Source organism: Gordonia asplenii, assembly GCF_012933505.1.
GTDB classification, from domain to species: Bacteria; Actinomycetota; Actinomycetes; order Mycobacteriales; family Mycobacteriaceae; genus Gordonia; species Gordonia asplenii.
In genome coordinates, this window is sequence record NZ_JABBNB010000033.1 from 1 (window position 1) to 57,671 (window position 57,671).

42 protein-coding genes (1 of these 42 running past the window's edge) are annotated in these 57,671 nt (G+C 65.5%); 16 read left to right on the plus strand and 26 right to left on the minus strand.

All coding sequences use genetic code 11. The features are described 5' to 3' along the window. Positions 1–357 precede the first annotated feature (357 nt). The 8 genes from HH308_RS23840 to HH308_RS23875 all read right to left on the minus strand — a co-directional run bounded on the left by HH308_RS23840 (position 358) and on the right by HH308_RS23875 (position 11,535). Positions 358–1,728: a flavin monoamine oxidase family protein gene (locus HH308_RS23840; protein WP_170196762.1), complete on the minus strand. Its 1,371-nt coding sequence runs from the start codon at positions 1,726–1,728 to the stop codon at positions 358–360. Positions 1,729–1,867: 139 nt separating this feature from the next. Beyond that, entirely contained in the window at positions 1,868–2,920 is a 1,053-nt protein-coding gene (locus tag HH308_RS23845) for an agmatine deiminase family protein (protein WP_170196763.1), read from the minus strand. A gap of 1 nt (position 2,921) precedes the next feature. Beyond that, entirely contained in the window at positions 2,922–3,908 is a 987-nt protein-coding gene (locus HH308_RS23850; RefSeq protein ID WP_170196764.1) for a nitrilase-related carbon-nitrogen hydrolase, read from the minus strand. A gap of 45 nt (positions 3,909–3,953) precedes the next feature. Next, positions 3,954–5,513, minus strand: a complete 1,560-nt coding sequence (locus HH308_RS23855; RefSeq protein WP_170196765.1) for an APC family permease — start codon at positions 5,511–5,513, stop codon at positions 3,954–3,956. Between the two features lie 134 nt (positions 5,514–5,647). Then, entirely contained in the window at positions 5,648–7,105 is a 1,458-nt protein-coding gene (locus HH308_RS23860) for an NAD-dependent succinate-semialdehyde dehydrogenase (RefSeq protein ID WP_170196766.1), read from the minus strand. Positions 7,106–7,136: 31 nt separating this feature from the next. Further along, positions 7,137–8,477, minus strand: a complete 1,341-nt coding sequence (gabT, locus tag HH308_RS23865; RefSeq protein ID WP_170196767.1) for a 4-aminobutyrate--2-oxoglutarate transaminase — start codon at positions 8,475–8,477, stop codon at positions 7,137–7,139. Between the two features lie 250 nt (positions 8,478–8,727). Next, positions 8,728–9,591, minus strand: coding sequence for a universal stress protein (locus HH308_RS23870; RefSeq protein ID WP_170196768.1), 864 nt, complete (start codon positions 9,589–9,591; stop codon positions 8,728–8,730). Between the two features lie 15 nt (positions 9,592–9,606). Further along, positions 9,607–11,535 (minus strand): primary-amine oxidase, encoded by a 1,929-nt coding sequence (locus tag HH308_RS23875; RefSeq protein ID WP_170196769.1) that lies wholly within the window; start codon positions 11,533–11,535, stop codon positions 9,607–9,609. A 130-nt stretch (positions 11,536–11,665) separates the two neighbouring features. Here HH308_RS23875 and HH308_RS23880 point away from each other — a divergent pair, with 130 nt between their 5' ends. Next, the gene (locus HH308_RS23880) at positions 11,666–13,195 is read left to right on the plus strand and encodes a PucR family transcriptional regulator (protein ID WP_170196770.1); all 1,530 of its coding nucleotides are present in this window, start codon (positions 11,666–11,668) and stop codon (positions 13,193–13,195) included. Between the two features lie 479 nt (positions 13,196–13,674). Here the strand turns inward: HH308_RS23880 and HH308_RS23885 are convergent, their stop codons facing one another. Continuing rightward, entirely contained in the window at positions 13,675–16,833 is a 3,159-nt protein-coding gene (locus tag HH308_RS23885) for an NAD-glutamate dehydrogenase domain-containing protein (RefSeq protein ID WP_170196771.1), read from the minus strand. A gap of 232 nt (positions 16,834–17,065) precedes the next feature. Here HH308_RS23885 and HH308_RS30540 point away from each other — a divergent pair, with 232 nt between their 5' ends. Further along, positions 17,066–18,169 carry a phosphodiester glycosidase family protein gene (locus HH308_RS30540; RefSeq protein WP_170196772.1) on the plus strand — a complete coding sequence of 368 codons (1,104 nt, stop codon included), beginning with the start codon at positions 17,066–17,068 and terminating at the stop codon, positions 18,167–18,169. Positions 18,170–18,241: 72 nt separating this feature from the next. Here the strand turns inward: HH308_RS30540 and HH308_RS23895 are convergent, their stop codons facing one another. After that, positions 18,242–20,083, minus strand: a complete 1,842-nt coding sequence (locus HH308_RS23895; protein ID WP_170196773.1) for a flavin-containing monooxygenase — start codon at positions 20,081–20,083, stop codon at positions 18,242–18,244. 132 nt (positions 20,084–20,215) lie between these two features. Between HH308_RS23895 and HH308_RS23900 the strand changes: the two genes are divergently transcribed. Together HH308_RS23900 and nucS are read left to right on the plus strand one after the other, a co-directional pair. Beyond that, the gene (locus HH308_RS23900) at positions 20,216–21,454 is read left to right on the plus strand and encodes a helix-turn-helix domain-containing protein (RefSeq protein WP_170196774.1); all 1,239 of its coding nucleotides are present in this window, start codon (positions 20,216–20,218) and stop codon (positions 21,452–21,454) included. A 10-nt stretch (positions 21,455–21,464) separates the two neighbouring features. Beyond that, the gene (gene nucS, locus HH308_RS23905; RefSeq protein WP_170196775.1) at positions 21,465–22,148 is read left to right on the plus strand and encodes an endonuclease NucS; all 684 of its coding nucleotides are present in this window, start codon (positions 21,465–21,467) and stop codon (positions 22,146–22,148) included. Positions 22,149–22,157: 9 nt separating this feature from the next. Here the strand turns inward: nucS and HH308_RS23910 are convergent, their stop codons facing one another. Next, entirely contained in the window at positions 22,158–23,255 is a 1,098-nt protein-coding gene (locus HH308_RS23910) for a DivIVA domain-containing protein (RefSeq protein ID WP_170196776.1), read from the minus strand. A 29-nt stretch (positions 23,256–23,284) separates the two neighbouring features. Then, a complete protein-coding gene (mce, locus tag HH308_RS23915) occupies positions 23,285–23,779 on the minus strand; it encodes a methylmalonyl-CoA epimerase (RefSeq protein WP_170196777.1) in 495 nt (164 codons plus the stop codon). Between the two features lie 112 nt (positions 23,780–23,891). On the opposite strand from mce, the gene HH308_RS23920 reads away from it, so the two are divergent. The 5 genes from HH308_RS23920 to HH308_RS23940 all read left to right on the plus strand — a co-directional run bounded on the left by HH308_RS23920 (position 23,892) and on the right by HH308_RS23940 (position 30,461). Beyond that, positions 23,892–25,112 carry an acetyl-CoA C-acetyltransferase gene (locus HH308_RS23920; RefSeq protein ID WP_170196778.1) on the plus strand — a complete coding sequence of 407 codons (1,221 nt, stop codon included), beginning with the start codon at positions 23,892–23,894 and terminating at the stop codon, positions 25,110–25,112. Between the two features lie 65 nt (positions 25,113–25,177). Continuing rightward, positions 25,178–25,546 (plus strand): DUF3817 domain-containing protein, encoded by a 369-nt coding sequence (locus tag HH308_RS23925; protein WP_170196779.1) that lies wholly within the window; start codon positions 25,178–25,180, stop codon positions 25,544–25,546. Between the two features lie 22 nt (positions 25,547–25,568). Next, positions 25,569–26,765 (plus strand): MFS transporter, encoded by a 1,197-nt coding sequence (locus HH308_RS23930; RefSeq protein WP_312870830.1) that lies wholly within the window; start codon positions 25,569–25,571, stop codon positions 26,763–26,765. A gap of 178 nt (positions 26,766–26,943) precedes the next feature. After that, a complete protein-coding gene (locus tag HH308_RS23935) occupies positions 26,944–27,849 on the plus strand; it encodes a tetratricopeptide repeat protein (protein WP_170196824.1) in 906 nt (301 codons plus the stop codon). 242 nt (positions 27,850–28,091) lie between these two features. After that, positions 28,092–30,461 (plus strand): ATP-binding cassette domain-containing protein, encoded by a 2,370-nt coding sequence (locus tag HH308_RS23940; protein WP_170196780.1) that lies wholly within the window; start codon positions 28,092–28,094, stop codon positions 30,459–30,461. Between the two features lie 83 nt (positions 30,462–30,544). Here the strand turns inward: HH308_RS23940 and glgB are convergent, their stop codons facing one another. From glgB to HH308_RS23970, 6 genes are all read right to left on the minus strand, one after another. Then, complete coding sequence (glgB, locus tag HH308_RS23945) at positions 30,545–32,779, minus strand: 1,4-alpha-glucan branching protein GlgB (protein ID WP_170196781.1); 2,235 nt, start codon at positions 32,777–32,779, stop codon at positions 30,545–30,547. Positions 32,780–32,783: 4 nt separating this feature from the next. Next, a complete protein-coding gene (locus tag HH308_RS23950) occupies positions 32,784–34,799 on the minus strand; it encodes an alpha-1,4-glucan--maltose-1-phosphate maltosyltransferase (RefSeq protein WP_170196782.1) in 2,016 nt (671 codons plus the stop codon). 89 nt (positions 34,800–34,888) lie between these two features. Then, a complete protein-coding gene (locus HH308_RS23955) occupies positions 34,889–37,000 on the minus strand; it encodes an ATP-dependent DNA helicase (RefSeq protein ID WP_246284801.1) in 2,112 nt (703 codons plus the stop codon). Then, a complete protein-coding gene (locus HH308_RS23960) occupies positions 36,997–37,602 on the minus strand; it encodes an isochorismatase family protein (protein ID WP_170196783.1) in 606 nt (201 codons plus the stop codon). The genes HH308_RS23955 and HH308_RS23960 overlap by 4 nt, the downstream gene beginning before the upstream one ends. Before the next feature lie 171 nt (positions 37,603–37,773). Beyond that, positions 37,774–38,655: a type IV toxin-antitoxin system AbiEi family antitoxin domain-containing protein gene (locus tag HH308_RS23965; RefSeq protein ID WP_170196784.1), complete on the minus strand. Its 882-nt coding sequence runs from the start codon at positions 38,653–38,655 to the stop codon at positions 37,774–37,776. A 123-nt stretch (positions 38,656–38,778) separates the two neighbouring features. Continuing rightward, positions 38,779–40,083 carry a nicotinate phosphoribosyltransferase gene (locus HH308_RS23970; RefSeq protein WP_170196785.1) on the minus strand — a complete coding sequence of 435 codons (1,305 nt, stop codon included), beginning with the start codon at positions 40,081–40,083 and terminating at the stop codon, positions 38,779–38,781. A 22-nt stretch (positions 40,084–40,105) separates the two neighbouring features. Here HH308_RS23970 and clpS point away from each other — a divergent pair, with 22 nt between their 5' ends. From clpS to HH308_RS23985, 3 genes are read left to right on the plus strand one after another with little or no spacing between them, the layout of a single operon-like run. Continuing rightward, positions 40,106–40,486 carry an ATP-dependent Clp protease adapter ClpS gene (gene clpS, locus HH308_RS23975; protein ID WP_170196786.1) on the plus strand — a complete coding sequence of 127 codons (381 nt, stop codon included), beginning with the start codon at positions 40,106–40,108 and terminating at the stop codon, positions 40,484–40,486. A 3-nt stretch (positions 40,487–40,489) separates the two neighbouring features. After that, entirely contained in the window at positions 40,490–41,068 is a 579-nt protein-coding gene (aosR, locus tag HH308_RS23980) for an oxidative stress transcriptional regulator AosR (protein WP_170196787.1), read from the plus strand. After that, positions 41,020–42,150, plus strand: coding sequence for a P1 family peptidase (locus HH308_RS23985; RefSeq protein WP_170196788.1), 1,131 nt, complete (start codon positions 41,020–41,022; stop codon positions 42,148–42,150). The genes aosR and HH308_RS23985 overlap by 49 nt, the downstream gene beginning before the upstream one ends. Positions 42,151–42,196: 46 nt before the next feature. Here HH308_RS23985 and HH308_RS23990 read toward each other — a convergent pair whose 3' ends face one another. From HH308_RS23990 to HH308_RS24020, 7 genes are all read right to left on the minus strand, one after another. After that, positions 42,197–43,204: a serine/threonine-protein kinase gene (locus HH308_RS23990; protein ID WP_170196789.1), complete on the minus strand. Its 1,008-nt coding sequence runs from the start codon at positions 43,202–43,204 to the stop codon at positions 42,197–42,199. Beyond that, complete coding sequence (locus HH308_RS23995) at positions 43,201–43,659, minus strand: hypothetical protein (RefSeq protein WP_170196790.1); 459 nt, start codon at positions 43,657–43,659, stop codon at positions 43,201–43,203. The genes HH308_RS23990 and HH308_RS23995 overlap by 4 nt, the downstream gene beginning before the upstream one ends. Positions 43,660–43,711: 52 nt before the next feature. Next, entirely contained in the window at positions 43,712–46,909 is a 3,198-nt protein-coding gene (locus tag HH308_RS24000; RefSeq protein ID WP_170196791.1) for a type I restriction endonuclease subunit R, read from the minus strand. 77 nt (positions 46,910–46,986) lie between these two features. Then, entirely contained in the window at positions 46,987–48,750 is a 1,764-nt protein-coding gene (locus HH308_RS24005) for an ATP-binding protein (protein ID WP_170196792.1), read from the minus strand. 164 nt (positions 48,751–48,914) lie between these two features. Next, entirely contained in the window at positions 48,915–49,262 is a 348-nt protein-coding gene (locus HH308_RS24010; RefSeq protein WP_170196793.1) for a hypothetical protein, read from the minus strand. Positions 49,263–49,370: 108 nt separating this feature from the next. Then, complete coding sequence (locus tag HH308_RS24015) at positions 49,371–50,474, minus strand: restriction endonuclease subunit S (protein WP_246284808.1); 1,104 nt, start codon at positions 50,472–50,474, stop codon at positions 49,371–49,373. Positions 50,475–50,590: 116 nt separating this feature from the next. Next, entirely contained in the window at positions 50,591–52,138 is a 1,548-nt protein-coding gene (locus tag HH308_RS24020; protein ID WP_170196826.1) for a class I SAM-dependent DNA methyltransferase, read from the minus strand. Between the two features lie 314 nt (positions 52,139–52,452). On the opposite strand from HH308_RS24020, the gene HH308_RS24025 reads away from it, so the two are divergent. Further along, positions 52,453–52,833: a hypothetical protein gene (locus HH308_RS24025; RefSeq protein ID WP_170196795.1), complete on the plus strand. Its 381-nt coding sequence runs from the start codon at positions 52,453–52,455 to the stop codon at positions 52,831–52,833. 126 nt (positions 52,834–52,959) lie between these two features. On the opposite strand, the gene HH308_RS24030 is transcribed toward HH308_RS24025, so the two are convergent. Continuing rightward, positions 52,960–54,999 carry a DNA-binding protein gene (locus HH308_RS24030; RefSeq protein WP_170196796.1) on the minus strand — a complete coding sequence of 680 codons (2,040 nt, stop codon included), beginning with the start codon at positions 54,997–54,999 and terminating at the stop codon, positions 52,960–52,962. Positions 55,000–55,436: 437 nt separating this feature from the next. Here HH308_RS24030 and HH308_RS24035 point away from each other — a divergent pair, with 437 nt between their 5' ends. From HH308_RS24035 to HH308_RS24045, 3 genes are all read left to right on the plus strand, one after another. Then, positions 55,437–55,766 (plus strand): P-loop NTPase family protein, encoded by a 330-nt coding sequence (locus HH308_RS24035; RefSeq protein ID WP_170196797.1) that lies wholly within the window; start codon positions 55,437–55,439, stop codon positions 55,764–55,766. Between the two features lie 137 nt (positions 55,767–55,903). Continuing rightward, positions 55,904–56,542 (plus strand): hypothetical protein, encoded by a 639-nt coding sequence (locus tag HH308_RS24040; RefSeq protein WP_170196798.1) that lies wholly within the window; start codon positions 55,904–55,906, stop codon positions 56,540–56,542. Then, positions 56,539–57,671, plus strand: the 5' portion of a protein-coding gene (locus tag HH308_RS24045; protein WP_170196799.1) for a vWA domain-containing protein. It continues 115 nt past the right edge of the window; only the first 1,133 of its 1,248 coding nucleotides appear in the window; its start codon is at positions 56,539–56,541; its stop codon lies off the right edge, out of view. The genes HH308_RS24040 and HH308_RS24045 overlap by 4 nt, the downstream gene beginning before the upstream one ends.

Genomic DNA, 57,671 nt, shown 5'->3' on the forward strand with positions numbered 1-57,671 from the left:
GGCCGGCAACGGTCCCCGGGGCGTCCCCCTTTTTTTGTCTGCGCTACACCACTATTGCCACCCCGGGCGCCCACCCCGAGACGGGCAGACCAGGGTCGGGGTGGGGTTGGGTTGTTCGTCTCACCAGACCCCTCGTTACACCGAAGCTCGTCCCTCGCCTCGGCACTCGGGGAGCAGGGAAAGTCACCGCCCTCGCCTCGGCACTCGGGGAGCAAGGGAAGTCACCGCCCTCGCTTCGGCAACCGGGGAGCCGGGATGTCGCCCTACTTAGCGAGCGGCGATGCCACCTCTGAACACACCGCGCAACGCAAAAGGGCCCCCGACATCGTCGGGGGCCCTTCTGGCGTTTCTAATCTGCTACACGATCGCGGTCACCGGGAGCACAGCGGCGATCTCCGCCGCGGTCGCCTGGCCCATGCGGACGGCGCCGTCGACGTGCTGGTAGCCGATGCCGGCGATGTCCGAGCAGGAGAAGTGGATCGGACCGACGGGGGTGCGCTGGTCCTTGCCGTAGCGCGAGAGCCCGCCCAGGTCGAAGCTGGCGGCATATGCGCCGCGGGTCCACTCTTCCGAACCCCAGTCCGATTCGTAGTAGACGACCGGCTCGAGTGCCTGCGGTCCGAGGAAGCGGGCGATCGATTCGAGGATCGCCGCCTTGCGTTCCTCAGCGGACAGCTCGAACATCTCGTCGGCCTTGAGGTCGGGCACGAATCCGACGAGGGTACCGCGGGTGTCTTCGTGGTTGGTGTTGTCGTAGACCTCTTGGACGATCTCAGTCGCGCTGAATCCGCTGCCCGACAAGCCTTCTTCGCGCCAGAACGGCGTCTCGTACACCGCGTGCACCTTGATGACGATGCCGAGCGACTGATGCTGGTGCATCTGGTGCTGACGGCGGGGCAGCGGCGGGTAGTACGAGATACGCGAGTACAGGTTCGGCGGAACTGCGACGATGGCGCGGCTCGCGTTGACGATGAAGTCGTTGTCGGCGTACACGGTGACACCGAGGTCCGACCAGGCGATCGTGCGCACCGGAGAGTTGAGGATCAGGTTGTAGCCGAGGCGTTCCGCGAGTGCGATCGACACTCCCTGCATGCCTCCCACGACGCGCCGGTCGAGGATGAAGTCCTCATCGGTCAGGTCGCTGAACGATCCGGCCGATGCAGCCATCAGGATCGCCTGGAGCGCGGAGAACGAGTGGGCCGGCTTGGTGAGCATGCCGCCCGCGATGAACAGGGCGATGCAGTTGACGGCTTCGGCGTCGTCGGTCTGCTCCTGCAGCCAGGACTGGAACGAGATGGAGTCCAGCTCGGCGGCACGCGGATGCGCCCACGGCTCGTCGGCACCGATCTCTTTGGCGAGATCGTCGAGCAACTCGGTCAGGCGGTTGATTTCGGCTACGGTTTCCTCCGACACGGGGAAGTCGTCACCGTCGTATACGGTGCGCTCGCCGTCGGCGACGTAGACCGAGCTGCCCTCGCGGTAGCGCTGGAAGGTTTCCAGCCCCAATTCCTCGACGAGTGCGGTGAGTGCCGTCTGATCAGGCGAGATCCATTGGCCACCGATTTCGAGCATTGCTCCGTCGATGACGTCGGTCCAGGTGCGTCCTCCGACGCGACCGCGTGCCTCGAGAACTGCCACTGAGTAGCCGGCCTTGGTCAGTTCGTACGCTGCGGTGAGTCCAGACGGGCCGGCACCGACGATGACGACGTCACGGGTGAGCGTGGTCAATTATTCTTCTCCTAGTCGTACGCGATCGCGTACTGAATTGATGGGTCGACGAATAGCAGTGGCGAAAGCCACTGCTATTCGGTCAGTGAGGATGGTCGGCTACAGCATCATTGACGTAGCCGACCGGAAACCGGCGAAGTCAGGCCGGCTGATTTTGGGTGATGCAGTGAATGCCGCCGCCGCGCGCGAAGATGGCGCGCGCATCAACGGTGACGACCTCGCGGCCGGGGTACACCGACCCGAGGATCGCGGCGGCCTCGGCGTCGGAGGCGTCGTCGAACGAGCATGCGATCACCACGCCGTTGGCGACGTAGTGGTTGATGTAGCTGTAGTCGACGAATCCCTCGTCGTCGGTCAGGGTCACCGGCGCGGGGACGTCGATGACTCGCAGGGGCTCGCCCGCAGCGTTTGTCGCCGACGTCAGGAGTTCCCGAAGTTGTCGAGAGACAACATAATCCGGATGCTCAGGGTTGCGCTGGTCGTGCAGGATCACGGTACCGGGCGACGGCATCGCGGCGACGATGTCGACGTGCCCGCGAGTGCCGAACTCTTCGGAGTCACGGGTGAGTCCGCGTGGCAGCCAGATGATCGTGCTCACGCCCAGCGTGCGGGTGAGCTCGGCCTCGACGTCGGCCTTCGACAACGACGGGTTACGGCCGGGGTCGAGCTGTACGGTCTCGGTGACGAGCACCGTGCCGATGCCGTCGACCTGAATTCCGCCGCCTTCGTTGACCAGATCCGAGTCGATCAGCTCGACGCCGGTCCGTTCGATGATGTTGCGCGCGATGTGCTGGTCGCGATCCCAGGCGGCCCACTCCTGCCCGCCCCATCCGTTGAACACCCAGTCGACGCCGGCTACCGAACCGTCGTCGGCGACGACGAACGTCGGGCCGATGTCGCGCATCCACGCGTCGTTGAGGGGGGCCTCGACGATGTCCACCGCGCCCGACAGGTACTTACGTGCATGTTCGGTCTGCGTCGGGTCGACGACCACCGTGACCGGCTCGTGGTCGACGATGGCGTTGGCTACCGCCGACCACGCGGTCCGTGCTTCGTGGTGGTCGTCTTCGGTGTCGCCGAGTGAGTAGCCGGGAGCCGGGAACGCCATCCAGGTCCTCGAATGCGGCTCGTGTTCGGCCGGCATCCGCCACTGCCCGGCCGAGGCGGGCACATCAGACTGTGCGGAAGTCATCTCAGGCTCCCGAGGTTCCGATGGGGTTGGCCCGGTCGAGCGGTGCGGTCAGCCGAGCGTAGGTGTCGGGGCGTCGGGTCATCAGGAACGGGAACAGCGTCAGCCAGTCCTTGCGCTGGTCGAGGTCGAGGTCGGCGACGAGCACCGCGGACTTGTCACGCGGCGCCTGCACGAGGATGCGGCCATACGGGTCGGAGATGAACGACGACCCGTAGAACGTGATCTCTCCCTCGTTGCCGTAGCGGTTCGGAGCGATCATGAAGGTGCCGTTGGCGATTCCGTTGCCGACGATGACCGACTGCCACAGCGGTTGGGTGTCGAACTCCGGGTGTCCGGGCTCCGAGCCGATGGCGGTGGGGTAGACGATGATCTCGGCGCCGCCGAGCGAGTACATGCGGGCGACCTCGGGGAACCATTCGTCCCAGCAGGTCGGCATGCCGATGCGCGCCCCGTCGAGTGCTTCGGGTGTGTGCACGGTGTAAGCCTCTTCGCTGGCCGGGCCGTGCCGGAAATAGGTGTCCTCGTAGTAGCCCTCGGTCACCGGGATGTGCAGTTTGCGGGTACGGGCGACGAGGCCGTCCTTGTCGACCAGGATGGCGGTGTTGTAGCCGAGGCCGTCGCTGAAGGTCTCGCCCGCTTCCTCGGAGTTCTTCTCGTACAGCGACGCGTGGATCAGGATGTCGTGGCGCTTCGCGGCCGCTTGCGCGAAGGTGAAGGTGGGGCCGGTGGCGAGATCTTCGGCGTCGGCTCCGGGGTTGTCACCGCCACGGACGAATGCGGGATATTGGACGAGGGTGATCTCGGGGAGGAACACGACTTGCGCGCCCTGCTCGGCTGCGGCGTCGATACCCTCGTTGAGTTCAGCCAGCAGGTCCTCGGTCGAGGCATGCCAGCGATGCTGAACCAGGGCTACGCGCAACGGCTTTCGAGTCGGCGCGTCGACGCGGGCCAACGACGTCGGCGGGGTGAGCGCGGTGATCAGTTCCATCGAAAGACTCCTTTGTCTTGACTTGGATGGGTTTGGGGTGCGGTGTCAGAGGGTGGCCGAAGCTCGGCCGGCGGGATCGGGGGTGGACCGGCGCAGTGTCTCGCCCCGGAAGAAGCCCGGCGAGACGATGCGCATGATGATCATCAGAACGGCGCCGAAGACCAGAATGCCGAATCCGATGTAGAACACCAGACCGATGCCGAAGATCTGTGCGCCACTTCCGTTGTCGGGATTCAGGCTCTCTTTGACCGACAACACGAACACGGTCAGCAGCGCGGCTCCGCCGAGCAGAGGGAAGAGCAGGCGGAAGACGAAGTTGCGGGCACTGGTGAACAGCGTCTGGCGGAAGTACCAGATGCATGCGAAGGCGGTGATCCCGTAATACCAGCAGATCATGATGCCGAGCGCGGCGATCGTATCGGACAACGTCCGCTCGGACAGCAGCGTGACGATCGAGTAGAAGACGGCGGTGACGATGCCGGCGATCAGGGTCGAGAAGCTCGGTGACATGAATCGGGGACTGATCTCGGCGAACTTCTTGGGGAACGCGCCGTAGGAGCCCATCGACAACATGGTGCGTGCCGAGGGCAGGAAGGTCGTCTGCAAGCTGGCGACGGCGGAGGCGAGGATCGCGAGGAACAGCAGCACGCCGCCCCAACGGCCCATCACCGGTTCGGCCAGCGACCCGAAGACGTTCTCCGAGTTCTCCGGATTGCCGAGTCCCAGGCCGTCTTCGCCGACGCCCGCGAACATCATCGTGGCCAGCGAGACGAGCAGGTAGGTGCCCAGGATTGTCATCACGCACAGCAGTCCGGCACGGCCGGGGGTGCGCTCGGGGTCCTTGCACTCCTCGCCGAGGGTCAGGCAGGTGTCCCAGCCCCAGAAGGCGAAGATCGAACCGGTCAGTCCGACCGCGAACGCTGCCATCGACATCACGGCCGGATCCTTGATGCCGGTGTCCCCGAACGGATTGAACCAGCTCCAACTGAAACTCAGGTGGCCGACGTGCCCGCCGGATTTCGCGAATGCGAGCACCGCGAAGATGACCAGCACGATCATCTGGAAGCCGACCAGGAAGTACTGCAGCCGCTCGCTGGTGGTGATGCCGCGCATCGATATGTAGGTGGCTATCGCGATCAGAATGACCGTGGTGCCGATGTTGGTGAGTTTGTTCGACGTACCCAGATCAGCGATGCTCGGGTTGTCGGCTATCCGCGCCACGGTCAGATAGAGGAACTGCACGCCGACCGCGGCGAGGTTGGACAGCACGATGATGGTGGCGATCACCATTCCCCAGCCGCACATCCAGCCGACGTACGGCCCGAAAGCCTTGGTGGACCAGGTGAACGACGCACCGGAGTCGGTGGTGTCGGAGTTGAGTTCCCGGTAGGCGTAGGCCGTCAGGAACATCGGGATGAAGCCGGCGATGAAGATGGCGGGCATCTTCAGGCCGACTGCCGCGACGATCAGACCGATACTCGCGGTCAGCGTGTAGCCGGGAGCTACCGACGACACACCGAGAATGGCGCCGGAGAGAACACCGACCTTGTTGGTAGCCAAGCCTTTTGAGGATACTTCCGACTGTGCTGCCGGTTGTGTAGCCATGAGGACTCCAATAGGAGAAGGGAAATGGGGAGCGCGGTCGGTGCTGCGGACGTCGGTTTCGTGCGCGTGATCTGGTCAGGTTTCGTGTCGAAATGCTTTTTTGAAAACGGCTGGCGCCGTTGGGGCTTCGCCTCCTACGGCGTCAAGGCGATGTACTTGGTGTTGAGGTATTCGTCGATGCCCTCACTTCCGCCTTCGCTGCCGAGACCGGACTGCTTGACACCGCCGAACGGGGCGGCCGGGTCAGAGATTACGCCGCGATTGACGCCCACCATGCCCGATTCGAGAGCAGCCGACACCCGCAGGGCGCGATCGAGGCTGCGCGAGTAGAAATACGCGGCCAGTCCGTACTCGGTGGAGTTGGCGCGTTCGATCGCTTCCTCCTCGGTGTCGAAGCCGGTGATGACGGCGACCGGACCGAAGATCTCCTCGGTCAGAATGCGCGATCCGGACGGGACCTCGTCGATGACGGTCGGCTCGAAGAAGAATCCGTCGCCGTCGACCTTCGATCCGCCGGTGTGCACGCGGGCTCCGGCGGTGATCGCCTCATCGACAAGTGCGGCAACGGAATTGCGCTGCTTGGCGTTGATCAGCGGACCGAGCGCGACGCCCTCCTCGTAGCCGGGGCCGACCTTGGTGGCGGCGATGCGTGCCGTGAGCGCCTTGGTGAACTCTTCCCGGACGGGGTTGTGCACCAGCAGGCGATTGGCCGCGGTGCAGGCCTCGCCGCCGTTGCGCATCTTCGCTGCCATCGCACCGTCGACGGCTGCGTCGATATCGGCGTCGTCGAAGACGATGAACGGAGCGTTGCCGCCGAGCTCCATCGAGGTCCGCAACACCTGGTCGGCGGACTGCTCGATGAGCTTCTTGCCGACGCCGGTGGAACCGGTGAACGACACTTTGCGCAGCCGGCTGTCCTTCATCAGCGCCGCGACGACAGTCGGGGCCTGCAGGGTCGGCAGGACCGACAGCGCACCGGCGGGCAGCCCGGCGTCGGCGAAGACCTGTGCCAGCAGCAGCATGGTGAGCGGGGTGTCTTCGGCCGGCTTGACGATCATCGTGCAGCCGGCGGCGAGGGCGGGCCCGATCTTGCGGGTGCCCATCGCGAGCGGGAAGTTCCACGGGGTGATCGCCAGGCACGGTCCGACCGGCTCCTTGGTGACCAGGATTCGGCCGTTGCCCGACGGCGCCGTAGCGGTACGCCCGCCGACGCGGACCGCCTCTTCGGCGAACCAGCGCAGGAACTCCGCACCGTAGGCCACCTCGCCGCGGCTCTCGGCGAGTGTCTTGCCCATCTCGATGGTCATCAGCAGGGCGAAGTCGTCGGTGCGTTCGACGACGAGCTCCCAGGCCCGACGAAGGATGATCGAGCGCTCCCGCGGCGGCGTGGCGGCCCACGACTTCTGGACGGCCGCGGCCGAGCCGAGGGCGGCTTGCGCATCGTCGACGCCGGCGTCGGCGACCGACGTCAGCACCTCGCCGGTGGCGGGATTCACGACGTCGAATCGACTGCCGGAGTTGGCCTCTCGGGCTCCGCCGTCGATCCACAGGCCGGTCGGCACGGTTGCGAGCAGGTCGTCGAACTTGGTCATCGAGGAGTTCCTTTCGGACGAGATCGTCAGGTCAGCGAGCGGTGCGGATGGCGTCTTCGAGGACGGTCAGGCCGTCGTCGAGCAGTTCGTCGTCGATCACCAGCGGCGGCAGCAGTCGCACGACGTTGCCGTAGGTGCCGCAGGTGAGGATGATGACGCCCTGCTCGAGGGCACGCGCCGCGATGGCCTTGGTGAGGTCGGGGTCGGGGGTGTCGGTGCCCGGCTTGACGATCTCAATGGCCAGCATCGCGCCGCGGCCACGCACATCGCCGATCACGTCGACGTCGGCGGCCAGCGCGCGCAGGCGGGTCAAAGCCTTGTCGCCGATGTTGCGGGCCCGCTCGCGCAGGTCGTATTCGACCATCGAGTCGAGTGCGGCGAGTGCACCGGCACAGGCGATCGGGTTGCCGCCGTAGGTGCCGCCGAGGCCGCCGGCGTGGACCTTGTCGAGCAGGTCGGCGCGGCCGGTGATCGCGGACAGCGGCAGGCCGCCGGCGATGCCCTTGGCCATGGTGATGATATCGGGCACGATGCCCTCGTCCTCACAGGCGAACCACTGGCCCGTGCGGGCGAAACCGGTCTGCACTTCGTCGGCGATGAACACGACGTCGTTGGCCTTGGCCCAGGCGACCAGAGTCGGCAGGAAGCCCGGTGCGGGCACGATGAAGCCGCCCTCGCCCTGGATCGGTTCGATGATGATCGCGGCCAATTGGTCTGCGCCGATCTGCTTTTCGATCATCGTGATGGCGCGCTGCGCGGCCTGCTCGCCGGTGATGCCAGCCTCGTCGCGGTAGGGGTAGCTCATCGGCATCCGGTACACCTCGGGGGCGAACGGACCGAAGTGGGCCTTGTACGGCATGTTCTTGGCGGTCAGCGCCATGGTGAGGTTGGTGCGGCCGTGGTAGGCGTGGTCGAAGGCGACGACGGCGTTGCGGCCGGTGGCCAGGCGGGCGACCTTCACCGCGTTCTCGACGGCTTCGGCGCCGGAATTGAACAGGACGCTGCGCTTCTCGTAGTCGCCCGGGGTCAGCTCGGCCAGCTTCTCGGCGACGGCGACGTAACCCTCGTAGGGGGTCACCATGAAGCAGGTGTGCGTGAAGTGGGCGGCCTGCTCGGCGACGGCGGCGGCGACGCGGGGGTCGGAGGCGCCGACGCTGGTCACCGCGATGCCCGAGCCGAGATCGATCAGCGAGTTGCCGTCGACGTCGACGATGATGCCGCCGTCGGCGTCGGTGGCGTAGACGGGAACCGACGATCCCACACCCGCGGCGACGGCGGCCTTGCGGCGTGCGGTGAGTTCACTGGAACGCGGGCCGGGAAGCTCGGTGACGAGATTGCGCTTCTGTTCCAGGCGGTAGGTGATGTTGCTCATGGATACTCCCAAATCGTGCGAAAGTGGTTGTGGAGAAGTCTTTTCCAAATCCGAGACGGTTTCCACCACCAGTCTGTCTAGTTGTGTGACCGCAGACACGCCATTTCGGCAGAAGGGTCGATAATTGCTGGTGAACGGCCATTTTCGGGTCGCTGGACGGAACATTTCCCGCCTGGAGACGACGGTGGCCGCCGTCGGGAAACGCGGGTGCGTTCCCCGACGACGGCCATCGTCAGGACAATTCGGCAGACTACGATTCTTCTCGCGGCACCACGACCATCGGAACCTGGAGCACGCGCAGCATCTTCGCGGCGGTCGAACCGAGGAACAGTCGTCGTGCCTGTCCGAGTCGGCTCGAGCCGACCATGATCACGTCGCCGTCGTGCCACTCCAGCTTGTTCACCGCGGCCTCGACGCTCGGCCCGTCGACGACCGACCAACTCACTTCGACGTCGGCGGGCAGTTTCGACTTGACCTGCTCGACGGTCTCGTTGGCGTGCACGCGCGCCTCTTCGAGTGCCGCCTCGTCGGACTTGTGTCCGTCGCCGACGGAATCGAGCGCGACGAGCGACACCAGTCGCAACGGTGTCCCGGCGGCTCCGGCGGCGCGAACCGCCGTGGACAGCAGCAGATCTGCACCGGGCCGGTCGCCGACGGCACAGGTGACCTCGCGTACCCGATCGATGGCCGAGTGCCGGGTTCCCCGCGGCGCCAACACGATTGGGATCGGCGAGGAGTGCAGCAACTCGTTGACGACCGAGCCGAGTGAGTGCGAGCCGACCAGACCGCCACCGCCGCCGCCCACGACGATCGCCTCGGCGTTGATGCGCTCAGCCGCCTCGATGATGCCCTCGGCGGACGACTCGGCGTAGCTGATCGAGGTCGAGACGGTGATGTCGTCGGCGACCAATTTGGTTGCCTCGGCGAGCCATTCGGCCGCCTGCTTGGCCAGCACCGATTCGAAGTCACCGGTAGGCGCGAGGGGCACGATCTTTTCCGGCGGGAGGACCATGGCGATCTCCAGCTCGGTACCGAGGGTCCGGGCCAGTCGGGCGCCGAGGACGACCGCATCGGCGCCACCGCTGGTGGCGAGGTATGCGACGAGGATTTTCATCGATGAACTCCGATTTCAGTTGTGATGATGGCAGGCTGCGGGCGGCGCGGGTTCGACGTCGAGCGCGGGATTGCGGTCGAAGAATCCGACGGGCTTGAGCCAGAAGTTGACGACGTCGACCGGCATGATCGGCCAGTCTTCCGGACGGGTGATGTGGTGAATGCCGAACACGTACCACAGTACGACGTCGGTGTTGTCGATCGAGCGGTTGCCCGCGGTCCACTCCGGCAGGCCGTGGTCGACGCTGCTCTGATTGACGAATTCGCCTGCGGGCCAACGCTCGTCGGGCGAATTGGGAGTCACCCAGAGCGTGTGTTCGATGGCCCGGCAGCGCGCGAGGATCGGGGAGTCCGGCGGGAACATCGCGGGGAACGCGCCGCCGGGCACCAGCTTGTACGACGGGTGGGTTCCCAGCCCGTTGGTGGTGTTCTCGTTGACGACCTTCCATGCGCGCTGGGTCGCGTAGTTCATGTCCTGCTTGCCTTCGTCCTCGGTGCGCAGCGGAGTGTTCACCTGCCGCAGCGAGAGGCCGTAGGGGTTGTCGGGACCGACGGGCACCATCTCGGTCTCGGTTGCGTAGACGGTGTTCTCGGTACCGTCGACGTCCAGATCCATTCGGGCGACGAGGAAGTGCTGATGGAACGGCGCATAGGTCCGCTGGTCGACGAGTGAGCCGTGCGGGTGCTCGCCGCCTTCGGGGAAGTGGCTGACGACCATGATTCCCGTTGCGCGGACCTCACATTCGATGTTGCCGTCCTGGTAGAAGCGCCAGTACACGAGGTATTCGTAGTTGGCGACCGTGACATGCGACGAGACGGTGAGTCGGCGCATACGGCGCACCTCGGCCTCGTCGTGGTCGACGTGCTTCCACAGCACCGCGTTGTCTTCTTCGTGGATGCAGATCGCATTCTTGATCTCGTACGGCTCGCCCTTGCTGTCGTGCAGCGTGGCGTCGAGGTAGCGGATCTCGCCCAGACAGTCGCAGCCGAGCTCCAGGGACGTCGTCATGAAGCCGATGCCCCACTCGCCGATGTCGAAAGCCGTTCGGCGGTAATGATCTTCGCAATGGTCGCGGTAGGGGACCATCATCTCGGCGAAGGACAGCCGGTGCGCGATGGGGCGGACCTTGCCGTGGTCGTTGTAGCTGATGGCATGGATCGTCATGCCCTCGCGGTAGTTGAAACCCACTCGCAGCGACCAATTCTGCCACTCGAGCTTGTTTCCCTCGAGAGTGAACGACGGCCCTTCGGGCTGTGTGATGTCGAGCGGTTTGAGCGGTTCGCGAGTGCTGGAATTGCGGATGCGTTCGGGTACGTACCGCGGCACGTACTCGCCCATCACCTCGGGACGATCCACGGTGAAGGTGTCCTCGATCTCCAGCAGCTCCATGCTGTTCAGGTCGATGACGCAGTGAAAGCCGTTGACCGGTCCCGCATACGGGTTCTTCCCCGGACCCGAGCGGACCCAGGTGTCCGACCAGCCGACCCGACGGCCCTTGTACTGCTCGGGAATCAACACATCGCCGTAGGTCCAGGTGTCCATGAACACCAGATCCATGTCGGTGACGCCCCGTGCGGCGAGCGCCGCGATGACATCGGGATGCGCACGCAGCGCGGCGTCGGCCTCTTCCCACTCGTCGACGGTGAAGTTGGCCTGCTGGTCCGGAATGTGTTCGAACGAAAGCACCTTCGATTCGGCCAACGACAGCAGTGCCTTGTGTGTCGAGTTGGTGGCCCGCTCGAAGCAGACCACGACGGCCTGCCGGTCGGGGGTGTCGCCGCCGGCGTCGAAGGCCGCGATGGCAGCCTTCGACGGCTCGGCCATCTCGATGTTGGCGTAGCGCCACTCGGGCACGGTCACACCGTGCGCATCGCGAAGGATTTCGGTGACCGCGGTGAATTCCGCGGCGGTCAACGGATCCAATGGATGAAAGGTATTCGCCATGCTGTTGAGGTTCCTCTCTCGTCCCTGACGGACACACCTGTGACTCGTCTCACTCTGCTCCACACACGATGCCATTGCATCTGCCAGAATGTCGGAGTTCGACAAGCAATTCTCGACAGATTGGAGTGCAGTGGGTGTTCCGGTGCGCTGGTTGCTCAATCAGCCGGAGCTCGGCCTGCATCTGCGCGCGGGTGCCGCCGGTACAACTGCCGAGATCACGTTCGCCGTCACCACGGAGCTGACGAGTCCCGGTCGGTGGCTCTCCGGTGGCGAGTTGGTGCTGACCACCGGCATCGTGCTGCCGCTCGACGCGCAGGGACGTCGAGCTTACATGCGCGAGTTCGCCGAATGTGGCGCCGCGGCAATCGGTTTCGGATTGGGTCTGTCGCACGACGCGGTGCCCGACGAGATGGTCGACGAGGCCGAGAAACTCGGTCTGACGCTGTTCGAGGTACCGTTGCCGACGCCGTTCGTCGCCGTCGTGAAGACGGTGATGGACCGCCTCGCCGAGCAGCAGTACGAGTCCGTGCTGGCCGTATCGCGCGCTCAGCCGCGGATGACGCGGGCGGCGGTCGGGGGCGGGGTGGGCTCGACGATCCGCGAACTCTCGGCGGCATGCGGCGGCCCGGTGCTGCTGCTCGACCGGGCAGCCCACGTGATCGAGCGGTCGCCCTCGTCGATTCCCGACGACGTACGCAGCGCCGTCGTCGAGCTGGTGACCACGCAGCTGCGCACCGGCGGTGTGCCTGACAGCAGCGTCATCCCGGGCCCGACGGGGGTCATCGTCGTGCAGTCGATCCGGGTGGGCCGTCGAACCCACGGGTACCTCGCGGTCGTGTTCAGCAGCGACCCGCGGCCCGTCGACCAGGTGCTGATCGGTCATGCGAACTCGTTGCTGGCCTTGGACTTCGAGAAACCGCTGCGCCTGCATGCGGAGCAGAACCGGATCAACACCGGCGCCCTGCAGATCCTGTTGTCGCGGGGCACCGACCTGTCGCTGGCGCGGGAGGTGGTCGAGTCGGCCGCAGACGAGCACAGCCGGATCAAGGTCTTGATGCTGCTCGGCTCCGGCGATCTGGTCACCGTCGCCGAGGCCATCGACGAACAGCTGAATTCCGCCGGGCGTCCGGCGTTTCTGTTGCCCGCAGGCGACGGATCGTCGTTGTTGGCGTTGCTGCGCGGTACCGACGATCTCGCCTTCGCGGCCCGTCTGTTCGACGCGGTGCCGACCGGTATTCGACGCCGGTTCCGGATCGGGCTGAGTACACCGCACGACGTCGGCGACATCGAGGCGGCGGTCGAGCAGGCGCGGATGACGGCGGCGTCGACCGACCGCAGCGGCGTCCCCGAAGAAGCGGCCGCGTTGGTCGGCCGGACATTGTTGGCGCTGCCGGAATCGCGCCGCGTGCTGGACAATCTCGCCGGAATTCTCGTCGATCCGCTGGCCGCGTACGACTCGGCGAACAACACCGAACTGCTGCCGTCGCTGCGCGCCTATTTGGAGGCGAACGGTCAATGGGAGGCGGCCGCGGCGGCGCTCGGAGTGCATCGACACACTCTGCGAAGCCGAATCGGGCGTGCGGAAGAGGTACTGTCGTGCGACCTGTCGTCGGCGCGAGTGCGAGCGGAATTGTTGTTGGCGATCATCGCCCGCGGGTAGGGGATGATTGGTTGTTGCGGTAGTTCGCTGTAGCTGCGGTGACTAGTGGTGTGTCGCATGGCACCCGCTCCGCTGGTTGAGCCTGAATTCACCGACGGTAGGCCCCATCTGCTGGTTGAGCCGCGAGGAGCGCTAGCGACGAGCGTGTCGAAACCCCTGTACCACAATGCATTTGATGGCAGCGTACTTGTCGAACCGTGATGGTATCGAACATCGCCTCACTTGCCGGGTGTCATCGCCGACATGGCGCGCATCATCGAAAGTCGTTGTGGCTGAGAGGTTTCGACACGGACTCGGCTAGCGCTACTTCGACTCGGCTAGCGCCTCGCTCAGCACGGCGCTCGTCCGGCTCAACCAGCGGAAGGGTCCACCATCGGTGAATCCAGGTTCAACCTAGGCTCAACCAGCGGAAGAGGCCTGCCGTCGGCGAATCCAAGCAGAGAGAGCCGAGCCCATCGGGCCCGGCTCTCCCGCGCTACCTATCCGACCAACTGCCGCAGAGCCGCAACCGTCACCACCGCATGCGCGGCGTCGACGCGCTCGGAGTGAGTCAGCTCGTCGATGAGTCCCGTCACCCGCTCGACGCCCGTACGGTTGTTGCCGATCCATTCGTCGATGCGCGCGGTGATATCGGTCGACGACCCGTCGGCGCTGTCGGTCACCATGGTCTCGGCGAGGGACTGCCACAGGTCGTGGAGTTCATCGAGTTGGCTGGCCGCGGCCATCGCGGCCCAGCGGTCGACCGTCGAGCCGGCGTCGATCGCGTCCGCGAGCCACGACAACCGCAGTCGTTCGCCAGCCTCGCGATGCGCCTGCGCGACCTGCGTGATGTGCAGGCCCGTCGCGTCGGCGCCCGCGACACACGCGAGTGAGCGACCGAGCACGGCGAACGTCTCACGATCGGCGCGCGGTGAACCGGTTAGCCGGGGGAGTGCGGCGCGCAGGGCGTCGACCTGCGGTGCGATGCGCGCGACCTCCGACGAGACGGTGAAGCCTCGGCGCCGGTGCCGCAGCACCCAGCCGGTCGCCTGCTCGATGAGCGACTGCAGCATCGCCAGCAACGCGAATCGATCGGCGGCGTCGATGTGCGGCATGGCCAGCACGTCGGCCCACAGCGAATCGACGCCGATGGTCCGGGTGACGACGGCGTATGCCCGGACGATCTCCGGCGTGCCTACGCCGTAACGACTTTCGATGCGATGAACGAAGCCCGGACCCACGTGGTCGATCAGATCGTTGGCCAGTGTTACCGCGATGATTTCGCGGCCGAGGCGATGATCGGCGAGCGAGTCGCCCAGCCGATCCTGCACCGACGCCGGGAAATAGTCGCGCAGCACCGGCGCCAACGACGGGTCGTCGGGCACCGACGACGCCAGGATGTCATCGCGCACAACGTTTTTCGACATCGCGAGCAGCACTGCGATCTCCGGCCGCACCAGTCCGGCGCCGGCTCGCTGGCGGGCCGCGAGCTCACCGGCCGACGGCAGCACCTCGTGCGAGCGGTTGATGCCGTTGGTCTCTTCGAGGTTCTCGATGAGCCGGGCGTGGCGACCGAGCAGGAACGACGACCGATCCTCGGCGAGCGACAGCGCAAGGGTCTGCCGATCGCAGTCGGCGAGCACCGACCGGGCCACCTCATCGGTTGCGGCGGACAGGATGTCGTCGCGCTCGTCCCTAGTCAACCGACCTGCGTGCACGGCGTCGTCGAGTGCGATCTTGATGTTCACTTCGCGATCCGACGTCGCCACGCCGGCGGCGTTGTCGATGAAGTCGGCGTTGCACCGGCCACCGGCCAACGCGTATTCGACGCGGGCTCGCTGGGTCAGACCCAGGTTGCCACCCTCGCCGATTGCGGTGGCGCGCAACGTGTTCGCGTCCACCCGCACCAGTTCGTTGCCCGGGTCGGCGGCATCGGCCGACGTCTCCGTCGACGCCTTGACGTAGGTTCCGACGCCGCCGTTCCAGAGCAGGTCGACGTCGGCGCGCAGGATGGCGCGGATCAGTTCATGCGGCGTCAGGACGGCGGCGTCGACGCCCAGGCGGGTCCGCATCGCGTCGGACAGTTCGATGGTCTTCGCCGAGCGTGGCCACACGCCGCCGCCCTCGGAGATCAGGGTGCGGTCGTAGTCGTCCCAGCTGCTGCCCGGAAGATCGTAAAGTCGTTGCCGCTCAATGAAAGACGACGCCGCGTCGGGGTTGGGGTCGCAGAAGATGTGCCGGTGGTCGAAGGCGGCCACCAGACGCGTGTGGGTGGAGCGCAGCATCCCGTTGCCGAAGACGTCGCCGGACATGTCGCCGATGCCGACCGCGGTGAAGTCGTCGGCGCCGACGTCGATGCCGGCCTCGGCGAGGTGCCGCTGCACGGCGAGCCAGCCGCCGCGGGCGGTGATCCCCATCGCCTTGTGGTCGTAGCCGGCCGACCCGCCCGATGCGAACGCGTCGCCGAGCCAGAAGTCACGCTGTCCGGCAATGGAATTGGCGAGATCTGAGAAGCGGGCGGTGCCCTTGTCCGCGGCGACGACGAGGTAGGGGTCGGCACCGTCGGTGACCGTGGTGTCGGCCGGGTGGCTGACCTCGCCGTCGACCAGGTTGTCGGTGACGTCGAGCAGTGCTCCGATGAACTGGCGGTACGCGGCGCGCACGTCGTCGGGGGTGGGGCCGGCCGTCGTCCGTGCGACGAAGGCACCCTTCGCGCCGACCGGCACGATCAGCGAGTTCTTCACCATCTGGGTCCGCATCAGGCCGAGCACCTCGGTCCGGAAGTCGTCCGGACGCTCCGACCAGCGCAGCCCGCCACGGGAGATCGAGCCGCCGCGCAAGTGCGCGCCTTCCACCGCGACACCGTGAACGAAGATCTCCCGGAACGGAATCACCTTGGCGGGCAAGTCGATTGCCGAGGGGTTGAGCTTCAGCGCCAGCGGCCGTTCGGTGGGAACACCCGGGGCGAACCAGTTGGTGCGCAACGTCGCGCGGACGATGGAGATCAGGGCGCGCAGCAGCCGGTCCTCATCGACCGAAGCCGCCAGCGCGACCGCCGCCGACAGTGCGGCCTCGGCGCGCGCTTGTCCGGCCGTGCGTTCGGCATCGTCGAGCCCGGGCCGCAGGCGAGCGTCGAACAGATCGAGCAGGCCGCGGACGAATGCGCCGTTGCCGGCCAGTGTGGTGGCGGCGGTGTGCAGGTTGACCGTGAGTCCGTATTGACGCGCATAGCGGCACAGCGCACGGATGAGGATCACTTCGGCGATGTCGAGGCCCGCCGCAGTCACCAGGCGGAGAAATCCGTCGATGTCGGTGTGCCCGGCCATGATCGCGTCGAACGCTCGGGTCACCGCGGTGGCGGTGTCGTCGTCGAAGGCGACCGCGTCGACGGGCTGCAGCGTCAGGCGGTGCAGGTGAGCGCCGGTGTCGTGGTCGTGGTCGACGATGACCAGACCGAGGCGGCTGAAAGTGTCGGCGAGACTCGTGAGCGTCGGTGCTACGGTCGTCGCGGCGGTGCCGGGATGGGGCCAGGCCAGGACGGCGGTCAGGGTGTCCGGCTGGATCGAGGCGAAGGCGAGCCGGGGGCGGGTGAGGGCGTCGGTGATGGCGAGGCGGCGGGTAGATGTGTCGGCGGACAACAACGTTGACTCCTTTGTCATCGTCGTGGATGGAACGCCCCTACTGTCCGTGATGTGCCACTGGTCGCGACATAACCGAAATGGAGTGTTACGTCACACGCCGCGCTCCGGTTCGTCGGGTGTGCGTGTCGCCGGACCTTGAACCGGCAGCTCGCGGCCTCCGGTACGCCACGTGCGACGTGCCGCAATACACACTCTGCGACCTTAAGCAACCCCACAGCTACCCTTCGGCAATGTCGTTGGCATGCACCTCGTGCCCAAACCTGTAGTCGGTCATATCCCGGGGAAATCGCGGCTCATCACGTTCGTCGCCATTGCACTCGTCACCGGATTCCTGACCCTCGCGGGGATGTCCTACGCCGACGCACTCAACGCTCCCGGCTACGCCAGCTTCGCCGACAAGACCTCCGAGTGGCTGCGCGATCACGGCGCGGGCCCCCTCGTCGACAGCGTCGAATCCTGGTACTACACAAGGCACGTGCCCTCGACGACGGCGGCCGACGTGAAGCAGTTCGCGCACGGCGCACCGGCGTCGAACGCGCACTTGCAACTGCCGACGCTGCCGATTCCGGTGGGCTCCACCGTCGCCCCGCGGTGGTTGCCCGGGCGCCCGGCAGCGGGCGGTAAACCTGCGCTCTACACCAGTTCGTTCGAGCCCGACCGTGCGCATCCGAGTGTCATCGCGGGCGTCGCGGTGATCGACTCGGCCGCCGTCAAGCTGCACTTGATGCCTGGCACGGCTCAGCCGAATTCGGCGCAGAATCATTCCGCCGCACAGGTTCCCGCCGTCGACGTCCCGAACCTCGCGGCGGTCTTCAACTCCGGCTTCCGGTTCGGCGACATCGCCGGCGGCATCTATGCGTTCGGCCACGAGCTCAAACCGCTGCACGCGGGCTCGGCTACCGCGGTGATCGACGACCGCGGGCGGCTGACCATCGGCGAGTGGGGCCGCGAGGTGAAGGCGTCGTCGCACATGGTCGCGGCGCGGCAGAACCTGGCGCTGCTCGTCGACGACGGCCGGTCACAACCGCAGATCCGCGGCCTCGGCTACTGGGGCGGAACCGGGCTGGAGAATCAATACACATGGCGCTCGGGACTCGGCGTCGACCGCAACGGCAATCTGATCTACGTCGACGGCAACCAGCTCAACCTTTCGGCGCTGGCGAGCGCCCTCGTCGACGCCGGCGCCGTGCGGGCCATGCAGCTCGACATCCACCCGGGAATGGCGACATTCGTCAGCTACTCCGTCGACCACGCCAGACATGCGACGCCGAGTAAGCTGCTGACCTGGCAGCCCGGCCCGCTCAATCGGTACCTGACACCGGACCGTCGCGACTTCTTCTACGTGACGACGTGAACCGCGCCGACACTCCGGTTCGTCGGGGGACACGAACCGGAGTGTGCGCGCTATATCTCAGCTCAATTCACGTCAGCTCAGATGGTGAACCTCCTGCAGCCCGTAGACGGGGGTGTGCAGTCCCTCGAATCGAGCCTTCAGTTGCAGGGCGAGATACAACGAATAGTGCCGCGACTGGTGAAGATTGCCGCCGTGGAACCACAGGTTGGGCTGCTGGGTTGGCTTCCACATGTTGCGCTGCTCACCCTCCCACGGTCCGGGATCCTTCGTGGTGTCTGAGCCGAGGCCCCACACCTTGCCGACGCGGTCGGCGACGTCCTGACCCATCAAGTCGGCCGCCCAGCCGTTCATCGAGCCGTAGCCGGTCGCGTACACCACGACGTCGGCGGGCAGCTCGGTGCCGTCGGTCAGCACGACGCTGTTCTCGGTCAGGTGGTCGACGTTGCCGTGGGCCAGCTTGATGGTGCCGTTGGCGACGAGCTCCGACGCGCCGACGTCGATGTAGTAGCCCGAGCCGCGGCGCAGGTACTTCATGAACAGGCCGGAATCGTCGTCGCCGAAGTCGAGGTCGAAGCCGGCGGCCTCCAGCGCCGCGTAGAAGTCCTTGTCCCGTTCGCGGATCTCGTTGTAGATCGGGATCTGGAACTCGTGCATGATCCGGTAGGGCAGCGAAGCGAAGGTGAAATCGGCCTTCTTGGTGGTCATGCCCGACGCCACCGCGCGCTCACTGTAGAGGTCGCCGAGACCGACCTCCATCAACGAATCCGACCGCACGATGTGCGTCGACGACCGCTGGACCATCGTCGCATCGACACCATTGTCCACCAACGCTTTACAGATGTCGTGCGACGAGTTGTTGGCGCCGATGACGACGACCTTCTTGCCCGCGTAATTGTCGGGTCCGGGGTGTTGGCTGGAGTGATGCTGCTCGCCGGTGAAGACGTCCTGGCCGGGGAAGCTCGGCACATTCGCCTTGCCCGACATACCCGTCGCGAGCACGAGCTGCGTCGGGTGCAGCGTCAGTTCCTCGCCGTCGCGGTTGATCTGGACGGTCCATTTGCCGCTGGCCTCGTCGTAGGACGCCGAGGTGCACTCGGTCTTGGACCAGTACGGCACCTCCATGACCCGGGTGTAGAACTCCAGCCAGTCGCCGATCTTGTCCTTCGGCGCGAAGACCGGCCAGTTGTCGGGGAACGGGAGGTAGGGCAGGTGGTCGTACCAGACCGGGTCGTGTAGGCACAGCGACTTGTACCGCTTGCGCCACTGGTCGCCGGGGCGGTCGTGCTTGTCGACGACGATGGACGGCACGCCGAGCTGCCGCAGTCGGGCGCCGAGGGCGATGCCGCCCTGACCGCCGCCGATCACCAGCACGTACGGCTGCACCGCGTAGCCGAGCTCGTCTTCCTCGTCGGCCTTGCGTTCGGCCCACGACCGGGTGTCGGCGCTCTGGCCGTGCACCGCGCCCATGACGCGCGAGGCACCCAATGGCTCCTCGTGGCCCTTGAGTTCCTGCAGCGTGGTGAGCAGGGTCCAGGCCTTCGGGCCGTCCTCGCCGTCGCGCAGACGGAGCAGACCTTCGCCGCGCCCGACCGACGTCTCGAAGGTGACGAAGGCGGTGTAGATGCCGTCGGCGGCGGTGGCCGGTTCGCTGGTGGTGAAGTTCGACGGCGCGGTGTCGGCCAGGCGATCGGCGAGCATCGCGGCGATCTCGTCATGCCCTTCGACGGTCTTCAGATTCCAGGTGAATGCGACCAGGTCGCGCCAGAAGCTGTCGGTGACGAACAAGTCGGTCACGGCGGCGATGTCCTGTGCCTGCAGCGCCCGTTCGAAATCGCCGAGCCACGCGTCGACGACCGCTTGGGGATCTGGCGAACCCGTACTTCCGACGTCGGTCGGATCCAGGGTCTGGGTCATGACTTCATCTCCTCACTGAGCTGTTGTGAGGTACAGCACACTCCGTTTCGCGACGCGCCGACAGGGTTGCAGGGGGTTGCAACGTGACCTGTCTTTGCCCACCGGCTGTGATGGAGCGCACAATGGGTGGCGATGACCAGTGCCGTGATTCCCGAGCCCGCAGTTCCCGCCGGCGACGATCCGCGCCAGTACGCGCGACTCCTCGCCGACGTCTACAACGCGACGATGTCGGGGGAGAAGGTGCCCGCACGACCCCGCGACGTCATCGGGGCGTCGTGGGAGCGGGTACGCGACGTCGGGCTCAACCCGGAGACCGGCATCCTCGACGGCCCGCTCGACGCGGCCGAACTGGAGGGGCATCGCGTCGGATCGGGGTTGCTCGCCGTGCTCGACGACCTCACTCGTGGGCTCGACATGTTGATCGCCGACGGCGACAACATTCTGGTGATCGCCGACGCCGGGGGTCGCGTGTTGTGGCGTTCAGGCGTGAATCGTGTTCTCTCCAAAGCAGATTCGCTAGGTTTCGTGCTGGGCGCCAACTGGTCGGAAGACATGGTCGGAACCAATGCGATCGGTACCGCTCTGGCGTCGGGCCGCGCGGTGCAGGTGTTCTCCGCCGAGCATTTCGTCCGCAGCCATCACGCTTGGACTTGTGCGGGTGCGCCGATCCGCGACCCGCGTACCGACGAGGTGCTCGGCGTCGTCGACGTGAGCGGCCCCGCGGCGACCATCCATCCCACGACGGTCGCGCTGGTCGACGCCGTGGCCAAACTGGCCGAGGCGCAGCTGCGCGATCTGCATCGGCGCAGCCTCGACGCGCTGCGTTCGGTCGCGGCCCCGATGCTCGCCCGGATGGGTGTCCCGGCGTTGGCCGTCGACGCGCAGGGGTGGGTTGCCGCGGTCGACGTCGTGCAACCGCGCAGTCGTTTGGTACTGCCCAAGAAGCTGTCCGCGGGTCGGGTGTGGCTGTCGTCGCTGGGTGCGTGCGACGTCGATCCGCTGCCCGGCGGCTGGCTGGTCCGCGTCGCCGAAGATGCGGTGGCCACCGAACCGACGCGCATCGAGTTGACTCCGGGCAAGACCGAGGTATGGGTCACCGGTCCCAGCGGTCGGCGCCAGATCAAACCGTCGCGCCGGCATGCCGACATCCTCGCGTTGTTGGCGCGCCACCGCGACGGACTCACCGCGGCGCAGATGGCCGACAAGCTCTTCGGTGACCCCACTCGCACGATTACGGTGCGCGCGGAGATGTCGCGGCTGCGCAAGTCGTTGGGTGGCCTGCTCGACGCCAATCCGTACCGGTTCTCGTCGGGGATCGACGTCGTGTGGGGCGGCGCGGCGGCCGACGGCCCGAGGGCGCCCATGCCCTAGGCTGGTGCGGGTGCGATTGGTTATTGCGGAGTGCCAAGTTGACTACGTCGGCAAGTTGACCGCCCATCTTCCGATGGCGAAGCGGTTGCTGCTGGTGAAATCGGATGGGTCGGTCAGCGTGCACGCCGACGACCGCGCGTACAAGCCGCTGAACTGGATGACGCCGCCGTGCTGGCTGGTCGAGGAGACCGTGCCCGACGACGTCGACGCGCAGGCCCTCTGGGTGGTCACCAATAAGGCCGACGAGCAGTTGCGCATCACCATCAAGTCGATCGAGCACGATTCCAGTCACGAGCTCGGCGTCGACCCGGGGCTCGTCAAAGACGGCGTCGAGGCGCATCTGCAGGAGCTGCTGGCCGAGCATGTGGAGACGCTGGGAGCCGGCCACACGCTGATCCGTCGCGAGTACATGACCGCGATCGGCCCGGTGGATCTGCTGTGCCGCGACGCCGACGGTGGAACCGTCGCGGTGGAGATCAAGCGGCGCGGCGAGATAGACGGCGTCGAGCAGTTGACGCGCTACCTCGACCTGCTCAATCGCGATACGACGTTGGCGCCGGTAGCGGGAGTGTTTGCGGCACAACAGATAAAGCCGCAGGCCCGGACGTTGGCGAACGACCGCGGAATCCGGTGCCTGATCCTGGACTACGACAAGCTGCGCGGGACCGAGAGCACCGAGTTCCGGCTGTTCTGAGGGTCGCCGCTACTGCGCCACCCGGCGGTTGACGTTGTTCGCGCTGAACGGCTTGGTGCTCGGCTCGTTCGAATTCGACGCCGCGCCTGATCCGCCGCCCGACGTCGGGGCCGAGCCGTTGGGTACCGCGTTCGGCGCCGAATTGTTGGACGCCGATTGCTGCGGTTGCTGTTGTTTCCCGATCGCGCGCTTCTCGTCGTCGGAGATCTTCGACGGCCCGGTCAGCTCGCGGTTGAGCAGTTCGGTGTCGGACAGATCGTCGGCATCGGCGAAGTCGTCGATGTGAGTCAGTTTGAGCTCGTTGGGCGCGGAGACCAGGTGTTTGCGCAGTTCCTCGAGATGATCGAGCACGCCCTGGTGGGTGCTGCGCGCACGCTTGGCGAATTCGCGTGACTGATGCATCCGCTCGAGGGCGACGCGTTGCGCGGTGTCTTTGAGGCGTTTGACCTCGGCGTCGGTCTTCGCGCGCTCGGCGGCGATCGCGGCGTCGAAGCGTTCCCGCTCGGTGTTGCGCGCACGGGTGCTCTGCTGCTCGAGCTCAGCAGCCTCGTTGGTGGCCTTCTCCACGATGCGCCGCGCTTCCTGGCGAGCCGCGGTCATCGTCGCGGTGTGTTCGTTCTCCATCGCGGTCTTGCGATCGGCGAGCGACTTGGCGGTCTTGTCCGCTTCGCGCTTGGCCGCAGCGGTGATCTCCTCGGCACGCCGTGTCGCCGCGGTCACCTTGGCTTCGGCGTCTTTGATCAGCGCGGCCGAGTGCTGCTGTGCCACCGACACGGTCTCGGCCGCTTCCGCCTGGGAATTCGCCCGGATCTCCGACGCCTCGTCGGAGGCCAGCTGCAGCATCCGCGACAGTCGCTCGCTCATGCCCTGCGCGGTGGTCGGCGGCACCGACAACCGGTCCACCTCGTGGCGCAACTCCTCGATTTCCTCGCGTGCGGCGCCCAGATGCGCGGCCAACTCGTTGGCGTTGGCGTTGGCCGCATCGCGGTCGGCGGCGAGCACACGCAATTCAGCGTCGAAGCGTTGGAATGCGTCGTTGACCTGGTCGCGGTCGTAACCGCGACGGGTCGTGTCGAAAGGGGCGGGACGCGGAGCTGGAGCCGACATGGCGACCAGTGTAGTGCCGATCGGTACCGCTAGTGGGCGCCACCGTCGGCAGCGGGCTCCACCAATTCCAAAAGGACGCCGCCCGCATCTTTGGGATGTACGAAGTTGATTCGCGAATCCGCTGTGCCTCGTCGGGGTGCAGGATAGAGAACCCGAACTCCGGCAGCGGTGAGTCGCTCGGTCACCGCGTCGACGTCGGTGACCCGCACGGCCAGCTGCTGCAGTCCGGGGCCGCTGCGCGCGATGAACTTGGCGATCGTCGACTCGTCGTTGAGGGGGGCGAGCAACTGGATGACGGCGCTGCCGTCGGTGGCCGCACTGGCCGGTCCGACCATGGCCTCGCGCACCCCCTGCTCCTCGTTGACCTCTTCGTGGAGGGTCACGAAACCGAGATGGGTGGCGTACCACTGCTTGGCGGCGTCGAGGTCGGGTACGGCGATGCCGGCGTGATCGATGGCCGTGACGAGGTCGGAGATCAGGGTGGTTGGGGAGGTGTTGGCTGGATCCGTTGACGATGCACTCATCGTCCAAAGGTAGCGTTGAGTCGGTAGACCACTGCGCGGTGGTCTGGACAACTTCAGTTATTTCGAATTAACTAAAGTTGCAGTGGTCGCAAGCAGTCACAAGGAGACAACAATGTCCACAGAACCGTCGGTAATCGTTGCCGGTGCCCGTACCCCGTTCGGCCGCCTGTTGGGGTCGTTGAAGGGACAGTCGGGGGTCGATCTCGGCGCGGTCGCCATCAAGGCCGCCGTCGAGCGTGCCGGGATCCCGGCCGAGGCCGTGGACTACGTCATCATGGGCCAGGTGCTGACTGCGGGCGCCGGACAGATGCCCGCACGTCAGGCCGCCATCAAGGCCGGCATCGGCTGGGACGTCCCCACCCTGACGATCAACAAGATGTGCCTGTCGGGCATCGACGCCATCGCCCTGGCCGACCAGCTGATCCGCGCCGGCGAATTCGACGTCGTGGTCGCCGGCGGCCAGGAGTCGATGACCCAGGCACCGCACGTGCTGCCCGGCAGCCGTGGCGGATTCAAGTACGGCAACACCGAACTCGTCGACCACATGGCCTTCGACGGTCTGTGGGATGCCTTCACCGATCAGCCGATGGGTGCCCTGACCGAGCAGGGCAACGACGTGGCGAGCGGAGCGGCGGGGGATGTCACGCGCGGCTTCACCCGGGCCGAGCAGGACGAGTTCGCGGCGCGCAGCCACACGCTGGCCGCGCAGGCGTGGAAGAACGGCGTATTCGCCGATGAGGTTGTGCCCGTCGAGATTCCGCAACGTAAGGGCGACCCGATCGTCTTCGCCGAGGATGAGGGCATTCGCGCCGACACCACCGCCGATTCGCTGTCCGGGCTGCGCCCGGCGTTCCGCAAGGACGGCACCATCACCGCGGGCAACTCCTCGCAGATCTCCGACGGCGCCGCGGCCGTCGTCGTGATGAGCAAGTCGAAGGCGCAGGAACTCGGCGTCGAGTGGCTGGCCGAGATCGGACCGCACGGCGTCGTCGCCGGACCGGATTCGTCGTTGCAGGCTCAGCCGGCCAATGCCATCGAAAAGGCTTGTGCGCGTGCCGGAATCGACCCCAAGGACCTCGACGTCGTCGAGATCAACGAGGCCTTCGCGGCGGTCGGGCTGGCCTCGACCAAGCAACTGGGCATCGATCCGGAGAAGGTCAACGTCAACGGCGGCGCCATCGCCCTGGGGCACCCGATCGGAACGTCGGGCGCTCGCATCACGCTGCACCTCGCGCTGGAGCTCAAGCGCCGTGGTGGAGGCGTCGGCGCGGCGGCACTGTGCGGCGCGGGCGGTCAGGGTGACGCGCTGATCATCTCGGTGCCGAAGGCCTGATCGGTACAGCGCCGACGAGTGACCTCTACTACGATTTGTAGTAGAGGTCACTTTCGTCATGCACAATGGAGCCCATGCAGCTTTTCGATCTCAGCACCCCGGCCAAGAGATTCCGGTTCGTCGCCGTCGCCGAAGCCATCACCTGGCTCGCGTTGCTGATCGCGATGTTCTTCAAATGGGTGCTCGGCCACGACGCCGCCGTTCGTATCCCCGGCATGGTGCACGGAATCGTGTTCGTGGTGTTCGTCGTCGTCGCGCTGCTGACCGCACGGGCCCTCAAATGGAACCTGGTCGTGACCGGACTGGCGCTCGTCTCCTCGATTCCGCCGTTCGGCACCCTCGTCTTCGAGTGGTGGGCCGCCCGCAACGGCCATCTGGCGGAACTGTCGGTCTCCGCACCCGCCGACGACGACTCCACCCCGGTCGCCGCCTGACTCACCTCGTACCCTTGGGCGAGTGACAACTCGCATCGACGCCGCGCTGACCCGTTCGCGAATCGCGGTCGCAGTCGTCTTCGCCCTCAACGGATTTCTGGCCGCGATGCTGGTCGCCCACATCCCGGTCATCACCGCCCGCACCGGCGTCACACACGAGACGCTGGGCGGGCTCTTGTTGTTGACGGGCGCGTCGGCGTTCGTCGGTATGCAGGTGTGCGGGCCGCTCATCGACAGATTCGGGTCGCGGCCGCTGACGATCATCGCCGTGGTGACCCTCGCCGCGGCGATCTTCGGTCCGGTCCTGGCGACCGGTACTTCGACGCTCGCGCCGGCGGTGATGCTCTTCGGCTTCGCCAACGGCAGCCTCGACGTATCGATGAATTCGCAGGCCGTGGCCGTGGAACAGGCCTATGACCGTCCTATCATGTCCGCCTTCCACGCATACTTCTCGGTCGGCAGCATGGTTGGATCGGCGATCATCGCGCTGACCCTGTGGCTCGACGTCGGGGTGGTCGCCACCGTCGCGGGCGCGGCCGTGTTCGGAGTGATCGTGCTCGCGGTCGTCGCCCGCGACCTCACCGTCGCCGACGTCGCCGCGCGGACGGGCGCCGGACACACCGAACCGAAGCGACGATGGTGGCACAGCATCGATCGGTTCCGGTTCGTCGTCCTGGCAACAGTGGCGTTCGCGCTGATGCTGGCCGAGGGCACCGCCTACGACTGGTCGGCGTTGCAGGTGGTCGAGACCTTCGGCGTCCCCGACGCCACCGGCGCGATCGCCTTCTTCGCCTTCAGCGTCGCGATGACCGCGACCCGCTTCGTCATCGACCCGATCGCGGCGTCGATCGGCCCGGCGAAGGTGGTCCGCATCGGCGCCACGATCGGCGCGGTGGGGATGACGATGGTCGTGCTGTCCCCGGCGCCCTGGGTCGCCGTCTGCGGATGGCTGGTCTTCGGTGGCGGCCTGGCCGGCGGCATCCCGCAGATCTTCACCGCGGCGGGCAATCTCTCGCCGGTGTCGTCGGGGCAGGTGATGTCGGCCGTGGTCGGGTGCGGGTATCTGGGCATGCTGGCCGGGCCCGCCGTCGTCGGATTCTTGAGCCATTCGACGTCGTTGGCGTCGGCGCTTGCGGTGGTCATTGTTGCGCTCGCCCTCGCGCTGGTCGGCGCGGGCCAGGTCAATCGACGTTCGTCGGTGGCGGCCGAGCCGCGGTAGCCCGCGTCCAGTCGGCCGGCCGCGACGGCCCGGGTCTCGTCGAGTTGAGTTCGCATAGGGAACGCGGGATCAGCCCGTGGCCGATGACGCCACATTGCGACCCCGTGACACACTGGTAGGCGTGAGCAGACCTCAGAGTCGGCAGGCCGCTGCACAGCAGGCCGCCGCTGCAGTAGCCATGGCCGGTGCGGTTGATCTCGCAGTCCTCAAGGAGCGGGCCGACGCTGCGCGCGCGCAGGCCGCGCGCCCGGCCACCGGTCCGGCGGGTCCCGGCGAGGCACCGTCGGGTGCGGCGTTGGGGCCGGCCGTCGTCGAAGTGACCGAAGCCAACTTCGAGGCCGATGTCCTGACTCGCTCGAGGCAACAACTCGTCGTCGTCGTGCTGTGGTCGGCACGCAGCCCGGTGACCGCGCAGCTGGTGCAGGTGCTGGCCGGTCAGGCGCAGCAATCGGGCGGCCGGTGGGCGCTGGCCGCCGTCGACGCCGACACCAGTCCGCGCATCGTGCAGGCATTCCAAGCGCAGGGTGTGCCGTTGGTCATCGCGATCGCCCACGGGCGGCCGGTCGCCGAGTTCGAGGGACGCTCGGAACAGGAACTCGCCGACTGGATCGACTCGATTCTGTCGCAGATCGGGCACACCCTGACCGGCGGCGGTCCGGCGGAAGCCGACGAGCCCGAGGAAGTGGATCCCCGGATGCTCGACGCCGAGGCGAAACTCGACGCGGGGGACTACGACGGCGCACTCGCCGTCTATCGTGACATCCTCGCGGCCGAGCCGGACAACGACGAAGTGGCGGCACTGATCCGCAACATCGAATTCATGTCGCGCGCCGACGCTCACGACGATTCGGTTCTCGACAGCGCCCCCGACGATGTCGACGGACAACTCGCCGCCGCCGACAAATTGCTGCTCGCACAGCAGCCGGAAGAAGCCTTCGACCGCATCATCACCGCCATCAAACTCAGTGCCGGCGACCACCGGACCAAGGCGCGCACCCGGCTGCTCGAACTGTTCGAATTGTTCGACGCCGCAGAACCTTTCGTAGTTGCGGCGCGGCGGAAACTGGCAGCCGCGCTGTATTAGATTTTGCGGCCTTGTCGGGCTTCGCTGACCGGCGCTGTTCGCTTCGTCGTCGTGGCGCTTTCGGCGGCCGAGGGTTGCTGGTCTGGGTAGTGGCAAGGTGCCGCCGAAAGCGCGACTCCTCCTCGTTCCACAGCGCCGACGCTTCGCCCGGGCCGCAGCCGAGGAAACACCCGCCACCCACCGCGCCGAATCGGTCAGGAATGGAGAAGTGTCGGCCGTCGAAGACCGATAGCCTTGTCGGCATGAATCCGAGCCCGCAGCCGCATCTCGCCGACAGTCACGACATGATCCGCGTGTACGGCGCACGCGAGAACAACCTCAAGAACGTCAGCGTCGAAATTCCCAAGCGCCGCCTCACCGTGTTCACCGGCGTATCCGGATCGGGGAAGAGTTCGCTGGTCTTCGGTACCATCGCCGCCGAGTCGCAGCGCATGATCAACGAGACCTACAGCGCGTTCATCCAGGGCTTCATGCCGACTCTCGCCCGCCCCGACGTCGACGTTCTCGACGGGCTCACCACGGCGATCACCGTGAGTCAGGAGCGCATGGGCGCCGACCCCCGCTCGACGTTGGGCACCGCCACCGACGCGAACGCGATGCTGCGCATCCTGTTCAGCCGCCTGGGCGATCCGTACATCGGCTCACCGCAAGCCTTTTCGTTCAACGTCGCGTCGGTCAGCGGAGCCGGCGCGGTCACGGTCGAGAAGGCTGGTCGCACCGTCAAGGAACGTCGGAGCTTCAATCTTGTCGGCGGCATGTGCCCGCGCTGCGAGGGGCGTGGCGCGGTCTCCGACTTCGACCTCAGCGCGCTCTACGACGACACCAAGTCGTTGAACGACGGCGCGCTCACCATCCCGGGCTATTCGATGGAGGGGTGGCACGGCCGCATCTTCCGCGGCTGTGGCTTCTTCGACCCCGACAAGCCGATCAAACGCTTCACCAAGCGCGAGTTGAACGATCTGCTCTACAAGGAGGCGACCAAGATCAAGGTCGAGGGCATCAACCTGACATACCTCGGTCTGATCCCCGCCATTCAGAAGTCCTTCCTGTCGAAGGATCGTGAGGCGATGCAGCCGCACATCCGTGCGTTCGTCGACCGTGCGATCACGTTCACCACCTGCCCCGAATGCGAGGGAACGCGGCTGACCGAGGGAGCGCGGTCGTCGAAGATCGCCGGGAAGTCGATCGCCGACGCGTGCGCGATGCAGATCTCCGACCTCGCCGACTGGGTTCGCGACCTCGACGAACCGTCGGTCGGCCCGCTGCTGGAGAACCTCCAGCGCACTCTGGACTCCTTCGTCGAGATCGGGTTGGGTTACCTGTCCCTGGAACGGCCCGCCGGTACGCTCTCCGGTGGAGAAGCCCAGCGCACCAAGCTGATTCGACATCTGGGATCGTCGCTCACCGACGTCACCTATGTCTTCGACGAGCCGACGATCGGACTCCACCCGCACGACATCGCCCGCATGAACAACCTGCTCTATGCCTTGCGCGACAAGGGAAACACGGTGTTGGTGGTCGAACACAAGCCGGAGACGATCCTCATCGCCGACCATGTCGTCGACCTCGGTCCGGGTGCCGGATCAGGCGGCGGCACAATATGTTTCGAAGGTACCGTCGAGGAGTTGCGGGCCAGCGACACGGTGACCGGACGACACCTCGACGACCGCGCCGGGCTCAAGTCCGACGTCCGAACGGCCAATGGGGCCTTGGAGATTCGCGGCGCGAACGCAAATAACCTGCGCGACGTCGACGTCGACATCCCGCTCGGCGTACTCACCGTCGTGACCGGGGTCGCGGGGTCGGGCAAGAGTTCCCTAATCCACGGATCGTTCGCGAAGTCCGGCGACGTCGTGTCCATCGATCAAGGCGCCATCAAGGGGTCGCGACGCAGCAACCCGGCGACGTATTCCGGGCTGCTCGAACCCATCCGCAAGGCATTTGCGAAGGAGAACGGCGTGAAACCCGCGCTGTTCAGCGCGAATTCGGAAGGAGCCTGCCCCGCCTGCAAGGGCGCTGGCGTCATCTACACCGACCTCGGAATCATGGCCGGCATGTCGACGGTGTGCGAGCAGTGCGAGGGCAAGCGGTTCGACGCCTCCGTGCTCGACTACACCTTCGGCGGCCGCGACATCAGCGAGGTGCTCGGCATGTCGGTGGCGCAGGCGCACGAGTTCTTCGGCGCGGGGGAGTCGAAAATTCTTGCGGCGCATAAGATTCTCGGCCACCTCGTCGACGTCGGGTTGGGCTACCTCACCATCGGGCAGCCCCTGACCACACTGTCCGGCGGCGAACGTCAGCGACTGAAGCTGGCGACGCATCTCGGCGACAAGGGCGGCGTGTACGTACTCGACGAACCGACGACCGGCCTGCACCTCGCCGACGTCGAGAACCTGCTGAGTCTTCTGGACCGCATCGTCGACGCCGGTAAGACGGTGATCGTCATCGAGCACCATCAGGCGGTCATGGCCCACGCGGACTGGATCATCGACCTCGGGCCCGGCGCCGGCCACGACGGCGGCACGGTGGTGTTCGAGGGCACGCCGACCGAGCTGGTCGCCGACGGATCCACACTGACCGCCGAGCACCTGGCCGCGTACGTCGGCGGGTAGCCGCGCATTTCCGACACGGCGGCTCAGCACCCGTCCAGCGGGCAGGATCTGAGCCGTGGTGTCGGATATCCGCCCGGCCCGGGCTACTCGGCGGCGGCCTTCGCCGGTGCCAACCAGACTGCCGAGTTGGCCGGCAGCATCACCGACGCCGACGCCGGACGGCCGTGCCAGGGTTCCGCTGTGGCGGTCACTTCGCCCAGGTTGCCCCGACCCGCGCCGGCGTACGCCTGCGCGTCGGTGTTGAGCACCTCGGTCCACGCGCCGACGCTCGGCAGGCCAACCTTGTACTCCGACCGATCCGAACCGGAGAAGTTGAAGATGCAGGCCACCACGGAACCGTCGCTGCCGTAGCGCAGGAAGCTGATGACGTTGTTGGCGGTGTCGTTGGCGTCGATCCACGAATAGCCTTGCGGCGTCGTGTCCTGGCTGTAGAGCGCGGGCGAGTCGCGGTAGACGCGGTTCAGGTCGGTCACCAATGTCGCTATGCCTGAATGCAATTCACCTTCCCAGCCGCTGCGCGTGTCCCAGTCGAGGCTGCGGTCGTCGGCCCACTCGCGTGCCTGCCCGAACTCCTGACCCATGAACAGCAGTTGCTTGCCGGGATGAGACCACATGTACGCCAAGAAGATTCGCACACCCGACGCCTTGGCGAAGGAGTCGCCGGGCATCCGGGTCCACAGCGTTCCCTTGCCGTGTACCACCTCGTCGTGCGAGATCGGCAGTACGAAGTTCTCGCTCCAGGCGTACATCAGCGAGAAGGTGATCTCGTGGTGGTGGAAGCTGCGATGAACCTGATCGCGACCGAGGTAACCGAGAGTGTCGTGCATCCAGCCCATGTTCCACTTCAGGCTGAAACCGAGACCGCCGAGTGAGGTGTCGCGCGTGACGCCGGGCCACGACGTCGACTCCTCGGCGACGGTCACCACACCCGGGAAGTGTTTGTGCACAGTGGCATTCATCTCCTGGAGGAACTGCACCGCCTCCAGGTTCTCGCGGCCACCGTGGATGTTGGGGGTCCACTGTCCTTCGGCGCGTGAGTAATCCAGATACAGCATCGCCGCCACGGCGTCGACGCGCAGTCCGTCGATGTGGAATTCCTCGATCCAGTACAGCGCGTTGGCGACCAGGAAGTTACGTACTTCCGCTCGACCGAAGTTGAAAATGTATGTGCCCCAGTCGAGTTGCTCGCCGCGCTGCGGGTCGCTGTGTTCGTAGAGTGCGGTGCCGTCGAACCGTGCCAAGGCCCAGTCGTCCTTGGGGAAATGCGCGGGCACCCAGTCCACCAGCACCGAGATGCCGCGTGAGTGCAGGTGATCGACGAGGTAGCGGAAGTCGTCCGGGGTGCCGAAACGGGCCGTCGGCGCGTAGTACGAGGTCACCTGATAGCCCCACGACCCGCCGAACGGGTGCTCGGCCACCGGCAGGAATTCGACATGGGTGAAGCCCAGTTCGGTGACGTAGTCGGCCAATTCGACGGCGAGTTGGCGGTAGTCCAGACCGATCCGCCACGAGCCCAGGTGTACCTCGTACACGCTCATCGCCTCCGCGGTGGGCGTCGACGCCGTGCGTTTGGTCACCCATTCGTCGTCGGACCAGGTGAACTCCGAACTGTCGATCACCGACGTCGTCGACGGCGGCGTCATGGTGCGCCGTGCCATCGGGTCGGCCTTGTCGCGCACGACGCCGTCCGCTCCGTGGATGCGGAACTTGTAGGCGTCGCCCACCTGCAGGTCGGGGATGAAGATCTCCCAGACTCCGGTGGACCCCAGCGATCGCATCGGGAACATGCGGCCCGACCAGTTGTCGAAGTCGCCGATCACGGTGACGCCGTACGCATTCGGCGCCCACACCGAGAACGACACACCGTGCACGGCACCGTCGGGCATCTCGTAGTTGTGCAATCGCGCGCCGAGCACCTCCCACAGCCGCTCGTGACGCCCCTCGGAGATCAGGTGCGTGTCGATCTCGCCGAGTGACGGCATGAATCGATACGGGTCGGCGACGGTGAATTCCCTTGTGCCACCGGCACCGTCGTCGTAGGCGACTCGGTACCGGTAGTCGATCAGGTTCTCGATCGGCACCGCCCCGACGAACAGATCGGGCGTCTGTTGCGTCATCGGATAGTCGACGCCGCCGATGACGGCGGTCACCGACACGGCGTCGGGCCGCAGTACGCGCAGGATGGTGTGCCCGGGCGTCGGGTGGGCGCCGAGGAAGGCGTGCGGATCGTGATGCGTCAGTGCCACAAGGCGATTGAGGTCGTGTTCGGGCGCGTTCGCGTTGACCGTGTCGCCGGTCGTGGGGTTCTCGTCAGTCATCTCTTCACCTCAACCGGTAGGAAAGTTCACGGGCACGGGCCGGGTCGAGCGGTGGCAGTGCGACGATGTGCGCGACGGCCCGCCACGGTTCGAGTCGGACGAAATTGGCTTGGCCCCAATGGAATTCCTCGCCGCTGACTTCGTCTCGGCCGCTGAACCGGTCGTGCCAGTCGTAGCCGAGGGCGGGCATGTCGAGCCACAGCGTCGACGATTCGGTACCGAACGGATTGAGGTTGACCACCACCACCACGCGGTCGCCGGTCGTCGGATCGATCTTGGAGTAGGCGATCAACGACGGGTTGTCCAGATGGTGAAAACTGATGTTGCGCAACTGCTGCAGCGCCGGGTGCCGGCGTCGAATCGCGTTGAGCATGGTGATCCACGGCTCCAACGACTCGCCGCGGCTCGCCGCGTCCTTGTAGTCGCGCGGACGCAACTCGTACTTCTCGGAGTCGAGATACTCCTCGCTGCCGGGCTTGACCGCGAGGTGCTCGAAGAGCTCGTATCCGCTGTACACACCCCACGACGGGCTCATCGTCGCGGCCAGCGCCGCGCGCAGCGCGAACATGCCGGGACCACCGTGCTGCAGACTCTCGTGCAGGATGTCGGGGGTGTTGACGAAGAGGTTGGGGCGCGCCTCATCGGCATGCGCCGCAATCTCTTTCGCGAACTGTTCCAGTTCCCACTTCGACGTCTTCCAGGTGAAGTAGGTGTAGGACTGCGTGAAGCCCAGGCGCGCGAGGCCGTACAACCGGGCCGGCCGGGTGAACGACTCGGACAGGAACAGCACCGCCGGGTCACGCTTCTTGACCTCGGTGATCAGCCACTCCCACATGTTCGGTGGCTTGGTGTGCGGGTTGTCGACTCGAAAGATCTTGACCCCCAACCCCATCCAGTGCAGCACGACCTTCAGCACGGCACGGTAGATGCCGTTGCGGTCGTTGTCGAAGTTGATCGGGTAGATGTCCTGGTACTTCTTCGGCGGGTTCTCCGCGTAGGCGATGGTGCCGTCGGGTTGGGTGGTGAACCATTCGGGATGGTCGCTCGCCCACGGGTGGTCGGGAGCGCACTGCAGGGCCAAGTCGAGCGCGATCTCCATGCCCAGTTCGCGGGCCCGTTCGACGAAGAATGTGAAATCCTCTTCGGTGCCGAGGTCGGGATGGATCGCATCATGGCCGCCGTCGGCCGAGCCGATCGCCCACGGCGACCCGACATCCTCGGGTCCGGCGACGAGAGTGTTGTTGGGGCCCTTGCGATTCACGACGCCGATGGGGTGGATCGGCGGCAGGTACACGACGTCGAAGCCCATCGACGCGATACGCGGAAGGTCGTCGACGGCGGTCAGGAAGGTGCCGTGCAGCGGGTGCCCGTCGTGGTCGCGGCCGCCCGTCGAGCGCGGAAAGAACTCGTACCACGAGCTGAACAATGCGCGAGTGCGGTCGGCCCACACCCGATACGACTTCGACTTGGTCACCAGCTCGCGCACCGGATACTCGACGAGCAGCGCGATCATCTCGTCGCTGATCGCGAGCGCCACGCGGTTCTCGACACGGCGTCGGGTCGCACGCAGATCGCGGAGGGCGTCGGCGAGCAGTTGCTGATTGTGCTCGGTGGCACCGGCCGACTCCAGCTGTGCCCGCGCGGTGGAGAGGATCTCCTCGCCGGTGGCCAGATCGTTGGCGAGGTCGGTGGCACTCTGCCCGGCGTCGATCTTCTTGACGACGGCATCGCGCCAGGTGCTGTACGGATCGCTCCACGCGTCGATTCGGTACACCCAGAACCCGACCCTGTCAGGGACGAAAGCGGCATTGAACGTGTCCGGCTCGGGGCCGGGAGTCATCGGGACGTCGTAGCGGGTCTGCTCGGGGCCGTCGATGTGGAGAGTGACGCCGAGGGCGTCGTGTCCTTCGCGCCACGCGGTGGCGCTCACTGGAACAAGTTCTCCCACAACGGCTTTGCCGGGGTGCAGACCGCCCGAATTCACCGGTGCGATGTCGTCGATACCCATGCGGCCGATCACGCGCGGTTCTCCTAAAAGCTCAGTTGCTGTGCGGTCGCACTTAACCGTAGTCGTCGGAGCCGGTTTCGGTGCGGCGTTGCGCGCCTCGCCTACGCGGTCAGGCGCCGCAGGGCGCCGAGGACCGTCGCGGTGTCCGTCGTCCGCCAGAACGGGGGCAGTGATTTCACCAGGTATCCACCGTAGCGGGCAGTCGCCAGCCGGGAATCGAGCACCGCGACGACGCCGCGATCATCGATCGACCGCAGCAGTCGTCCGGCTCCCTGAGCGAGCAGCAGCGAAGCGTGATTGGCGGCTACCGACATGAATCCGTTGCCGCCGCGCGCTTCGACGGCGCGCTGGCGGGCGGCGAGCAGCGGGTCGTCGGGGCGGGGGAACGGGATGCGGTCGATCACCACCAACGACAGTGACGGCCCGGGGACGTCGACGCCCTGCCACAGCGAGAGCGTGCCGAACAAGCACGACGCGGTGTCGTCGGTAAACTCGCGCACGAGGGTCGACGTCATGTCGTCGCCCTGGCACAGGATGCGGTGATCGGTCTGTTCGCGCATGATCGATGCCGCCTCCTTGGCGGCGCGCATCGACGAGAACAAGCCGAGGGTGCGCCCGCCCGCGGCCGCCATCAGCTCCCTGAGTTCGTCGCGGATGGGCTCGGCGATCGCGTCGCGGCCCGGCGCGGGCAGGTGCCGCGCGATGTAGAGGATCGCCGAACGCGGATAGTCGAACGGCGAACCGGCGTCGAGGCCGCGCCAGCGGATGTCCTCGGCGTCACTCGGTACGGCGAGCCCGAAGGCCGTGACATCGCCGACCGCCTGCGCCGCCGGATCCGGTTGCGGGGTGTCGTCGTCGGCGCGGGCGTGCGCGGGCAGCCCCCAGGTCGCCGCCAGCGCATCGAAGCCGCCGCCGACCACCAGAGTCGCCGAGGTGAGGATGACCGTCGAGTGGGCGAACAGCGAGGCGCGCAACAGCCCGCCCACCGACAGCGGCGCCACGCGCAGCACGGCGTGGGTGTCGTTGCGGAAACGGTCGTGGGCCACCCACACGACGTCGCGTCGGTTGGCTTCGTCGGGGTCGTCGAAGGCGCCGAGAACACGAACAGCGGTGTCGTGGAGTTCCTCGAGCGACGTCGTCGCCGCCGAACGTGCGGCAGCAGCTTCGGGGTCGGGGGCACCGGCCTGGTTGATGGGCCCGATCGCGTTGCGCGCCTTCCACAATCGATCCCGCAATGCTGCCAGCGCAAGGTCGTAGCCGTCGGGCAGGCGGGTGAGTCGGCGCGGCGTGGACGCGTCCGAGGTGTCGTTGAGCAGCTCACCGAACTGCTCGGCCGCGCCGATGACGTCGTCGACGAGTTCCTCGTCGATCAGCTTGCCGCAGCGTCGAGCGGCCAGCGTGATCGACGCCGAGCTCAGTTCGGCCGTCGACACCGCGGTGATGCGGTCGGTGAGCTCGTGGGCTTCGTCGATGATGACGACGTCGTGTTCGGGCAGGATGTTGGCCGGGCTCAACGCGTCGATGGCGAGCATCGCGTGGTTGGTGACGATGACGTCGGCCTGCCCGGCGATTATCCGCGAACGCTCGGCGAAGCAGTCCTCGGAGTAGGAACAGTTGTTGGCGCCCAGACATTCTCGGGCGCTGACGCTGACCTGCTTCCACGCGCGGTCGGAGACGCCGGGCGTGAGATCGTCGCGGTCACCGGTCTCGGTGTCGGAGACCCACTCGCGCAGCCGGGTCACCTCCCGGCCGGTCCGCGACAGCTCGAACGCATCGAGCAGCGCGTTCTCCGGCTCCTCGGTGACACCGGCGTGAATCTTGTTGAGGCACAGATAGTTTCCGCGACCCTTGAGGATGGCGAACCGGGGCTCGGAGCCCAGTGCGGGCTTGAGCGCCTTGGCCAGGCGAGGCAGATCGCGTTCGACCAGCTGACGCTGAAGCGCGATGGTCGCGGTCGAGACGATCACCGTCTTCCCGGTCGCCATGGCATGAGCGATCGCGGGCACCAGGTAGGCGAGCGACTTTCCGGTGCCGGTTCCCGCCTGCACGGCGAGGTGCTCGCCGGTGTCGATGGCATGTGCGACGGCGCTGGCCATCCGGATCTGACCGGGCCGCGACGCGCCGCCGAGAGCTTCGACGGCCGTCTCCAGCAGCGACGTGACAGGCGGAATGGTCTTGGTCTTGGTTCCGGTCGCTCCGCTCGCCCGGCTCAATTCGCACCGGGAATCTGGCTCGCACCGGGGATCTCGCCGACCAGTTCTACGCCGGCCGCCCGCAGCTGCGCCAGTGCGGTCTCGGTGGTTTCCGGAGCGACGGCAGCGGTGTGATCGAGGAGTACCCGGACCCTCAGGCCGGCGTGCGCGGCGTCGACCGCTGTGGCGCGCACGCAGTGGTCGGTCGCGATGCCGACCACGTCGACGGCGTGAATGTCATTGTCGCGCAGCCATTCTCCGAGCGTCGCCGACGGCGGGTCCTGAGTGTCGTCGAGCGTCCCCTCGAAGCCGGAGTACGCTGCGGTGTAGGCACCCTTGGAGAAGATCGCCGCCGCGACGGAGGCGTCGAAGTCGGGATGGAAGGCGGCGCCGTCGGTGCCGACGACGCAGTGCGGCGGCCAGGTGTCGACGTAGTCGGGGGTATCGGAGAAGTGCGTGCCCGGGTCGATGTGATAGTCGCGCGTCGCCACGACGACGGGGTAGTCGCGGGCCAGTTCGGTCACCGCGGCGGCGACGGCGGCGCCACCGGCAACAGCCAGCGAGCCACCTTCGCAGAAGTCGTTCTGGACGTCGACGACGATAAGTGCGGTGCGATCAGTCACCCATCCAGCTTATTCGATCGCAGGTTCGAACCGGCCCGCGCGACGCGGAGATTCGCGCGAAGGTGTGGAAAACGTGATCGGTGTGGATATCCGCGTACGTCCGACCAGCTCGCGACGACGTGAATTGGCGTCCCCGTGGCAAGTACGCGAGGGCAATGTTCCCTTCGACCACTATGACGGGGACGCGTGCTTACGCCGGGGGTCGTCGGTGCGTCGTATCCGGTGTCGATCTTGGCGGGTCACGCTGCGAATGTCTTCGAGCACGCCCGCCCAGTCGTACAGAACGTCGTCGTAGGTGAGTCGCATGGTCATCCATCGGTCGATCAACGTCATCCGGTCCCGTCGACGGTCATTGCGGTAGGACGCTTCGTCGGAGTGATAGAGCTTGCCGTCGCACTCGATCAGCAACGCACCGACAGCGAGATCCGCGTGCTCGTGCCTGCTGATCGACGGTTGCACCTCGACGCTGAATCCCGCGGATATCAACCTCAGGCGTGCGATGGACTCGGTGCCCGACTGCGACCGCGCGTCGCATCGTGCGAACAGTCGTGAGACGGTCTGCGTCACTCGCCCCATGTCGGCTTGGAGGTCGGGAATGGTGATCTCGGTCGAGTTCAGGATCGAATCGACGATGGCGATCCACTCTTCGCCGGTGACGCAGCGGGCCGCACAGCCCACCGCGACGGCCACCGAATCGACGGCCGCGGTCACCGGCAGCGGCCTGCCGTAACCCTGGCACCAGTGGAACGGGCCGGTGGGGCGCGCTGTCGTCTTCATGTGTTTGCTGCGGCGGACGTGGGTATCGGAGTAGCCCGACGGGATCCAGATCTTCGGCCACCGGTGTTGTTTGTGGAAGCTGAGTGCGCCGACGCAACTCAACGCGCCGCCGGCCATGACGGCCGAGACGACGTCGGGGTGAGCGGCGTCGGTCCGCACCCACCCGCGCCCGATGGAGATCAGCCGCTGCGCTCGCTGAGCTCGTCTGATCTCAGTCGGCGGCCAGCCCAACGCGACGAGTTCGGCGATCGTGAATACACCTGAGTCCATAGCCATGCACGGTTAGACGCAGAGCGGGGCCGATCGGTTTCATCCGACTTCGAAGCGCGTGAATTGGCGTCCCCTCCATACCCCTCGGAGGGCAATGTGCCCTCCGAGGCCATCCACGGGGACGCGAAGTCACACCACGTATCGCGTCGGTACCGCTGGGTCGCCGTGCGACAACCCCAATCCCTCCCACGGCAACGACACCAGCGCCGCCGCGAGATGTTCGCGTGCGTCGGCCAGTCCGGGCAGGCCGTCGACGACGTCGCCGCCCCGGACCAGAGGAATCTGCAGTTTGCGCACCTGCTCGCCGTCCGAGCCGTCGACGCCGGGGGAACCGCCGGCACGGAAGACGACTTCCTCGGTGATCGTGCCGGACGCCCGCGACACCCGGACCGCTTCTTTGGCACCGCCCCGGGACTCCTTGTGGCTGGCCCGCTTGGCGACCGGCCGACCGTCGACCTCGACGAGTTTGTACACCATCCCCGCGGTGGGTGCGCCGCTGCCGGTGACCAGGGACGTGCCGACGCCGTAGGTGTCGACCGGTTCGGCACGCAGCGAGGCGATCGCGTACTCGTCGAGGTCGCCTGACACGACGATCTTGGTCCCGGTGGCGCCCAGCCCGTCGAGTTGATCGCGGACCTGACGAGCCAGGACACCCAGGTCGCCGGAGTCGATTCGGACCGCGCCCAATTCCGGACCGGCGACCTCGATCGCGTTGAAGACGCCCTGGGTGATGTCGTAGGTGTCGACGAGCAGTGTGGTGCCGACGCCGAGCGCCTCGATCTGCGCCGCGAACGCGGCCTTCTCGTCGGGACCGGCGTCGCCGGTGAATGCGAGTGTGAAGGCGTGAGCCGCGGTGCCCGCGCTGGGGACGCCGTAGCTGCGGGCGGCCTCAAGGTTCGACGTCGCGGCCAGCCCGGCGATATAGGCGGCTCGTGAGCTCGCGACCGCCGCGCGCTCATGGGTGCGGCGTGATCCCATTTCGATGATCGGGCGGGTGCCGGCAGCGCTGACCATGCGTGCCGCCGCGGAAGCGATGGCACTGTCGTGGTTCATGATCGACAGGATCACCGTCTCCAGCACCACGGCGTCGACGAAACTACCCCGCACGGTCAGGATCGGCGACCCGGGGAAATAGAGTTCGCCCTCCCGGTAGCCGTCGACGTCGCCGGTGAAGTGGTAGTCGCGCAGCCATCCGACGGTGTCGGCGTCGAGGAAACGTTCGACGAGCGCGATCTCCTCGGGCCCGAACCGGAAGTCGGCGAGTGCTTCGAGCACACGCCCGGTGCCCGCGACCACGCCGTAGCGGCGGCCGTCGGGGAGGCGTCGAGCGAAGACCTCGAACACGCACGGACGGTGCGCGATGGGTTGCCGCAGGGCTGCCGAGACCATCGTGAGTTCGTAGTGGTCGGTCAGCAATGACGTGTTCTGGCTCATCACATCAACTACCCTAGGCCTTATGCCATTCACAGCTACTGGGAGCGGGCCGCTTGTCGCCGGCGCCGGGAGCGTAGCGAGCGGGCCGCTTGTCACCGCGAGCCTCCCGGACAGCACGCCCGGCGGGGCGACCCTCGCCGAGCCCGACGTCGGCGAGGACACCTCCATCGACCGCCCGTGGGTCACGATCGTCTGGGACGATCCGGTCAATCTGATGCAGTACGTCGCGTTCATCTTCCAGAAGCTGTTCGGATACTCCAAAGCCCGCGCCAACGAACTCATGATGCAGGTCCACACCGAGGGCAAAGCCGTCGTCTCCAGCGGGGACCGCGACAAGATGGAAGCCGACGTCCGGCGGCTGCACACCGCAGGTCTGTGGGCCACCATGCAGCGAGACAGTTGATTCGTGCGCACCTGGAAACGCGTGGGCCGGTCGCCCAACTATCGCTATCGATCTCAACTCGACGGCAATGAAAGCCAACTGATCGCCTCCGTCGTCAACTCCCTCGTCGAGCTCTTCGACGAACGTGAGCAGACGGCGCCGCACGACGAACTCGCCGCCATCACCGGAATCACGGTCGGGCACTCGACGGCCCCGACCGATGCGACGCTCGGTCGACTGCTGCCGGACTTCCATCGACCCGACCAGGACGAGGAACTCTGCGCCGAAACAGTCAACGGAAACGTCAACGCGGCGCTGCGCAGCGTCAACGAACCGCATATCATCTCGGCGAAAAGGGCTGCGGCACAGACACTTCTGGATTCGCTGCCGATGAACGGCGGCAACCTAGAGCTGACCGAGGCGCAGGCGCTCGAATGGCTCACCGCGCTCAACGACGTCCGGTTGGCGCTCGGTGCGATGCTCGGCATCACCGAAGACACGCCCGAGGAATTGCCCTACGACGACCCGAAGGCGGGCCATCTGGAGGTCTACCGATGGCTGACGCTGGTGCAGATGCTCCTGGTGGAAGAGCTGATGCGGTGAACGGTGCGGCCCCCGCCTCCCCGGGCCGTCGCATCACCGACGTCGGCGGCGTCATGGTCGGGCATCACCACCGCGTCGACGACGACGCCACCGTCGGCGGCGAGCAGCCGGGCACCGGCTGGGCGTCGGGCACGACGGTCGTTCGGATCCCGGCCGGATCGGTGACCGCGGTCGACGTGCGCGGTGGGGGACCGGGCACTCGCGAAACCGACCTGCTCGACCCGGTGAACACGGTGCTCGGTGCGCACGCGATTGTCTTGACCGGCGGAAGTGCTTACGGGCTGGCCGCGGCCGACGGCGTGATGTCCGCACTGGAGTCAGAGGGCGTCGGCCTGCCGATGGATCTCCACGGGCATGTGGTGCCGATCGTTCCCGCGGCGGTCATCTTCGACCTGTTGGTCGGGGACTGGGCCAAGCGCCCCGACGCCGATTTCGGTGCGCGCGCCCTCGCCGCGGCGGCGGTGGACTTCGAAGTCGGAAGCGTCGGAGGCGGCACAGGTGCGCGGGCCGGTTGCCTCAAGGGCGGCATCGGGACGGCGAGTGTCACACTGGCCGAAGGGCCGGGCGCGGGCGTCACGGTCGGTGCGTTGGTGGTGGCCAATCCAGTCGGTGACGTCCTCGATCCGGAGACCGGACTGCCCTGGGGCGCAAGCGAATCGATGCTCTCCAGGTTCGGCTTGACGAGGCCCACCGACGACGACATCTCCGCGCTCGCCGACTTGAAGGCCAAACAGACTGTTCTCAATACGACGATCGGTGTGGTGGCGGTCGATGCGAAGCTCGACGTCGCGTCGACCAAGCGAATCGCGATGTCGGCGCACGACGGGCTGGCCCGGGCGATTCGGCCGGCGCATTCACCGCTCGACGGCGACACATTGTTCGCGGTGGCGACAGGAGCCGTCGAAGTGGAGCGGTCGCCGCTTGTCCCACCGGGCATGAACCCCGACGTCGCGTTGGTCGGGATGCTCGGCGCGGCGGCCGCCGACATGGTGGCCGAGGCGATCGTCGACGCCGTGGTCAATGCTACGTCGGTGGCGGGGGTGTCGAGTATGCGTGAGGTTGTGGGGTCCGCGTTCAGGTGAGATATTCGAACAGGCCCCAGCGCGGCAAGGGGAGGATCGTCCTCGCCTATTTTCCAGTCGTTGCGATGCGCTGCAGTACCGACGCTGCGTGACTCAGTGCACCGTTGATCGAGTCGAACCTTCCTGTCGAGTCTCCCATCTTGCGGAATGTCTTGCCGCGTAGCTGGCGTCGGACCTCAAAGGTGAAGTTCGATCCATTTGGGTTGGGCGGAACAATTTCGGCCTGCCAATTGCTTGCATTGAGGAGATGCTGGCCCAGCCATTTGTTTTCATTATCTGGAGCGGGATGCCAACTGACGAGGGGACGGGCTATTTCTAGTTTGTAGCGAAAGTCGCTGGCGGTGGCTATGCGCTTACTCGGGTCGGCCTTAAGTGCATTGCCGACCGCTTGTCGCAAACTTCGGTGAATGTACGGCTGCCAATCGCGACTCGTCAGATTTGAGGCTGGCTTGCCGTCAAGTAATCCGCGAACACGACGGTCGCCGTTCAGGAGGCGATAGGCAGTCACTCCCAGTGCATATACATCGCCGACGGTATTCGTGATTGTTTGCGACGATCTCGACTCAGGAGGTAAATGCGCATAGTAGCCGAAAGGAGCGTCCGCCCCTTCGTGCGTTCCACACGCTAGACCAAAGTCGCTCACTTTGACGACATGGTCGTCGTCCAGGAGCAGGTTTGCCGGCTTGATGTCCCTGTGCAGCAGGCCTGCAGCATGGATGTGCTCGACCCCACGACATGCTGCCTCCATGATGCGGAGCGCATCGGTCACCGGAACCGGGTCGCGGCCATACTTATCCGCGACACTCCCGTTTGGGAGGTACTCCATCCTGATCACCCTGTCTCCTGCTTCGGTCAGGTCTGTCGAGTAGACCTCCACGACATTGTCGGCGCTACCGAGCAACATGGCCTGAGCTTCTGTGAATTCAGTGCTGAAAATCCAGTCAACGTCGAGATACTTTGCGGCAACCAGTCGGTCGAGACCTTCGTCGTGCTCAAGACAGACATGACTGAAGGCCCCTTTGCCCAGATTTCGTACGTGGCGAAACGGGGTCACTCAGACACCTCGTCAGGCAACTGAGACAATGCAAGTAACGCGAGATCTCTGAATGTGCCAGGAATATCGCGCAAACACGGTAGGTTGGCCTCGAGCTCGGCGAACTCGTTAATCTTGACGCCGAACGCCTTAGCGATGTAGCGAGACTTGATGGCTGTAGTATCGAGTTTGGCCTTTCCGAGTGCAGCTCGTATCACACCGTCAACTTCGATTCGCGATACGAGCGAATCTGAAAGATTCCCGCCGGCAACTCTCTGGATTGCCGCACGAATTGGCGTATGAAACTTCACTAGTTCTGCGACTTCTTGCGCGACCCAGAGAAGCTGCGCCTCGCGGTTATCCTTGGGGGTAGTGACCTTCTTACGCATTACAACGGCGGCAACGTTTCGGTCAGTCCCGTCGACCAATATCCAATCGAATCCATCCTTTCTGGATTTGAACGCGATTGCCTTCATGGGTTCCTTTCCGTTTCTGTCGAATCTCTTATGAAGCAGTCCAACGCGGTGATCATCCCTTCTCCTCCGCAATCCGCGGCGCCATTGCCTCCATTTGACTCATCACGCTCGCGATCGCGGCGGGCTGTTGGTCCGGTGGATAGCCGTACTTCCGCAGCAGTCGCTTGATCGATGTCCGCAACTTTGCTCGCACATCTTCGCGAACAGTCCAGTCGAGCCGGGTGTCACGGCGCATCGTCGCGACCAGGTCACGGGCGATCGCAGCGAGCACGTCGTCGCCCATTACGTCGACCGCGGAATCGTTCTGATGTACCACGTCGTAGAAGGCGAGTTCGTCGGTGGACAATGGCGGATCGAACTGCTTTCCTCGATCCGCTTCGGCAACAACATCTTTCGCCAACTCAGCAAGCTCGGCCAGAACTTCGGCCGCGGTGAGCTGCTGATTGGTGTACTTGAGCATCAACTCGTTGATGCGTTCGGAGAACTGCTTTCGCCGAACCTCGTTGCCCCCGGTGGCGAGTCGAGCGCCTTCCTGCAGGCTCGTCTTCAGCGCCTCGATGGCCAGGTGCACCTTGCTCTCCGACTGCGCGTCGTGCACCCATTCGGGAGTCAGGTACTGCAGGTCGGGAAGGCCGAGGCCTGCCTCGCGATAGATGTCGATCACCCCGTCGCTCGTCGCAGAAGTCACGATGAGGTCGCCGAGCTGACGCGCGATGTCCTCGGGGATCGGCTCTCCGCGGCTCTGGCGATCGCGCGCATCAAGTTTCGCCAGCCAGGTACGGATCTCCTCGTAGAAGCGGACCTCGGGGCGAACCTTCTCAAGGTCAGGGTCGTTGTGGGCGGCGCCGGCGGTCAATGCCCAGGCGCGGGCCAGCTTCGCAGCACGATCACGGAACCGCTCTGCGAGTGGACGCGCGTCGGGATCATCCGGATCGGAGTTGCCGGGCGTCGTCGGCGAGCGCAACAGGCTGATCACCTGGTTCACGGCAGAACGGTAATCGCCTGCTCGTGCGGCGTCGAGCCACGTGTCTCCGACTATTTCGCCGATTTCCCCGAGCAGAGTGTGGACGATCGCCGCCGCCTCGGCCATGTCCTGCCCGACCAAGCGTTCGCCGGTCTCGGCGGTGTTCCGAGTGAACTCGCGCAGTGCCTTCGTCAGGTTGTCGGCGAGTGGAGAGTAGGCAACGAGGAGTCCGTCTTCCTTTCCCCGGTAGGTGCGGTTGACGCGGGCCAGCGTCTGCATGAGCAGGGCGCCCTTGAGGGGGCGGTCGACGTAGAGCGTGTGGAGCGCGGGAGCATCGAAGCCGGTGAGCATCATGTCCTTGACGATGACGATCTGCAGCTCGTCGTCGGCGTTTTTGATGCGCTTCTTGATGGCAGCGATCGCGCTCGGTCGACGCATATGCGTCTTGATGGACGCCGAGTCGCCGGGTGTCGCGGTGTACACCACCTTGACGACGCCGCGGTCGTCGGCGTCGTTGTGCCACTCGGGGCGACGCTCGATCAACTCCTGGTAGAGCCGCGCGGCAATGGATCGGGTCGCGCACACGACCATCGCCTTGCCGGGACCGCCGATGAACGGCTCCATCACCTCTCGCCTTGTCTCCCAATGCTTCACCAGGTCGTCGGCGAGAACCGCCAGGCGCTCGGGCGCGCCGTACACGGTGTCGAGGACGGCGACGGTGCGTGCGATGCGATCGGCGTCGGCTTCGTCGAGGCCGGAGGTGAGTTCTTCGGCGGCGTCGTCGATCTCCTCGTCGTCGACGCCGGGCTTGCGAGCGAGCTTGATCAGTCGGGGCTCGAACTTGACGGGCACGGTGGCGCCGTCGGCGACGGCGCGGTGTAGGTCGTAAATGTCGATGTCGTCGCCGAACACCTTGCGGGTGTCGCGCTCGGCTTCGGTGATCGGCGTTCCGGTGAACGCGATGAGCGCAGCGTGGGGCAGGGCGTCGCGAAGGTGTCGGGCGTAGCCGTCGATGGTGTCGTAGTGGCTGCGGTGGGCTTCGTCGGCCAGCACGATGATGTTGTGGCGGTCCGACAGCAACGGATGATCGACACCGGCGTCGCGTTCGGCCTTGGTGAGTCCGAACTTCTGCAGCGTCGTGAAATAGATTCCGCCGCTTCGTCGTTGGCTGAGCTCGGCGCGAAGCTCCTCCCGGTTGGCCACCTGCTGGGGCCGCTCGGGCAGCAGCGCCGAGATCTTGAACCCTTCGAACAGCTGGGTGTCGAGTTCGGTTCGGTCGGTCAGGACGACGACGGTCGGATTGGCCAACCGGGAGTGTCGCATCACCTTGGCGGAGTAGAGCTCCATCTCCATCGACTTGCCCGACCCTTGGGTGTGCCACACGACGCCGGCGCGGCCGTCGGAGTCGACGGCGATCACGGTGCTGGCGACGGCCTTGGTGACGGCGAAGTACTGGTGCGGCTTGGCGATGCGCTTATGCAGACCGGTCTCGGCTTCGTCGAAGGCGGTGAAGTCACGGAGCAGCTGACCGAAGCGGTCGACGTTGAAGACTCCGGCGACGAGGAGATCAAGCTCGTAGTCAGGGTCGCCGTCCTCGTCGGGGGTTCCGGGCTCCACCGGTGCACCGTCGTCGTCGACGTTCCACGGGGCGAAGTGGTTCCAGGGCGTGAACGGTGTTCCGTAGCTTGCGGTGAGATAGTCCGAGGCGACGACGAAGCACGCGAATCGGAAGGCCATCGGAAACTCGTGCAGGTAGGTCTGGAGCTGATTGAAGGCGACTTGAGACGTCGCCTTGGTGGCACCGGCCTGTTTGAGCTCGATAATTGACAGGGGGAGACCGTTGACGTAAAGGACGATGTCGAATCGTCGTTCGTATTCGCGACTACGAATGGTTACCTGGTTGACAGCGTGATATTTGTTGCGCGCTGGATCGCTGGAGATGAACCGGATTGTCGGGGTGACCTCTTGACCGTCGTGGTCGATATAGCTGATACCGGTGTACCCGTTCACGAGTATCTTGTGCAGACGGAAATTCTCGGTGATCACGTCTTGTGACTGTGGTGTGGTCACTTCAGCCAACGCCTGGTCCAGATATCCGATGGGTACGCCCGGATTGAGATTCTCCAGCGCGGTGCGCAGGGTGCCGGTGAGAACGATGTCGTGCCAATTGTCGCGCTCGCCACTACCCGGTGCGACGTCTTTGCCGTCGCGATGCTGCCATTCCTCACCAGCGAGTTGGTCGAGGGTCCAGGCTTCCCAATCGGCTTCGGTCATGACACCGGACATATCAATTGTCTCCATTCACCAGGTACGTCGCGTGCGGAGTCACTTGGCTCCACTCCCCGGCGTAGCTCTGGGTTCGCTCATCGGTGGTCGGGTTCGATAAGCCGATAGCTTTGGCTTCGGCTGTTGCGAGGTTTCAAGGCCTGGACTTCGCCCCGATCTTGCAGGGCACGTAACCGTCGTAAAACTGCGTGATAGTTCATCTCAAGGGTTTCGCTTATGTCGCGAGCAGTCGTGTGACCTGCGCGGATCGCTTGTTTGACTGCATCGAAATCGACGGCGATTCCCGTTGCGTGTGCGCCGGGCTCTTTGAGCTCTGCGGGTCCGACGATTCTGGTGTCCACCGCGGGTGGACCTGCGGGGAGCAGTCGATATGTCGCATATCGACGGCCGCCGGATACTGTGGCGATGTTGCGTTCGACGAGGTCTCGTAGTGCGTCGCCGGCGACGTGTCTGTCGATTCCCCAGGCTTGGAGCATTCCATTCGAGACTCGACCTGTTGAATGCATGATTGCGAGCGCAAGATTCTGTGCGTCAGACATGTCTCCGAGTCCCAATGTGGCGATCCAGTCGATGACATCGACAGAGAGCAACGCGTGTTGGGGAACAGTTACGGTGACTCGACCCGGCGCAACGTCGAAAGCCGGAGGGCTCATGCCGGCTTGACGTAGGCTGGCAACAACACGTGGCAGTCCGGAGCCTCGATTCTCACTGACCACCTGACCACCCTGGTCGGGTAGTTCCACGTCCGCGAGCAATTGCGATAATGTTGCATTGCGTGAGGACGAAACCTGTTCCTCGGTCCCCAACTCCTCGACGCGGACTGCGCCGTAGATGCCGCCGGGACTCTTGAGCACGAGGCGATCCGGGTAGAGTTCAACGTGTACCTGGGTTCCACGTGCCAGAGGGCCGTAGTCTCGGTGCATCAGCGCGTTGACGATGAGTTCGCGAAAGACCTCGATGGGGTAGTCGTACCGGTCGGCTCGTCCCACGCCACGCACCACCGACGCTGAGCGCATGTTTCGAACCAATGCGGCAGTCGCGTCGGCGACCATGTGCGGAATCGGGCCTGTCACGCTGAGGTTGTCGAGGAATCGTGTGCCATCCGGCTGAGCCTCGCCCATCGAGTTTCCCGGTAAGACCACAAAGCTGACGAACAGCTGGGGATAGAACTGCTGCGGATAGTTGCCTAGGCATAGGAGCCCACCCACCGTTGGTCGTACTTCGTGGCCGTCGCGGACCGCGGCGCCGACCCTGACGAGCGCATCTGCCTCGGATAGGCCAGCGAAACTTCGCGGGGATCGTCTGCGAAGTCGTCGGAGAAGGCTATCGACCAGCGCCCCGTCGAGATCGTCGAGGGTAGCGCGTTCGACGGGTTCGGTATCGTGCAGCGGCTGTGATCGGTTGGCGAGTAGTTGAGTCACTTCGTAGTGGGTCAAGCGCAAGTCGCCGTCGCCACTTCGGATGAACGAGCCTTGGTAGGCGCCACGGGCCGCAACATGGCATGGTTTGTCTAACGGGTCTAGTGGGGCGATGTCTGCACGCACAAGGTGTGAGCCCTCGAACGCCTCGATCTCGATCGGGACCCGGAGCGCTGGGAGGACCCCCTCAGAGCAAGCGGACACCAGTGCGTCGCGGATCGGCCGGGGCTGAAAGCCGAGGGCAGGTACGAAGCCAGACTCTTCGTCCAGACCGAGTATGAGGACTCCGCCGTCGCCGTTTGCAAATGCGCTGAGCGTTTCGACGACGGTCTTGGGCAGTCCCCCAGCCGCGGTCTTGACCTCAACGTTGGCTAGTTCCGCGCCGACAGCGCGCAACCGCGCGACGAGTGCATCAGTCTTCACATGCGATCCTTAGGTAACTCATGCAGTGACTCTAGCGCTAACTCTTGCACTCATGCGGCAGAGGAATGCAAGAGTTAGGCGAGGCGAAGTGTTTGCAGGAGGGTTACGCGATGAGCGGCACTGGCGAAGGTGTACGCGAACCGAAAATGGCGAGAAACCTCTGGTCAGCGCCATGCCCGCCACCTGGTCGGCCCTGCGACGTGCAGCTTTGGCTGCGCGAGCTCGACGATCCGCGCCCATGGCACCACCTTGCGGAACGCTCCGCACTGACTGGCGTAATTGGTGCCGGCTGCATCGATCGCTTCGACGCCGTGGTGCAGAACTGCAGCTTCCTCGCCGAGTGCGTCGGCGAGCCACAGCAGGCCAGATGCGCACTTGAAACTGTTGTAGAAGCGCCTGCCGCTCGTGGACGGGTTGGCGCGGTTGTAGTAGCCGTTCGTGTTGTACTGGCCGAGCCACCTGGTGATGTGGTCGCGTTGATTGTGCCAATGGTCCTCGTTCGCGTATGCCACGCGTGACTCATATTTGTCGGTAATCGGTTGACGGGCGTTGAGTTGGCTGCACACTCTGATGAGGTCATCGGTGTGAATATCGCCGGGTTTTGCGGGCCGGTTCAACATTTACAGCACCTCTTCGACAGTGCGTTCGGCTTGTTCGACTGTGATGCGGCCATCCATGAGGAGGGGCAGAAGTTCGTCGCGGGTTTGGGCTAGGACTTGGTTTTCGTTCCGAGCTTTGCCGAGGCGGCGAAGGAGCGAGTCGCTCACCTCGCCGAACTTCGTCATCTCTTCGGTTGTGGGGACCGGGATGCTGAAGCTGCCTAATGCAGACGGCTGAACCCGTTGGCGCCCCGACGTGCCCGTCATCCCCTTTTCCGCGTGGTCGCGGAACTCCAGCGTTGAGGCGACGCAGAACGGTGCAGCGTACGGCACATTAGTGCGTGGACGCAGCACAATGAATTCAGTCGATCCGACTGCGACTTCATCGACTGCAAGATTGTCGACGAATCCGAGTTTCCCGTTCTCGAAGCACGGTGTAATACGTGCCAATAGCGTGTCACCATTGCGGAACCGTGCGCCGCTTCGCACCTCGCGAGCATCCCAGGATTCGATGAGCATGCCTCCCTGCGGAAGGTTCTTCATATCCAAGTATGCTGCACGCGAGGCGGTTACCGCGGTTCGTGGGTTTATCTCTGCAATCGACGAAAATGGCAAAGTACCTTCGGCTTCGCGACAAATCCAGTCCCACGAGGTGCAGATTAGTTCTTGTCCCACTGCGAGTAGCTTCTGATTCGCCGCGATCTTGTCGTCGAGGGCGCCGAGGACGTCGACGATGGCTTCTTGATCTCGGATATCGGGCAGTGCAACTTCGATCTGTTTGAGCTGGCCTAGATTGAACCCTGGAACGGAGCTGCCAATCGATTGACTGCGCACGTAATCCAACATTGACGGTTGAGAAAGGAAGTAGTATAGGAATTCTGGAAATGCAACTCTGGGGTCTGGGCGGAATCGCATCTGCTTGTTCGATACGATGTATTTCTCAAATTTGGAAGTTTCGTCGATTAGTCCTATCTGGCCGATGGTTCCCCAGCATGTGAATACCAGATCTCCGCGGCGAGCGACTGAACGTGCGAATTCTTCGCAGAATCGTTGGGGTAAGAATACGATATCTTGGTCGATTAGCCTTGTTGAAATACTTTCTGAGAGATTCGATCCTCGGATCATTGGGACGCCGCTGGTTGTAAAGTGCTTCGATGAAACGGCGCTGCCGAACGGGCCCGTTGAAAACGCGTTCGGCTCGGGACTAGCCAGGTCGACGAGTCTCTTGGTGGCCCGGTCTCTCACCCCAACCTCCCTAACTGTTCCCGCACAACCCCATCCAACCGTGCCGACTCGTCCAACGCCGCCGTCAACTCCCTGGTCAGCCGCGCGATCTTCTCGTCGATCGGCTCCAGATCCTCGGCCGACGCACTCGTCCCCACATATCGCCCCGGCGTCAACGCATACCCGGCGTCGCGAATCTCATCGAGTGTGGCGCTTTTACAGAATCCCGGCTCATCCGCATACTCACGTGGCGCGGACGCACGCCCGCGCCACGCGCGATAGGTCCCGGCAATGCGCTTCTCGATGTCATCGTCGGATAACGTCCGTTCAACCCGATCAACCATCTGCCCCAGTTCGCGGGCGTCGATGAACAGCACTTCGCGACTCCGGTCGATGGAGCCGCCGCGACCGCGCGACTTATCCTTCGCGAAAAACCACACGCACACTGGAATCTGCGTGCCGCGGAACAACTGCCCTGGCAGCGCCACAATGCAGGAGACCGCGTCGGCCTCCACCATGTTCTGGCGAATCGCGCCCTCGCCGCCGGTATTGGAAGTCATCGTGCCATTCGCCATCACCACCCCCGCTTCACCGCCCGGGGCCAGCTTCGACCAGATGTGTTGCATCCAGCCATAATTCGCGTTCCGGACCGGCGGCACCCCGAATCGCCAACGATGATCGTCCTCGCGCCTGGCCCAGTCCTTGATGTTGAACGGAGGGTTGGCGAGGACATAGTCCATTTGGATTCCCGGGTGAATATCGCGGGCGAAAGTATCCTGCCATCGCGACCCCAGGCCGTGAGTGTCGATCCCGTGAATAGCGAGATTCATCTTCGCCATCTTCCACGTGCGCTCATTCAATTCCTGACCGAATACCGAGATCTTCGTCGGATCTTCGTTATGCCGCTCCAGGAACTTCTCGGTCTGCACGAACATGCCGCCCGATCCGCAGCACGGATCGTAAACGCGTCCTTCGTGTGGCTCGAGGATCTCGACGAGTACGCGCACCACCGCCGGCGGCGTGTAGAACTCGCCACCGCGTTTGCCCTCGGCCTTCGCGAATTTGTCGAGAAAGTACTCGTACACCTCGCCGAGCAGATCGCGGGCCTTGGTGGCGCCCTCGCCGGCGAAGCGCACCGAATTCATCAAATCGACTAGCTCGCCCAGGCGGCGCTGATCGATATTGTCCCGACCGTAGATCGTCGGCAGGGTGCCGCGCAGTGACTCGTTCTCGTCGGCCAACTGCCGCATGGCGTCGTCGATGAGCTTGCCGACACTCTGCGCGTCGTCGGTCCCCGACGCCGCGATGCCCTTGGCGTTGCGCGCGATGAACTCCCACCGTGACGTCGCAGGCACCCAGAACACGCCTTCGGCGCGGTACTCGTCGGGATCCTCCAGGGTGTCCGCCACGACATCGTCCGACTCGCCCGAGAGCTCGTCGACCAGCGCGGTCCGGCGTTCCTCGAACGCGTCGGACACATACTTGAGGAACACCAAGCCGAGAACGACGTCCTTGTACTGCGACGCATCCATCGAGCCGCGCAGCTTGTCCGCGGCCTTCCACATGGTGTCCTTGAGGTCCTTCGACGACGACGCCGCGAGCGAAGTCTTGTCTTTCGCCACCAGAGTGTGCTCCTTGTCGATCCGTGGTTCGAGTCGAAGCGAGACTACGTCACAAACCCGAGATGTTGTGCCAAGTGAGTTGATAAGGAGCCTTATCGAAGGTCTAGCAGAATCGCTGGATCCAGCAGGCGATAGTGGTGTTCACCGCACTCACGGTCGGTGGCCGACCTCGGCATCACACACAACCACGCGATGTCAGTGCCCGGCGCTATGTTCACCTGTTCGGACGCAACCACACCCACATCGAAGGAATTGCCATGATCAAGAAGTTCGCACTCGTCTCCGCCCTCGCGATCGCGCTCAGCGCGCCGGGCCTCGCCACGGCCAGCGTTGCCGAGCCGACGTCGGGGGACACCGTCACCTACGAGTTCGTCTCCGACGTTCCCGACAATCAGGGGTCGAACTGGTACGACGCCGACAACGACATGAGCACGTTCAGCAATACCCACCTGCCCAAGTACAACGCCAAGAATGGGCACTACTGGGGCACCCAGTCGTTCACGTCACGCTCAACCTACCAGCTCACCGCGGCGAGCATCCAGACCAGCGGCTACTACGCGCAGTGCTTCGTGTCGATCAACGGGGTGCAGGTCAGTGAAAACCACGCCTCGGGCAAGTACGCGATGGCGGTGTGCTGAGTGCACGCAGGCATATGCGACGAAACATCGCTCCCGATGGGGATGGGGCCGGGAACCTCAGCCGCCTCAGCGGTAACAGCGAATCGTTTCCGCCCTGCGCGGCCTCGAGAGGTCGACCGAACTCCGCTACGGCACGGCAGGTTCGTCGCGGAACTCTCCGACCAGGACGTCGGTCGTCGCGCCCCGGCTAAGCTCAACCTCCGCGGCGTCGAGCGCGGCCAGTTCGGCGTGCAACTTCGCGCGCCGGGCGGTCAGCCGAGCGTGGGCGGTCGCGACGATCGGGACCTGATCCGCGGCGACGGTTCGCAGTGACCACGCGTCGACGTTGGCGGCGCGCTGCGCGCGGATGTCGGCCGCGGCGATGTGAGGAAGAATGCGACGGGGATCTCGATACGGCCGCTCGTTCCTCGCGGCCACTCGATCAGCGGGGGGATCGTTCCTCGCGGCCACTCGATCAGTGGGGGTAACTGGCCGGAGCACTCGCGCCGGGGTCAGCACGAGGTGACCGCCGTCCTCGTCGACGATCGCGCGCGGCGGCGTCGTCGGCTGATAGATCACGTCACCCGGTTCGGTGAAAGTGGCTCGGGGAGAGAGTCTTTCGAGGTCGAGTCGGTTGACGCCGCGGGTGCCGATCAGGTCGGGACTGCGAAGTTCGTCGGCGGAGATGACGACCACCGAGCCTGCCGCGACAGGCCCCACGGCGTCGGCGGGCAGGCGCACCCCCGCGATGACGCGCGCCGATCGGTCGGTGCCGACGGTTGCCGCACGCCAGGTGAGCGGACGGACCGGGCTATCCGGCGCAGGTTCGGACCGCAGTGAAATGCCTTGCAGCGCTTCACAGTCGGTCTTGCCGAGCGCATCCCACAGGCGCGCCAGGATCTCGCCGCCGCTATCTGTGTCGCTGTCCGATGACGGGAGCAGCAACTGCTGTCGCGGCACGACGACGCGGGAGGCACGCGAGACACCGCGCAAGAAGGTGTGTGATCGGCGGGCAGCTTCGTCGGTCGCCGCGGCGGTGACGTCGGCGGCGACGGCTTGACTCTCCACGTGCGTGAGCGCATGGGCCGAGTGGTCGGCGTAGACGGTCGAGGCGTTGTGTTCGTCTACGGCCGGGGCGAGAACCCATACCGCGAGTTGCCGGCGTCCGCTCGTGCGAAGCAGGCCTTTCGGCAGGCGCGCTACGTAGCGTAGCGGCGCGAAGTAGTCGACCGAGCCGAGCAATCGGGCACGTCGGCCGGCCGTTTCGGCGGGCAGGTCGTCGATGAGAAGAGCAGCCGGACCGACGATCAGTGCGGCACCGCCCGGACCCAGGTCGACGGTGAGATCGTCCATCCAATCGAAGAATCGAACCGCATCGTCATCAGTGGCCGACGCCCATTGCGCGATGATCAGCGCGTCAGAGTCGGGGGTGTCGACGACGCGAATCGGGATGCCGGCGGCGGCCAGATATCGCCACTGCGCGAGTTGCCACGTACGCAGGACCGAATCGCTCGTCCTGCCGCACTCGGGATACTCGTGTTCGTCGAGGGTAGTCAGTCCCGAGCCCAGCAGCGCCATGCCGCCTGGTCCGGCCGGGATCACTGTTGCGCGCGTGGCGCGCATCAATTCGGTGGCCATCGCGGTTAGCAGCGCCGAGCCGCTGTCGGTCATCGACTCTGCGATCGACACTCGATCCGATGCCATTCCGGCCCGAACGAGTTGTGCCAGAGCCGGTTCGGCGCCGAATGCCGCCTCCGCCAACTCGTCGACGGCGGCTACTGTTCGCGTGTCCGCGAGGGCGTCGGTGATCCGCCCGGACGGGGCAAGAACATCGTCGGCGATGCCGGCGACCACCTCGTACACCTCGGGCGATGACAGCGAGCCGATGTCACCGGCCGCGTGGGATGCGATGAGCAGCAGCAGCGAGGCGATGTCGAGTGCATCCGCGGTATCGGTCAGAAGACTTGAATGCATTGCGACGTCGTCGGCCGCAGCGGCGTTGTTGCCGCGCCCGGTCGCGCGTAGCCAGTCGGCGACGGCATCGGCATCGAATACCAACCGATCAGGGCGAATCGAGGCCGGAAAGGGGTTGTCGCCGGTCGCGTAGCGCCGACGCCAGACGCTCACGACAGGTCGACGGACCTGTGCGAGGTCGGCGATGTCTTGCATCGACAACTGAGCTGTCATGAGAACTCGACTTCCTGAATCTGGTGCCGCCAAGACTAGTTAAGCGATGGGTATTGCTATCGCAGTATTCGATAAGGGATCTTATCAAGACAATTGAGGTCGTGAGTGCGGTGGCCTGCCACTCTTGGACATACGCACACAACGAGGAAGTGAATGATGAGCCGACACGACCGCGAGCCGACGTCCGCCCGGCGACGCCGACGCTGGCCGCGCCACAGTTCTCATGAGTGCCCGAGTCGAAAGGTCAGGTTTCGCGACCACGCCGACGCGGTTGAAGCGCTCCATGCCATCGACAATCGCCGGCACTTCGCCGTCGACGGCGAAGCGTTGAACCGCCACGAGCGCCGCTGCTACCCGTGCCGTGCGTGTCACGGGTGGCATCTGACATCACGGCCGCTCGGACCGGAAATGTCCGACTGAACAGATAGGTTGCCCACATGTCCACTTACCACGACACACTCGATGCCATCGCCTTGTGTATCTCGACTCGAATCCCGGTGATCCTCTGGGGAAATCCGGGCGAGGGCAAGACCTCGATGATCGAGTCCGCCGCCCAGCGCGGATGGCACGTCGAAACGGTGATCCTCAGTCAAAGCGAACCGTCGGATCTGGCTGGGTTGCCGGTCGTGTCTCCGCGAGGTGACGTCGTCTTGGCGCCGCCCGCCTGGGCACGCCGCCTCGCCGAGCACGACGGTCCCGCAATCTGCTTCTTCGACGAGTTCAGACCGCGTCGCCGTCCCTGCAGGCCGCGGCGCTGCGCGTACTGACCCATCGCGAAGTCGGTGATCTGACGCTGCCCGAGTCGGTCACTTTCGTCGCGGCTGCGAACCCCGTCGACGTCGCTGCAGCAGGTTGGGAGCTCGCCGCGCCGACAGCGTCGCGGTTCGTACACCTCGACTTCGCGATGACGCTCGACGTATTTGCTCCCGGTACGGTCGCCGGCTCATGGCCGACGCTGCGGCCCGGCGTCCTACCGGACGATTACCGAGTACGGACCGTCCGCGCGATGGCCGCGGTCACCGGATTTCTGCGTGCCCGGCCGAACCAGCTCAGCGTGGTACCGAAGGACTACGCCTCGCGTTCGCGCAGTTTTCCGACGCCGCGCACATGGGAGTTCGTCGGCCGCCTACTGGCACTCGCGGAGTACGCCGGAGCCTGCGACCGCGTCACCGATCTCGTCGTCGCCGGTGCCATCGGCGAATCGACCGCGCATGAGTTCCTGTCGTGGCGGCGCAACCTCGACCTGCCCGATCCCAATGCGCTGCTGGACGGATCGCAGGCGCTGCGCTTCGAGGGTGTTCGCGCCGACCGGGTGTATGTCGTCTTGCAGTCGATCGTGGCGGCAGTCACCGCGGATTTGACGGCCGACCGGTGGCGGGCCACCGTTGAGCTGTGCTGCCAGGCCGCCGACCAAGTCGGATTCGACCCGGCTATTCCTGCGATCCGCAGTCTCGTCGCCCCGAACGTGCGGCCCGACGGCGCCGAGATGCCCTCTGCCGTCGTGATGTTCGGGCCCGCGCTGATGGAAGCGAGAGTGATGTGAACACGTCGTGGCCCAGCCGGATCACATCGGCACGTCTGTGGATCATCAGCACGCGTGACGACGGCGCGCCTCGTGACCACGATGCGCCGCTCGGGCTGGCCTACCTCGCGACGGCACTGTACGCCCTACATCCGATCGGTTCCGACGCAGTGGAGCGTATGACGGTCGACGAATCGTGGCGGTTGTATGTCAACGTCGACTGGCTCGCGGTCACCGACGTCCCGGAAGTCGGTCGCGAACTGGTGCATCTGCTATGGCACCTCCTCGACGACCACGCCGCGCGGGCGCGGGCCTGCGGGGTGAACGCCGACTCGGCCCGCAGATGGTGTGTGTCCGCTGACGCTGCGATCGCCGAATTCCTCACTCCCGCAGGCGCACTGCCGCGATCGATCCCCGGCCGCCGGCCGCTCCGCACGAGTGTCCCCGCAGAACTGCGGTACGCGCGGGCAAAGCGGATCCCCGACGATGTCGAGACCACCGAGCGCCGCGACGTGTGTGGGTCCGGCGCCGACGGTGTTCCGCGAAGCTACGAACCGCGTGATTCGGGCGACCTGCCGTCGGTGACGCGCCTCGACCAGTCGGTCCTGCGGCGTGCGGTAGCAGCCGAGGTGCTCGCCCAGGACGGTTCAAGCGGCGTCGGCGTCGCCGACGCAAAAGTTCAGCGTTGGGCGCAGACTGCCTGCACACCTCGGATTCCGTGGCGCACCGTCTTCGCCCAAGCGGTGCGACGCGTCGTCGCCACCACCGCGGGTACCGGCGACTACAGCTATCGCCGACCGTTCCGGCGTGCGTCGGCGATGCCAAAGGTGTTGTTCCCCAGCCAAATTCGCGTGGTTCCGGAAATCGCAGTCGTCGTCGACACCTCGGGTAGCATGAACGACCGGCTCCTCGGGATCGCCATCGCCGAGTTAGACTCAATTCTCGTCAGCAGCGGAGCGTCGGCGCGGGGCCTCACGGCGATTTCGGTCGATACCACCGCGGTGTCCAAACGCGTACGGTCCGCGGCCGACATTGATCTGCTCGGCGGTGGTGGCACCGACATGTCAGTCGGGATCGCTGTCGCTGCGCAATTGCGGCCGCGGCCCGAGTTGGTGGTCGTGTTCACCGACGGATTCACCCCGTGGCCATC

What these genes read in the sequence shown, in the direction of transcription:
- HH308_RS24000 (WP_170196791.1), bottom strand. Translation starts at nt 46,909, where the DNA reads ATGTCCGGTGTCATGACCGAAGCCGATTGGGAAGCCTGGACCCTCGAC.
- HH308_RS23970 (WP_170196785.1), bottom strand. Translation starts at nt 40,083, where the DNA reads ATGAGCCAGAACACGTCATTGCTGACCGACCACTACGAACTCACGATG.
- HH308_RS24020 (WP_170196826.1), bottom strand. Translation starts at nt 52,138, where the DNA reads ATGTGGAAGGCCGCGGACAAGCTGCGCGGCTCGATGGATGCGTCGCAG.
- HH308_RS24025 (WP_170196795.1), top strand. Translation starts at nt 52,453, where the DNA reads ATGATCAAGAAGTTCGCACTCGTCTCCGCCCTCGCGATCGCGCTCAGC.
- HH308_RS23870 (WP_170196768.1), bottom strand. Translation starts at nt 9,591, where the DNA reads ATGAAAATCCTCGTCGCATACCTCGCCACCAGCGGTGGCGCCGATGCG.
- HH308_RS23845 (WP_170196763.1), bottom strand. Translation starts at nt 2,920, where the DNA reads ATGACTTCCGCACAGTCTGATGTGCCCGCCTCGGCCGGGCAGTGGCGG.
- gabT (WP_170196767.1), bottom strand. Translation starts at nt 8,477, where the DNA reads ATGAGCAACATCACCTACCGCCTGGAACAGAAGCGCAATCTCGTCACC.
- HH308_RS23985 (WP_170196788.1), top strand. Translation starts at nt 41,020, where the DNA reads ATGGCTGACGCTGGTGCAGATGCTCCTGGTGGAAGAGCTGATGCGGTG.
- glgB (WP_170196781.1), bottom strand. Translation starts at nt 32,779, where the DNA reads ATGACTGACGAGAACCCCACGACCGGCGACACGGTCAACGCGAACGCG.
- mce (WP_170196777.1), bottom strand. Translation starts at nt 23,779, where the DNA reads ATGAGTGCATCGTCAACGGATCCAGCCAACACCTCCCCAACCACCCTG.
- HH308_RS23940 (WP_170196780.1), top strand. Translation starts at nt 28,092, where the DNA reads ATGAATCCGAGCCCGCAGCCGCATCTCGCCGACAGTCACGACATGATC.
- HH308_RS24035 (WP_170196797.1), top strand. Translation starts at nt 55,437, where the DNA reads ATGTCCACTTACCACGACACACTCGATGCCATCGCCTTGTGTATCTCG.
- HH308_RS23860 (WP_170196766.1), bottom strand. Translation starts at nt 7,105, where the DNA reads ATGACCAAGTTCGACGACCTGCTCGCAACCGTGCCGACCGGCCTGTGG.
- HH308_RS23910 (WP_170196776.1), bottom strand. Translation starts at nt 23,255, where the DNA reads ATGTCGGCTCCAGCTCCGCGTCCCGCCCCTTTCGACACGACCCGTCGC.
- HH308_RS24030 (WP_170196796.1), bottom strand. Translation starts at nt 54,999, where the DNA reads ATGACAGCTCAGTTGTCGATGCAAGACATCGCCGACCTCGCACAGGTC.
- HH308_RS23885 (WP_170196771.1), bottom strand. Translation starts at nt 16,833, where the DNA reads ATGACAAAGGAGTCAACGTTGTTGTCCGCCGACACATCTACCCGCCGC.
- HH308_RS23995 (WP_170196790.1), bottom strand. Translation starts at nt 43,659, where the DNA reads ATGAAGGCAATCGCGTTCAAATCCAGAAAGGATGGATTCGATTGGATA.
- HH308_RS24015 (WP_246284808.1), bottom strand. Translation starts at nt 50,474, where the DNA reads ATGATCCGAGGATCGAATCTCTCAGAAAGTATTTCAACAAGGCTAATC.
- HH308_RS23925 (WP_170196779.1), top strand. Translation starts at nt 25,178, where the DNA reads ATGGAGCCCATGCAGCTTTTCGATCTCAGCACCCCGGCCAAGAGATTC.
- clpS (WP_170196786.1), top strand. Translation starts at nt 40,106, where the DNA reads ATGCCATTCACAGCTACTGGGAGCGGGCCGCTTGTCGCCGGCGCCGGG.
- HH308_RS23855 (WP_170196765.1), bottom strand. Translation starts at nt 5,513, where the DNA reads ATGGCTACACAACCGGCAGCACAGTCGGAAGTATCCTCAAAAGGCTTG.
- HH308_RS23965 (WP_170196784.1), bottom strand. Translation starts at nt 38,655, where the DNA reads ATGGCTATGGACTCAGGTGTATTCACGATCGCCGAACTCGTCGCGTTG.
- HH308_RS24040 (WP_170196798.1), top strand. Translation starts at nt 55,904, where the DNA reads ATGACGCTCGACGTATTTGCTCCCGGTACGGTCGCCGGCTCATGGCCG.
- HH308_RS23935 (WP_170196824.1), top strand. Translation starts at nt 26,944, where the DNA reads ATGGCCGGTGCGGTTGATCTCGCAGTCCTCAAGGAGCGGGCCGACGCT.
- HH308_RS23895 (WP_170196773.1), bottom strand. Translation starts at nt 20,083, where the DNA reads ATGACCCAGACCCTGGATCCGACCGACGTCGGAAGTACGGGTTCGCCA.
- HH308_RS23900 (WP_170196774.1), top strand. Translation starts at nt 20,216, where the DNA reads ATGACCAGTGCCGTGATTCCCGAGCCCGCAGTTCCCGCCGGCGACGAT.
- HH308_RS23920 (WP_170196778.1), top strand. Translation starts at nt 23,892, where the DNA reads ATGTCCACAGAACCGTCGGTAATCGTTGCCGGTGCCCGTACCCCGTTC.
- HH308_RS23850 (WP_170196764.1), bottom strand. Translation starts at nt 3,908, where the DNA reads ATGGAACTGATCACCGCGCTCACCCCGCCGACGTCGTTGGCCCGCGTC.
- HH308_RS23875 (WP_170196769.1), bottom strand. Translation starts at nt 11,535, where the DNA reads ATGGCGAATACCTTTCATCCATTGGATCCGTTGACCGCCGCGGAATTC.